General features: G+C 72.6%; 57 protein-coding genes, 1 pseudogene and 1 riboswitch (1 of these 59 cut by a window edge). Of the genes and pseudogenes, 27 read left to right on the top strand and 31 right to left on the bottom strand.

Annotated features, from left to right (window positions below; genetic code table 11):
- Both ABH937_RS30880 and ABH937_RS30875 read right to left on the bottom strand, forming a co-directional pair.
- Window positions 1-913: the 5' portion of a ketoacyl-ACP synthase III family protein gene (locus ABH937_RS30880; protein ID WP_280693631.1), read on the bottom strand. The gene continues 125 nt to the left of window position 1, outside the view; the window shows 913 of its 1,038 coding nt (coding positions 1-913); its start codon is at window positions 911-913; its stop codon lies beyond the left edge, outside the window.
- Between the two features lie 135 nt (window positions 914-1,048).
- Window positions 1,049-1,888 carry a DUF3632 domain-containing protein gene (locus ABH937_RS30875; RefSeq protein ID WP_370220150.1) on the bottom strand — a complete coding sequence of 280 codons (840 nt, stop codon included), beginning with the start codon at window positions 1,886-1,888 and terminating at the stop codon, window positions 1,049-1,051.
- Between the two features lie 127 nt (window positions 1,889-2,015).
- Between ABH937_RS30875 and ABH937_RS30870 the strand changes: the two genes are divergently transcribed.
- Entirely contained in the window at window positions 2,016-2,606 is a 591-nt protein-coding gene (locus ABH937_RS30870) for a hypothetical protein (RefSeq protein WP_280693629.1), read from the top strand.
- A 34-nt stretch (window positions 2,607-2,640) separates the two neighbouring features.
- Here ABH937_RS30870 and ABH937_RS30865 read toward each other — a convergent pair whose 3' ends face one another.
- Both ABH937_RS30865 and ABH937_RS30860 read right to left on the bottom strand, forming a co-directional pair.
- Entirely contained in the window at window positions 2,641-2,844 is a 204-nt protein-coding gene (locus ABH937_RS30865) for a DUF6126 family protein (RefSeq protein ID WP_370220149.1), read from the bottom strand.
- A complete protein-coding gene (locus tag ABH937_RS30860; protein WP_370220148.1) occupies window positions 2,841-3,194 on the bottom strand; it encodes an ArsR/SmtB family transcription factor in 354 nt (117 codons plus the stop codon). The genes ABH937_RS30865 and ABH937_RS30860 overlap by 4 nt, the downstream gene beginning before the upstream one ends.
- A 210-nt stretch (window positions 3,195-3,404) precedes the next feature.
- Here ABH937_RS30860 and nagB point away from each other — a divergent pair, with 210 nt between their 5' ends.
- Window positions 3,405-4,187: a glucosamine-6-phosphate deaminase gene (gene nagB / locus ABH937_RS30855; protein ID WP_370220147.1), complete on the top strand. Its 783-nt coding sequence runs from the start codon at window positions 3,405-3,407 to the stop codon at window positions 4,185-4,187.
- Between the two features lie 60 nt (window positions 4,188-4,247).
- On the opposite strand, the gene ABH937_RS30850 is transcribed toward nagB, so the two are convergent.
- Window positions 4,248-5,003 carry a maleylpyruvate isomerase family mycothiol-dependent enzyme gene (locus tag ABH937_RS30850; RefSeq protein WP_370220146.1) on the bottom strand — a complete coding sequence of 252 codons (756 nt, stop codon included), beginning with the start codon at window positions 5,001-5,003 and terminating at the stop codon, window positions 4,248-4,250.
- 46 nt (window positions 5,004-5,049) lie between these two features.
- Between ABH937_RS30850 and ABH937_RS30845 the strand changes: the two genes are divergently transcribed.
- Complete coding sequence (locus ABH937_RS30845) at window positions 5,050-6,429, top strand: 2-dehydropantoate 2-reductase (protein ID WP_370220145.1); 1,380 nt, start codon at window positions 5,050-5,052, stop codon at window positions 6,427-6,429.
- A gap of 154 nt (window positions 6,430-6,583) precedes the next feature.
- On the opposite strand, the gene ABH937_RS30840 is transcribed toward ABH937_RS30845, so the two are convergent.
- Window positions 6,584-7,297 (bottom strand): transglycosylase family protein, encoded by a 714-nt coding sequence (locus ABH937_RS30840; protein WP_370220144.1) that lies wholly within the window; start codon window positions 7,295-7,297, stop codon window positions 6,584-6,586.
- Window positions 7,298-7,813: 516 nt separating this feature from the next.
- Between ABH937_RS30840 and ctaD the strand changes: the two genes are divergently transcribed.
- The 4 genes from ctaD (at window position 7,814) to ABH937_RS30820 (ending at window position 11,138) form a co-directional block, all read left to right on the top strand.
- Complete coding sequence (gene ctaD, locus ABH937_RS30835; protein ID WP_280693623.1) at window positions 7,814-9,499, top strand: cytochrome c oxidase subunit I; 1,686 nt, start codon at window positions 7,814-7,816, stop codon at window positions 9,497-9,499.
- A complete protein-coding gene (locus ABH937_RS30830; protein ID WP_280693622.1) occupies window positions 9,496-9,885 on the top strand; it encodes a cytochrome c oxidase subunit 4 in 390 nt (129 codons plus the stop codon). The genes ctaD and ABH937_RS30830 overlap by 4 nt, the downstream gene beginning before the upstream one ends.
- Before the next feature lie 4 nt (window positions 9,886-9,889).
- On the top strand, window positions 9,890-10,339 hold the full coding sequence (locus tag ABH937_RS30825; protein WP_280693621.1) for an HIT family protein: 450 nt from the start codon (window positions 9,890-9,892) through the stop codon (window positions 10,337-10,339).
- 115 nt (window positions 10,340-10,454) lie between these two features.
- A complete protein-coding gene (locus ABH937_RS30820) occupies window positions 10,455-11,138 on the top strand; it encodes an NADPH-dependent F420 reductase (protein WP_370220143.1) in 684 nt (227 codons plus the stop codon).
- Between the two features lie 73 nt (window positions 11,139-11,211).
- Here ABH937_RS30820 and ABH937_RS30815 read toward each other — a convergent pair whose 3' ends face one another.
- Window positions 11,212-11,793 (bottom strand): DJ-1/PfpI family protein, encoded by a 582-nt coding sequence (locus ABH937_RS30815; RefSeq protein WP_370220142.1) that lies wholly within the window; start codon window positions 11,791-11,793, stop codon window positions 11,212-11,214.
- 145 nt (window positions 11,794-11,938) lie between these two features.
- Between ABH937_RS30815 and ABH937_RS30810 the strand changes: the two genes are divergently transcribed.
- Both ABH937_RS30810 and ABH937_RS30805 read left to right on the top strand, forming a co-directional pair.
- A complete protein-coding gene (locus ABH937_RS30810; RefSeq protein WP_370220141.1) occupies window positions 11,939-12,454 on the top strand; it encodes a DUF664 domain-containing protein in 516 nt (171 codons plus the stop codon).
- 73 nt (window positions 12,455-12,527) lie between these two features.
- Window positions 12,528-13,964 (top strand): APC family permease, encoded by a 1,437-nt coding sequence (locus tag ABH937_RS30805; protein ID WP_370220140.1) that lies wholly within the window; start codon window positions 12,528-12,530, stop codon window positions 13,962-13,964.
- 45 nt (window positions 13,965-14,009) lie between these two features.
- On the opposite strand, the gene ABH937_RS30800 is transcribed toward ABH937_RS30805, so the two are convergent.
- The 3 genes from ABH937_RS30800 to ABH937_RS30790 all read right to left on the bottom strand — a co-directional run bounded on the left by ABH937_RS30800 (window position 14,010) and on the right by ABH937_RS30790 (window position 16,210).
- Window positions 14,010-15,212 carry an ROK family transcriptional regulator gene (locus ABH937_RS30800; RefSeq protein WP_280693617.1) on the bottom strand — a complete coding sequence of 401 codons (1,203 nt, stop codon included), beginning with the start codon at window positions 15,210-15,212 and terminating at the stop codon, window positions 14,010-14,012.
- A 111-nt stretch (window positions 15,213-15,323) separates the two neighbouring features.
- On the bottom strand, window positions 15,324-15,848 hold the full coding sequence (locus ABH937_RS30795; RefSeq protein ID WP_370220139.1) for an SRPBCC family protein: 525 nt from the start codon (window positions 15,846-15,848) through the stop codon (window positions 15,324-15,326).
- Window positions 15,845-16,210, bottom strand: coding sequence for a metalloregulator ArsR/SmtB family transcription factor (locus ABH937_RS30790; RefSeq protein WP_280693615.1), 366 nt, complete (start codon window positions 16,208-16,210; stop codon window positions 15,845-15,847). Before ABH937_RS30790 ends, ABH937_RS30795 begins: the two co-directional genes overlap by 4 nt.
- A 91-nt stretch (window positions 16,211-16,301) precedes the next feature.
- Here ABH937_RS30790 and ABH937_RS30785 point away from each other — a divergent pair, with 91 nt between their 5' ends.
- Both ABH937_RS30785 and ABH937_RS30780 read left to right on the top strand, forming a co-directional pair.
- Window positions 16,302-17,045, top strand: a complete 744-nt coding sequence (locus ABH937_RS30785; RefSeq protein ID WP_370220138.1) for a PIG-L deacetylase family protein — start codon at window positions 16,302-16,304, stop codon at window positions 17,043-17,045.
- Between the two features lie 147 nt (window positions 17,046-17,192).
- The gene (locus ABH937_RS30780; protein ID WP_280693613.1) at window positions 17,193-17,477 is read left to right on the top strand and encodes a hypothetical protein; all 285 of its coding nucleotides are present in this window, start codon (window positions 17,193-17,195) and stop codon (window positions 17,475-17,477) included.
- Window positions 17,478-17,520: 43 nt separating this feature from the next.
- Here ABH937_RS30780 and ABH937_RS30775 read toward each other — a convergent pair whose 3' ends face one another.
- Window positions 17,521-18,138 (bottom strand): helix-turn-helix domain-containing protein, encoded by a 618-nt coding sequence (locus ABH937_RS30775; protein ID WP_280693612.1) that lies wholly within the window; start codon window positions 18,136-18,138, stop codon window positions 17,521-17,523.
- Window positions 18,135-19,658 (bottom strand): MFS transporter, encoded by a 1,524-nt coding sequence (locus ABH937_RS30770; RefSeq protein ID WP_370220137.1) that lies wholly within the window; start codon window positions 19,656-19,658, stop codon window positions 18,135-18,137. Before ABH937_RS30770 ends, ABH937_RS30775 begins: the two co-directional genes overlap by 4 nt.
- Window positions 19,659-19,872: 214 nt before the next feature.
- On the opposite strand from ABH937_RS30770, the gene ABH937_RS30765 reads away from it, so the two are divergent.
- Both ABH937_RS30765 and ABH937_RS30760 read left to right on the top strand, forming a co-directional pair.
- A complete protein-coding gene (locus ABH937_RS30765) occupies window positions 19,873-20,568 on the top strand; it encodes a DedA family protein (protein WP_370220136.1) in 696 nt (231 codons plus the stop codon).
- A gap of 85 nt (window positions 20,569-20,653) precedes the next feature.
- The gene (locus tag ABH937_RS30760) at window positions 20,654-21,820 is read left to right on the top strand and encodes a DUF5954 family protein (protein WP_370220135.1); all 1,167 of its coding nucleotides are present in this window, start codon (window positions 20,654-20,656) and stop codon (window positions 21,818-21,820) included.
- 73 nt (window positions 21,821-21,893) lie between these two features.
- Here the strand turns inward: ABH937_RS30760 and ABH937_RS30755 are convergent, their stop codons facing one another.
- The 3 genes from ABH937_RS30755 to ABH937_RS30745 form a co-directional block, all read right to left on the bottom strand.
- Window positions 21,894-22,319 carry a hypothetical protein gene (locus tag ABH937_RS30755; RefSeq protein WP_280693608.1) on the bottom strand — a complete coding sequence of 142 codons (426 nt, stop codon included), beginning with the start codon at window positions 22,317-22,319 and terminating at the stop codon, window positions 21,894-21,896.
- A 92-nt stretch (window positions 22,320-22,411) separates the two neighbouring features.
- Window positions 22,412-23,917, bottom strand: coding sequence for a DUF2079 domain-containing protein (locus ABH937_RS30750; RefSeq protein ID WP_280693607.1), 1,506 nt, complete (start codon window positions 23,915-23,917; stop codon window positions 22,412-22,414).
- A 203-nt stretch (window positions 23,918-24,120) separates the two neighbouring features.
- Entirely contained in the window at window positions 24,121-25,434 is a 1,314-nt protein-coding gene (locus ABH937_RS30745) for a cytochrome P450 (protein WP_370220134.1), read from the bottom strand.
- A gap of 76 nt (window positions 25,435-25,510) precedes the next feature.
- On the opposite strand from ABH937_RS30745, the gene ABH937_RS30740 reads away from it, so the two are divergent.
- The 5 genes from ABH937_RS30740 to ABH937_RS30720 all read left to right on the top strand — a co-directional run bounded on the left by ABH937_RS30740 (window position 25,511) and on the right by ABH937_RS30720 (window position 29,222).
- The gene (locus ABH937_RS30740; protein WP_280693605.1) at window positions 25,511-25,924 is read left to right on the top strand and encodes a PaaI family thioesterase; all 414 of its coding nucleotides are present in this window, start codon (window positions 25,511-25,513) and stop codon (window positions 25,922-25,924) included.
- A gap of 192 nt (window positions 25,925-26,116) precedes the next feature.
- Window positions 26,117-26,404: a DUF6296 family protein gene (locus ABH937_RS30735; RefSeq protein ID WP_280693604.1), complete on the top strand. Its 288-nt coding sequence runs from the start codon at window positions 26,117-26,119 to the stop codon at window positions 26,402-26,404.
- Window positions 26,405-26,620: 216 nt separating this feature from the next.
- A complete protein-coding gene (locus tag ABH937_RS30730; protein ID WP_370220133.1) occupies window positions 26,621-27,835 on the top strand; it encodes a glycoside hydrolase family 3 N-terminal domain-containing protein in 1,215 nt (404 codons plus the stop codon).
- A 296-nt stretch (window positions 27,836-28,131) separates the two neighbouring features.
- Window positions 28,132-28,794: an HAD family hydrolase gene (locus ABH937_RS30725; RefSeq protein WP_370220132.1), complete on the top strand. Its 663-nt coding sequence runs from the start codon at window positions 28,132-28,134 to the stop codon at window positions 28,792-28,794.
- Entirely contained in the window at window positions 28,794-29,222 is a 429-nt protein-coding gene (locus tag ABH937_RS30720; RefSeq protein ID WP_370220131.1) for an NUDIX domain-containing protein, read from the top strand. The genes ABH937_RS30725 and ABH937_RS30720 overlap by 1 nt, the downstream gene beginning before the upstream one ends.
- A gap of 22 nt (window positions 29,223-29,244) precedes the next feature.
- Here ABH937_RS30720 and ABH937_RS30715 read toward each other — a convergent pair whose 3' ends face one another.
- Genes ABH937_RS30715 through gndA form a run of 3 tightly spaced genes read right to left on the bottom strand, consistent with a single transcriptional unit; the run spans window position 29,245 to window position 32,618 of the window.
- Complete coding sequence (locus ABH937_RS30715; protein WP_280693600.1) at window positions 29,245-30,075, bottom strand: family 1 encapsulin nanocompartment shell protein; 831 nt, start codon at window positions 30,073-30,075, stop codon at window positions 29,245-29,247.
- Complete coding sequence (locus ABH937_RS30710) at window positions 30,072-31,169, bottom strand: Dyp-type peroxidase (protein ID WP_370220130.1); 1,098 nt, start codon at window positions 31,167-31,169, stop codon at window positions 30,072-30,074. Before ABH937_RS30710 ends, ABH937_RS30715 begins: the two co-directional genes overlap by 4 nt.
- 6 nt (window positions 31,170-31,175) lie before the next feature.
- Window positions 31,176-32,618, bottom strand: coding sequence for an NADP-dependent phosphogluconate dehydrogenase (gene gndA, locus ABH937_RS30705; RefSeq protein ID WP_370220129.1), 1,443 nt, complete (start codon window positions 32,616-32,618; stop codon window positions 31,176-31,178).
- 285 nt (window positions 32,619-32,903) lie between these two features.
- On the opposite strand from gndA, the gene ABH937_RS30700 reads away from it, so the two are divergent.
- On the top strand, window positions 32,904-33,266 hold the full coding sequence (locus ABH937_RS30700; RefSeq protein WP_280693598.1) for a DUF3592 domain-containing protein: 363 nt from the start codon (window positions 32,904-32,906) through the stop codon (window positions 33,264-33,266).
- 173 nt (window positions 33,267-33,439) lie between these two features.
- Here the strand turns inward: ABH937_RS30700 and ABH937_RS30695 are convergent.
- The 3 genes and pseudogenes from ABH937_RS30695 to ABH937_RS30685 all read right to left on the bottom strand — a co-directional run.
- Window positions 33,440-34,603: pseudogene (locus ABH937_RS30695) on the bottom strand (DUF2254 domain-containing protein); the annotation flags it as partial.
- 309 nt (window positions 34,604-34,912) lie between these two features.
- Window positions 34,913-34,987: a 50S ribosomal protein bL37 gene (locus tag ABH937_RS30690; RefSeq protein ID WP_370146874.1), complete on the bottom strand. Its 75-nt coding sequence runs from the start codon at window positions 34,985-34,987 to the stop codon at window positions 34,913-34,915.
- A 75-nt stretch (window positions 34,988-35,062) separates the two neighbouring features.
- Complete coding sequence (locus tag ABH937_RS30685; RefSeq protein WP_370220128.1) at window positions 35,063-35,899, bottom strand: SDR family NAD(P)-dependent oxidoreductase; 837 nt, start codon at window positions 35,897-35,899, stop codon at window positions 35,063-35,065.
- 643 nt (window positions 35,900-36,542) lie between these two features.
- Between ABH937_RS30685 and ABH937_RS30680 the strand changes: the two genes are divergently transcribed.
- Window positions 36,543-37,475 carry a hypothetical protein gene (locus ABH937_RS30680; RefSeq protein ID WP_370220127.1) on the top strand — a complete coding sequence of 311 codons (933 nt, stop codon included), beginning with the start codon at window positions 36,543-36,545 and terminating at the stop codon, window positions 37,473-37,475.
- A gap of 33 nt (window positions 37,476-37,508) precedes the next feature.
- Here ABH937_RS30680 and ABH937_RS30675 read toward each other — a convergent pair whose 3' ends face one another.
- Window positions 37,509-37,736: a hypothetical protein gene (locus ABH937_RS30675; RefSeq protein ID WP_370220126.1), complete on the bottom strand. Its 228-nt coding sequence runs from the start codon at window positions 37,734-37,736 to the stop codon at window positions 37,509-37,511.
- Between the two features lie 296 nt (window positions 37,737-38,032).
- On the opposite strand from ABH937_RS30675, the gene ABH937_RS30670 reads away from it, so the two are divergent.
- The gene (locus ABH937_RS30670) at window positions 38,033-38,317 is read left to right on the top strand and encodes a DUF427 domain-containing protein (RefSeq protein WP_280693594.1); all 285 of its coding nucleotides are present in this window, start codon (window positions 38,033-38,035) and stop codon (window positions 38,315-38,317) included.
- Window positions 38,318-38,510: 193 nt separating this feature from the next.
- Complete coding sequence (locus ABH937_RS30665; protein WP_280693593.1) at window positions 38,511-39,296, top strand: SGNH/GDSL hydrolase family protein; 786 nt, start codon at window positions 38,511-38,513, stop codon at window positions 39,294-39,296.
- 90 nt (window positions 39,297-39,386) lie between these two features.
- Here the strand turns inward: ABH937_RS30665 and ABH937_RS30660 are convergent, their stop codons facing one another.
- Together ABH937_RS30660 and ABH937_RS30655 are read right to left on the bottom strand one after the other, a co-directional pair.
- Complete coding sequence (locus ABH937_RS30660) at window positions 39,387-39,638, bottom strand: DUF4190 domain-containing protein (protein WP_280693592.1); 252 nt, start codon at window positions 39,636-39,638, stop codon at window positions 39,387-39,389.
- Between the two features lie 116 nt (window positions 39,639-39,754).
- Window positions 39,755-39,913 (bottom strand): hypothetical protein, encoded by a 159-nt coding sequence (locus tag ABH937_RS30655; RefSeq protein ID WP_280693591.1) that lies wholly within the window; start codon window positions 39,911-39,913, stop codon window positions 39,755-39,757.
- A gap of 139 nt (window positions 39,914-40,052) precedes the next feature.
- Between ABH937_RS30655 and ABH937_RS30650 the strand changes: the two genes are divergently transcribed.
- Together ABH937_RS30650 and ABH937_RS30645 are read left to right on the top strand one after the other, a co-directional pair.
- Complete coding sequence (locus tag ABH937_RS30650) at window positions 40,053-40,703, top strand: TetR family transcriptional regulator (RefSeq protein WP_280693590.1); 651 nt, start codon at window positions 40,053-40,055, stop codon at window positions 40,701-40,703.
- 202 nt (window positions 40,704-40,905) lie between these two features.
- Window positions 40,906-41,250: a rodlet layer protein gene (locus ABH937_RS30645; RefSeq protein WP_280693589.1), complete on the top strand. Its 345-nt coding sequence runs from the start codon at window positions 40,906-40,908 to the stop codon at window positions 41,248-41,250.
- Window positions 41,251-41,323: 73 nt separating this feature from the next.
- On the opposite strand, the gene lpdA is transcribed toward ABH937_RS30645, so the two are convergent.
- The 6 genes from lpdA to ABH937_RS30615 form a co-directional block, all read right to left on the bottom strand.
- On the bottom strand, window positions 41,324-42,733 hold the full coding sequence (gene lpdA, locus ABH937_RS30640; RefSeq protein ID WP_280693588.1) for a dihydrolipoyl dehydrogenase: 1,410 nt from the start codon (window positions 42,731-42,733) through the stop codon (window positions 41,324-41,326).
- A 292-nt stretch (window positions 42,734-43,025) separates the two neighbouring features.
- On the bottom strand, window positions 43,026-44,024 hold the full coding sequence (locus tag ABH937_RS30635; RefSeq protein WP_370220125.1) for an alpha/beta fold hydrolase: 999 nt from the start codon (window positions 44,022-44,024) through the stop codon (window positions 43,026-43,028).
- 95 nt (window positions 44,025-44,119) lie between these two features.
- On the bottom strand, window positions 44,120-44,815 hold the full coding sequence (locus ABH937_RS30630; RefSeq protein WP_280693586.1) for a pyridoxal 5'-phosphate synthase: 696 nt from the start codon (window positions 44,813-44,815) through the stop codon (window positions 44,120-44,122).
- An 11-nt stretch (window positions 44,816-44,826) separates the two neighbouring features.
- Window positions 44,827-45,756 (bottom strand): pseudouridine synthase, encoded by a 930-nt coding sequence (locus ABH937_RS30625; protein WP_280693585.1) that lies wholly within the window; start codon window positions 45,754-45,756, stop codon window positions 44,827-44,829.
- 74 nt (window positions 45,757-45,830) lie between these two features.
- Window positions 45,831-46,496, bottom strand: a complete 666-nt coding sequence (locus tag ABH937_RS30620; protein WP_280693584.1) for a class I SAM-dependent methyltransferase — start codon at window positions 46,494-46,496, stop codon at window positions 45,831-45,833.
- A gap of 89 nt (window positions 46,497-46,585) precedes the next feature.
- Window positions 46,586-47,383: an SAM-dependent methyltransferase gene (locus ABH937_RS30615; RefSeq protein WP_280693583.1), complete on the bottom strand. Its 798-nt coding sequence runs from the start codon at window positions 47,381-47,383 to the stop codon at window positions 46,586-46,588.
- Window positions 47,384-47,622: 239 nt separating this feature from the next.
- On the opposite strand from ABH937_RS30615, the gene ABH937_RS30610 reads away from it, so the two are divergent.
- Together ABH937_RS30610 and ABH937_RS30605 are read left to right on the top strand one after the other, a co-directional pair.
- Complete coding sequence (locus ABH937_RS30610; RefSeq protein ID WP_280693582.1) at window positions 47,623-49,068, top strand: serine hydrolase domain-containing protein; 1,446 nt, start codon at window positions 47,623-47,625, stop codon at window positions 49,066-49,068.
- A gap of 225 nt (window positions 49,069-49,293) precedes the next feature.
- Window positions 49,294-49,453, top strand: a riboswitch (cyclic di-AMP (ydaO/yuaA leader).
- A gap of 7 nt (window positions 49,454-49,460) precedes the next feature.
- Window positions 49,461-50,318, top strand: a complete 858-nt coding sequence (locus tag ABH937_RS30605; RefSeq protein WP_370220124.1) for a LysM peptidoglycan-binding domain-containing protein — start codon at window positions 49,461-49,463, stop codon at window positions 50,316-50,318.
- 110 nt (window positions 50,319-50,428) lie between these two features.
- Here ABH937_RS30605 and ABH937_RS30600 read toward each other — a convergent pair whose 3' ends face one another.
- Complete coding sequence (locus ABH937_RS30600) at window positions 50,429-50,851, bottom strand: MarR family winged helix-turn-helix transcriptional regulator (RefSeq protein WP_280693580.1); 423 nt, start codon at window positions 50,849-50,851, stop codon at window positions 50,429-50,431.
- A 163-nt stretch (window positions 50,852-51,014) separates the two neighbouring features.
- Here ABH937_RS30600 and ABH937_RS30595 point away from each other — a divergent pair.
- A partial coding sequence (locus tag ABH937_RS30595; protein ID WP_280693579.1) for a helix-turn-helix domain-containing protein occupies window positions 51,015-54,559 on the top strand: 3,545 nt, incomplete at its 3' end.

The following is a 54,559-nucleotide window of genomic DNA, read 5'->3' as shown; positions in this document are numbered from 1 at the left end:
CGATGATCTGGTCGCCGCCGCCCATGTGCGCGTAGTCCAGGCCCCAGTCGTAGACGGTGGTGTCGGGGTCCAGGCCGAGCGCGCCGTGGAAGCCCCACTCGATGATGGTCTTGCACATGTTGGCGTGGATGAACCACTGCGTACCGGCCAGGTCGGTGTCGGCCTCCGCCAGCGCCTGCTTGAGCACGGCACCGAAGTTCTCGTTGATCTTGGCGATCGTCTGGTCGTAGGCGTCCTCGTTGCGGCTCAGCCAGTGGCGCTTGCGACCGGCCAGGTCGGCGGGCTTGCCGTCGTAGAAGGGCGCCTCGGTCCAGGCGTCGTCGCCGCGGTACAGCGGTTCGAGCGACGCGTCGGCGCGGCTGACGCTGGAGCGGACCTTGGCGAAGCCGCCACGGGTGGAGAGCACCAGCGCGCCCGCGCCGTCGCCGTACACCACCTGCTCATCGGCCTTCCAGCGGTCCCAGTACGGCAACTTGAAGGAGTCACCGGTGGTGACCAGAGCCGCGCCGCCCTCCGGCCGGGCGGTGATCCAGGAGGCGGCGACCTCGGCGGCGGCGAGGCCGCTGTTGGAGCCCTGGCGCACCTCGAAGGCCGCGCCGTGGCCGCCGACGGTCTCGTTCTGCACGTAGTGGGCGGGGGTCCAGACGTCCTGACCCTGGTGGCCGACGCTGGCGTGCACCACCAGCCGGAACTCCTCACTCGCGATGCCGGAGCGCCCGACCGCCGTACGGCCGGCCGCCGCCGCCATCACCGGCCCGGTCTCCTCCGCGCTGGCCACCCGGACCGCGCGATACCCGTTGGCCTCGCACTCACCGGCACCGTAACGGCCGTCGGCGACGGCCTGCTCAGCGGTATAGACCTGCTCGGGCAGATAGGCGCCGAGACCGGCGACGTAGAGATTCTCCCAACGCATGCTGCGCTCCAGATTCGTGGTGACTGCGGTCGCTCCGAGTCTGGCGGCCCGCGCTATAGCCAGACTCGGGCGCAAACCCGCAGCCCCGGGCCGCTGCGCACAGGTCGAGCGCCGGCGGCCCCGAGCGGCCCGACCCTACGAAAAGTCGGCAGCAGGGCCGGTGTTGCCCGATCCGGCCTGGCCCAGGTCGCCCAGCGCGGTCAGGTACCGCAGCGCCGCCCGTGCCTCGTCGGCGCCGGCCTCCGTCCCGGCCGCCAGCTCCGTCAGCCGGGCGCGCCAGAACTCCCACCGCTCGACGGTGAACCCTCCCTCGGCCATCCCGCTGTCCGTGCACAGCTTGCCCAGGCGACCGACCTGCCCGTCGAACGACCGCCGCCGGCGCGCGAGGCCCGCGAGCAACGCACCGCAGTGCTGGAACCATGGGACCACCCCCCTCGGGTCGGCCAAGTTGACCGGCGACTCCTCCTCGAGGCAATCGCGCAGCGTCCAGATCGCGTAGAGCGAGAAGTCGATTCCGGCGGCGGTCAGGCGCGCCGCGAATGCGTTCAGGTTCACCCAGACGTCGACATCCGAAAAGCCGGGCATCTCGGCCCCCATGTCCAATGCCTCGCGCATCTGCGCGCCGAAACACGGAAGGTCGACAAACACCTTCATCTCCCAGACGACACAGTCCTGCCGCCCCTGATCACGAGTGAGCACCCCCTGCTGCTCGATCCCGGTCAACAGGTCGACAAGCCTGTCCTGGACGGTGCCGGACGACGACTCCCGGGCCGCCGTGATGACGGGCTCCCAGGCCGCCCACAGCAGCCCCTCGATCGTGTCGATCGCGGATTCCTCGGCCTGGTCGTCCACGAAGGCCGAGCGCATCGGCGCGACGAATCGAGCAACGGTCTCGTCCAGCGCGGCGGCCGGTGTCGCTCGGAGGTACCCGCTGAGAAGTTCCTCGTAATAGCGCGAAGCCGTGTCGTAGTCCATGGTGTCGGCCACGGTAGCAACGGCCGGTGGCGGACGAAGCGGAGGGCCCCGGCCTCCGCGGAGGCGGAGAAATGCCTGGTCGGACCTCCCTGGTCGGGCGTGCGGCCCTGGGGGCACAATCGTGCCCATGACGCATTCGGAGGAACCGCAGATCGGCGCGGCACCAGCGAACGCCGACTCCGCCTGGATCGGCTTCGTCCGCAGCACCGTCGCGCAGGTCACCGAGCACGCGCCGGGCAAGGAGCTGGTCGGGCCGATCGCCTACGCGGTCGACGCCGCCTGGCGGGTGATCGCCTACAACGACGCCTTCGCGGACGCGTTCACCGGGCGGCGGGTGCCCGAGAACATGTTCAAGTGGATGGTCTGGGACGGGCGCGACCAGTTGCCCGAGCACGACCGCTACTGGGTGCGCCGAGTGGTACCGCAGCTGGACAGCCTGCTGGAGGAGTTCCCGGACCAGCCCGAGCTGGTGGAGCTGGCGCGGTGGACCGAGCGGACCGTGGGCGGCCCGCTGCGGCTGGCCGGCCGGACCGGACCGGACGGCGAGATCCGGCCGCTGATCCACGCCCGCTACGGCTTCGGCTCGCTCTGGATCGGCGCCGCCTCGCCGATGACCCCGTTGGGGCGCGTGGTCTTCGCCCACTTCTACGCCGGCGCGACCCCGGACGACGTGCGCGCGCTGCTGCGCTCCCCGGAACCTCGGCAGGGCGCGGCCTGAGGGCGGCGGGGCCTGGGGTGGGTGGCCGGCGCGGTCAGTGCCGGTGGCTGCCCAGGTAGAAGAGCAGCATCACGAAGAACGCGAAGAAGTGCGTGCCGGCGATGTAGATGCCGGCCCGGATCAGCGCCGCCTTGCGCTTGCTGTTCTCGTCGCGGATGGTCTCGTTCACCGGGTTCGCGGCACTCGCCGGGTTCGCCTCGGTCGCCGGACTCGCCTCGCTCACGGGATTCGCCGTCACCGGACTCGCTCCTTCGCTTGGCCGGCCCCCGCGCGCAGCTGCACCAGCAGTTGCTCCTGGTCGGCGATCATCTCGGTCAGGATCCGCCGCGCCGCCCGCAGCAGGTCGGCCACATCCGGGGTGCTCAGCGCGTAGACCACGGTGTTGCCCTCACGGGTGGCGGTCACCAGGTTGCTCCGGCGCAGCACGCCGAGTTGCTGGGAGAGGCTGGACGGCTCGATCTCGATCGCCGCGAGCAACTCGCGCACCGGGCGCGGCCCGTCCTGGAGGAGTTCGAGGACCCGGATCCGCGCCGGGTGGCCCAGGGTGCGGAAGAACTCGGCCTTGGCCTGGTACAGCGGAACCGGCATACCCGTCCTCCTCGCGACACGTCGGGCGTCAGCTTCTCCGAACTTGAAGAATTCTTCAAGTCGCGCCCCGCCCGATCACGCCACCGGCCGCCCGACCTGACAGAACCCGGGCACGACCATCGCCGGGCTTTCGAAGCACCCCTGGACTGCGCTAAACTTCCAGAGATTGGTCTAGACCACTACATACACGCTTTCGGACGGTTGGTCAAGATGGAGATTGTGATCGTTCCCGACGCCGCCGCGGGCGGTGAGCTGATCGCCGAGGCGATCGCGGAGCTGTTCACCGGCAAGCCCGACGCGCTGGTCGGCGTGGCCACCGGGTCGACGCCGCTGCCGATCTACCGGGCGCTGGCCGCCAAGGTGCGGGCCGGATCGCTGGACGTGTCGCGCGCCCGGATCTGCCAGCTCGACGAATACGTCGGCCTGCCCAAGGGGCACCCCGAGTCCTACCGCTCGGTCGTGCTGCGCGAGGTGCTCGAACCGATGGGCATCACCGCGGACGCCTTTCTCGGCCCCGACGGCTCCGCCGAGGACATCGCGGCGGCGGCCGCGGCCTACGACCGCGAGCTCGCGGCGGCCGGCGGCGTGGACCTGCAGCTCCTCGGGATCGGCACCGACGGGCACATCGGATTCAACGAGCCGTGCTCCTCGCTCGCCTCGCGGACCCGGATCAAGACGCTCACCGAGCAGACCCGGGTCGACAACGCCCGGTTCTTCGACAGTCTCGACGAGGTCCCGCACCACGTGATCACCCAGGGCATCGGCACCATCCTGGAGGCCCGCCACCTGGTGCTGCTGGCCACCGGCGAGGCCAAGGCCGAGGCCGTCGCGCAGGCCGTCGAGGGCCCGCTCTCCGCGCTGGTCCCGGCCTCCGCGCTGCAGTTGCACCCGCACGCCACCGTGGTGGTGGACGAGGCGGCGGCCGCCCGCCTCAAGCTGGCCGACTACTTCCGGGCCACCTATGCAGCCAAGCCGGCCTGGCAGTCGATCTGAGCCGTCCGCCCGCGGAGCCCCCGCCCTGATGCTGCGTCAGGCCCACAGCCTGACGCAGAATCAGTTCCAGCCGGGGAACGGCGGCAGCGGCCAACTCGGCGGCTCCGGCAACGGCGCGTCCGACACCAGCGCCGCACCGCCCGTGCGCCCGGCGAGCCAGCCGAGCAGGGCGTGGCCCGAGCCGCTGACCACCAGGCCGGACGGCGCCAGGGTCCAGCGGCGGCCGAGATCAACGGCAGTCACCTCGCCGACCGGGAACTCGCGGGCGGCCAACGCGGCGAGCGTGTCCGGCAGCGCCCACCTCACGTACGCCTCGGGCCAGTCGGCCGGCCGGTAGCCGAGGTCGAGGTCGACATGGTGCGTCTCCAGCTCACGCCAGCAGCGATACAGGGTGAACCAGGCCGGGTGCCGCCAGCCCGCGAGCGCGGTGACCAGGTTGCCCCACCGGTCGGCGGGCATCGCCGCGGCGTCCTCGGCCAGCCGGTCCAGCCGATCGCGCAGCTCGCCCACGAGCGCGGCGGCGGGCCGCCCCGCGCCGTCCCGCAGGGCGCCGACCGGCGTCGCGTCATCGGCCCGCCGGGTGGGCTCGACCCCGGTGCGGGCCAGCGCCAGCAGCCGCAGGTACGCCTCGGCGGCGCCGGCCAGATGCGTGATGACCTGCTCGCGGCTCCACCCGGCCAGCGTGGACGGCGCGCGGAGCTCCGCGTCGTCCAGCGCCACCGCGGCGGCGACCAACCGGGCCGCGGAGTCGGTCACTTCCGCGAGCAGCTGAGGCGGATCGAGCACGAGGGACGGATCGGACCACATCGTCGGCATGGCATCGGAGCTTACCGATGATCCACTTGATCGCTACCGTGGCCTGGTGATCACGACCAACGACTCTCCGACACCACAACCCCTGAGCACCGGAACGCGGCTGAACCCGGGCAGCACCTCCCGCCTGACGGTGGCCGTCCTCGGACCGGGCGGTGTCGGCGGACTGCTCGGCGCGCTGCTCGCCCGCGACGGGCACCACGTCATCTGCCTGGCCGGCGAGCGGACCGCCGGCGTCATCCGCCGTGACGGCCTGCGGGTGACCAGCGGTCAGTACGGCGACTTCACCGTCCCGGTCGAGGCCGACACCGAACTGCGCCGACCGGTCGACCTCGCCTTCGTGACCGTCAAGCAGCCCGCCCTGCCCGCCGCCCTCGACCGGCTCCCGGCACGGCTGATCGGCCCCGAGGGGATCGTGGTGCCGCTGCTCAACGGCCTCGACCACCTCCCGGTGCTGCGCCGGCACTACCCGGCCGACCAGGTCGTGGCCGGCACCATCAAGGTCGAGACCACCCGCACCGCGCCGGGCCGGATCGCCCACACCAGCCCCTTCACCACCCTCGAACTGGCCGCCCCGCTCGACGCGCTGGCCGCCCGGCTCCGGCACGCCGGGCTGACGGTGGCGCTGCGGACCGACGAGCAGGCGATGCTCTGGGACAAGCTCGCCTTCCTGGCCCCGTTCGCCCTGCTGACCACCCGTCACCAGGCCTCCGTCGGCGCCCTCCGGGGGCAGCACCGGTCCGAACTGCTCGCCGTGCTCGACGAGGTCACCGCCGTGGCCCGCGCGGCGGGCGCACCGGTGACCGCCGAGTCCGTGCTCTCCTTCTTCGACCGCGCCCCGGCCGCGATGAACTCCTCGATGCAGCGCGATGTGGCCGCCGGCCGCCCGATCGAGCTCGACGCCATCGGCGGGGCCGTCCTGCGGGCCGGTGCCGCGCACGGGATCGACACGCCGCTGCTCGCGTGCCTGGTCGCGGAGCTGAGCTCGGCGCCGGCGGCGGCAGCGGGCGTCCGGATCACCAGCCTGGACCACCTGGTGCTGACCGTGGCGGACGTCGAACGGACCATCAGCTTCTACCAGCGCGTGCTGGGCATGCGGCCGGTGACCTTCGGCGCGGGCCGCCGCGCGCTGGCCTTCGGCAGCAGCAAGATCAACCTGCACCAGGCCGGCCACGAACTGCTCCCGCACGCCGCCCGCCCGACCCCCGGAAGCGCGGACCTCTGCCTGATCACCGACACCCCGCAACAGCAGGTCGTGGCGCACCTGACCGCCTGCGGGGTACCAATGGAGGAGGGCCCGGTGCCGCGCACCGGCGCCCAGGGGCCGATCACCAGCACCTACCTGCGCGACCCCGACGGCAACCTGGTCGAGATCAGCACCTACGACAACACGCCGGGGCACCCGGGAGCCGGCGATCACGTCCAGTAGCGCGTCGGGCCGGCCGCTCCGCCGCTCCCCGGTGCTCCCCAGGGGCCGTGGCGTGCCTCTGAACTGACGAACAGTCACGTGTGAGTACGCAAGCTGCCCCCTGTCCCGCGCGGGACGGGGGGCAGCTTGCGTGACGGGTGGTCCGAGCGTCAGATCAGAGGCTCAGGACCTGGCCCGGCAGGATGACGTCCGGGTTGGTGCCGATGGTCTGGGCGTTGGCGGCGTACAGCTTGGCCACGGTGGTGCCGTGCGAGGCCGCGATGGCGCTCAGCGTGTCACCGCTCTTGACGGTGTAACCGCCGGCGGCAACCGGGGCCTGCTTCTGGACCGGCGCCGACTGCACCGGAGCGGACTGCTTCGGGGCGGCCTGCTGCTTCGGCGTCGCCTGCTGCACCGGGGCGGCCTGCTGCGGCGCCGGGGCCGCGGTCGCCGTCGAGCCGGTGGTGGCGTCGACCTGCGCCGCCGGGCCACCCGCCGTCAGCCCGGCCTTCACCGAGCACACCGGCCAAGCGCCCGGACCCTGGTCCGCCAGCACCTTCTCCGCCACCGCGATCTGCTGCGCCGGCGTCGCCTGGGCGGCGGAGGCCGCGTACTGGGTACCGCCGTACGCGGCCCAGGTGCTCGGCGTGAACTGCAGACCGCCGGAGAACCCGTTGCCCGAGTCGATCGACCAGTTCCCGGTGCTCTCGCACTGCGCCACCGCGTTCCACGTCGACGTCGACGCCGCCGAGGCCGCGTTCGCCGTCACGAGACCCGCCACCGGCAGGACGGCGATCGCCCCACCCAGCACCGCCAGCCGCACTCGCGAGCGCTTGCCGGCCTTCTTGGCAGTAGTGGTGGTGGCGGTGTTCTCGTTACGGAAAGTCAAAGGATCTCCCTCATCGCTGGTCTCCGGGCAACCGCGCGCACGGAACCACACCCCACGAACCAACCGAGGACGGTTCCCGCACGACCCGCCCCGGCCCGGGAAACCCACGGGCCCCGGGGCGGTCCCGGGTGGCGCTCACTGCGCCGAGAACGAAGCTACGCACCCCCCGCGCCCCGATCAACCACATCGAAACATCCCAGGTCACGCCCCATTACCCCTGGGAACCAAGCCACCAATCCACCCCAAACCACCGGAATCCAGGTAAATCGACCCTGCCACCTTCGCCTGAAAGTGGCGCACGCCACCCCGGATCGACCACCCAGGGCGATCAGCTCGACACCCCTGGTCAGAAAACGGCCCCCTTGTGGCCCCCGGCACACCCCTGCCCGCCGTCCGAGCTAACCGCGCCGTCCCGCTGGCGCTGCGCCACCTCGCGGCGCCGCCGCCGGGACCAGCATGGTCCCGACCCGCCGAGCCCTCGGCCCCACCAAGCGCCCCAAGCCCCCAGGAGGCCGGATGACCGTCGTGGAGGAGCCGGAGCGGCAACTCGCCCCCGGCACCGCGACCCGCCTGCGCCACGGCAGCACCGTCCTGCGCTGGCTGAGCACCACCGACCACAAGGAGATCGGCAGCCTCTACCTGACCACCTCCTTCGGCTTCTTCCTGGTCGGCGGCGTGTTCGCGATGGTGATGCGCGCGGAACTGGCCCGCCCGGGCGAGCAGTTCGTCACCAGCGCCCAGTACAACCAGCTCTTCACCATGCACGGCACGATCATGCTGCTGCTCTTCGCGACCCCGACCTTCACCGGCTTCGCCAACTGGATCATGCCGTTGCAGATCGGCTCGCCGGACGTGGCCTTCCCGCGGCTGAACGCTTTCACCTACTGGGTCTTCCTGTTCGGCGGGCTGATCGTGCTCAGCGGCTTCTTCACCGCCGACGGCGCCGCCGCGTTCGGCTGGTTCGCCTACGCCCCGCTGAACAGCGTGGTCCACTCCCCCGGCACCGGCGGCGACCTGTGGATCGCGGGGCTGGCGGTGGCGGGTCTCAGCACGATCCTCGGCTCGGTCAACTTCATCACCACCATCGCCTGCCTCCGGGCGCCGGGGATGACCCTGTTCCGGATGCCGATCTTCACCTGGAACGTGCTACTCACCTCGATCCTGGCGCTCTTCGCCTTCCCGGTGCTGACCGCCGCCCTGCTGGTGCTGCTCTCGGACCGGCGGCTGGGCTCGCAGGTCTTCGACGCCACCAGCGGTGGTGCGCTGCTCTGGCAGCACCTGTTCTGGTTCTTCGGGCACCCGGAGGTGTACATCGTCGCGCTGCCGTTCTTCGGGATCATCAGCGAGATCCTGCCGGTGTTCAGCCGGAAGCCGATCTTCGGCTATCTCGGGCTGGTCGCGGCGACCATCACGATCGCGGGGCTCTCGGCGGTGGTCTGGGCGCACCACATGTTCGTCACCGGACAGGTGCTGCTGCCGTTCTTCTCGCTCACCTCCTTCCTGATCGCGGTGCCGACCGGGGTGAAGATGTTCAACTGGGTCGGCACCCTGTGGCGGGGCTCGCTCTCCTTCGAGACCCCGATGCTCTGGGCGATCGGCTTCCTGGTCACCTTCCTCTTCGGCGGCCTCAGCGGGGTGATGCTCGCGGCGCCGCCGATCGACTTCCACGTGTCCGACTCGTACTTCGTCGTGGCTCACATGCACTACGTGCTCTTCGGCACGGTGGTCTTCGCGACCTTCGGCGGCTTCTACTTCTGGTGGCCCAAGTTCACCGGGCGGCAGCTGGACGAGCGGCTCGGCCGGCTCCACTTCGGCCTGCTCTTCGTCGGGTTCCAGACCACCTTCCTGGTCCAGCACTGGCTGGGCGCCGAGGGCATGCCACGCCGGATCGCCGACTACCTGCCGTCCGACGGCTTCACCACCCTGAACACGATCTCCAGCGCCGGCGCCTTCCTGCTGGGGCTGTCCACGCTGCCGTTCCTCTTCAACGTCTGGCACACCGCGAAGTACGGGCGCCGGGTCGAGTCGGACGACCCCTGGGGCTGGGGCCGCTCGCTGGAGTGGGCCACCTCCTGCCCGCCGCCCCGGCACAACTTCCACGCGCTGCCCCGGATCCGCTCGGACAGCCCGGCCTTCGACCTGCACCACCCGGGCAGCACCAGCGAGGACACCGACATGCTCACCAGGGAGCCCCGGCCATGAGGTTCGAGGCCTACCTGTTCGCCGGCATCGCCCTCTTCTTCGGCGTGATCGGCGGCATCTACGACTGGCTCGCGCACGAGCCGGCCGGCAAGGGCACGCTCGCGTTCGCCTTCCTGATGTCCGCGCTGATCGCCGTCTTCTTCTTCGTCCAGTCGGTGCGCCACGGCCCCCGCGCGCAGGACCGCCGCGAGGTCGAAGTGGCCGAGACCTCCGGACCGCTCGACTTCTTCCCGCCGCAGAGCTGGTACCCGCCGCTGCTGGCCGCCGGCGCGGGCGTGTCGGCGCTCGGCCTGGTCTTCGGCGTCTGGCTGCTGCTGATCGGCGCGGGGATCACGGCCGCCGGCGTCGGCGGGTTCGTCTTCCAGTACGTCAACCGGGGCGGCTGAACCGATGGACTGCAGCTTCTGCGCCCTGATCGCGGACCCGGCGGCGCCGATCCACCAGGCCTTCCGGGACGACGTCGCGCTGGCCTTCCTGGACCACCGGCCGCTCTTCCCCGGCCACCTGCTGGTACTGCCGGTGCGGCACGTCGCCACGCTCACCGACCTGCCGCCCGAGCTGGTCGGCCCGTTCTTCGGCCGGGTCCGGCTGCTGACCGAGGCCGTCGAGCGGGCGACGGCGGCCAAGGGCTCGTTCGTCGCGATGAACAACCGGGTCAGCCAGTCGGTGCCGCATCTCCACGTGCACGTGGTGCCGCGCAACCCGAAGGACGGGCTGCGCGGTTTCTTCTGGCCGCGCCACCGCTACCGCGACGAGGCCGAGGCGCGGCGGATCGCCGAGCGGATCGCGCGGTGCTCGGCCGAGTTGCTGCGCAGCGGCTCGGCCGACCCGGACGCCTGATCCGTACGGCCGACCCGCTTGACTGAACCGCTCTACTGAACCGCTCGGCTGATCCGTACGGGTGATATGACGCTGCGTCAGGAATACCGTCGCCCGCCCCGGCACTGTCACCATCATGGCTACTCTTGGACTGATCGGCAGTGGACACATCGGCGGCACCCTGGCCCGGCTCGCGGTCAACGCGGGCCTGGACGTGGTGCTCAGCAACTCACGCGGGCCCGAGACCCTCGCCGGCCTGGTGGCCGAACTGGGCCCGCGGGCCCGCGCCGCGACTCCGGCGCAGGCGGCCGAGGCGGGTGACTGGCTGGTGGTGACGATTCCGCTGAAGAACTCCTTCCAGCTGTCCGCCGCCCCGCTCGCCGGCCGCCTCGTGCTCGACACCGGCAACTACTACCCCGAGCGTGACGGGCACTTCCCCCGACTCGACTCCGGCGAGACCACCAGCAGCGAGCTGGTCCAGGAGCACCTGGCCGACTCCCAGGTGGTCAAGGTCTTCAACAACATCTACTCCGGCCACCTGCTGGCGCTGGCCCGTCCCGCCGGCGCCCCCGACCGCTCGGCGCTGCCGATCGCGGGCGATGACGCCACGGCCAAGGAGCGGACCACCGCCCTGCTCGACGCCCTCGGCTACCTCGCGGTGGACGCGGGGCCGCTCTCCGCCGGCTGGCGGTTCCAGCCCGGCACCCCGGCCTACGGCCTGCCCTACCTCAAGGACCAGAGCTCCCGCCTCGACCTGGACCCGGGCCACCCCGCCGACATCGCCACCGTCAAGGAGGCCCTCACCGCCGCCACCCGATAGCCCGCCAACCACTCAGTCGGCCCCGCCGGTGCTGCGCGACAGCCGGCCGCACCGGCGGCGACTCCCCACCCGCTCACCTGCCCCAGGGCCCCAGCCTGCCGCGCAGCCTGGCGCACTCGTTGACCAGCGCGTCGGTGAAGAGCGGCAGGTCGGCGCTCTTCCGACTGGTGATCAGCGGGCCCTGGCCCGCCTGGCAGGTCCGCACCTGCTCGTTCACCCAGGCCGCGCCCGCGTTCTCCAGGTCGGTGCGCAGGGTGGGCCATGAGGTCAGCGTCCGCCCGCGCACCGCGCCTGCCTCGATCAGCAGCCAGGGCGCGTGGCCGATCGCCGCCACCGGCCTGCCCGCCGTGCAGAACGCCCGGACGAACTCCACCGCGGCGGGCTCCAGCCGCAGCCGGTCCACACCGACCACCCCGCCCGGCAGCACCAGGGCGGCATAGTCGGCCGCGTCGCTCTCCTCGATCACCGCGCCCACCTCGAAGGTGTCCGCCCGGTCCAGCTCCCGGTAGGCGAGCACCCAGCCGGGCCGGGTGGCGAGCAGCCGCGGTGTGCCGCCCGCCTCCAGCACCGCCTGCCACGCGCCGGCGAGCTCCCGCTGCTCGACGCCCTCGGCGGCGGCCAGAAACGCGACCGTCAGTCCCCGCAGAGTGATCACCGGCCCGACACCTCCTCGCCCCGCTCCCTGCCATCCTCCTCCCGTTACCCGCGAGCGTGACACGCGGACTCACCCGGTCGGCCCCGATCGACCACGGGCGCGACGGGGGATGCCTGCTGCACCAAGCACGGCGAAAGGAATCGAGATGGAGAGCGCGGACCTGTTGGCCGATGCCTTCGACCGGGTCAAGGAGGCCGTCCACGAGGCGGTCCAGGGCCTGGGCCCGAAGCAGCTGACGGCCAGGCTGGACCCGGATGCGAACTCGGTGGCCTGGCTGATCTGGCATCTGACCCGGGTTCAGGACGACCATCTGGCCGAGCTGATGGACGTCGAGCAGGTCTGGACGGCGGACGCCTGGCGGGAGAAGTTCGACCTGCCGTTCGCGCCGGAGGTGATCGGCTACGGCCAGAGCTCCGCCCAGGTGGCCCAGGTCCAGGTGACCTCCCGCCGGCTGCTGACCGGCTACTACGACGCCGTGCACCGCCGAAGCCTGGGCTTCGTCCGTACCGTGACCGCCAAGGAACTGGACCAGGTGGTGGACGAGCGCTGGACGCCACCGGTGACGCTCGCGGTACGGCTGGTGAGCGTGATCGCGGAGGATCTGCAGCACGCGGGGCAGGCGGCCTTCATTCGTGGCGTCCTGCTCCGTCGCAGCTCTTGACTGCTCTAGTTAGGAAACTTAACTTATGGACACCCATCCCCCGCGTGCACCGCCCTGATCCCTGGAGTCCCCCGTGTCCGCGACACTCAGCAGACGGATAGGCCTGTTCCAGGCCATCGCCATCAATATGAGCCAGATGTGCGGGATCGGTCCCTTCGTGACGATCCCGCTGATGGTCGCCGCGTTCGGCGGCCCGCAGGCGATCATCGGCTGGCTGGCCGGCGCGGTCCTGGCGCTGGTCGACGGCCTGGTCTGGGCCGAGCTCGGCGCCTCGCTGCCCGGCTCCGGCGGCAGCTACGTCTACCTGCGTGAAGCGTTCCAGTACCGGACGGGCCGGCTGATGCCGTTCCTCTTTGTCTGGACCGCGATGCTCTTCATACCGCTGATCATGTCCACCGGGGTGGTCGGCTTCGTCCAGTACCTCGCCTACCTGTGGCCGCACATGACCAAGCCCCAGGGCGACCTGGTGGGCCTGGCGATGATCGTGCTGGTCACCCTGCTGCTCTGGCGCCGGGTGGAGCGGATCGCCAAGCTCGCCACGGTCATGTGGGGCGTCATGCTGGCCGCCGTCGGCGCGGTGCTGCTCGCCTCCTACACCCACTTCTCGCCGTCCCGCGCCTTCACCTGGCCCGCGCACGCGGTGGACCTGACGCACGGTCACTTCTGGCTCGGCTTCGCCGCCGGTCTGACCATCGGCATCTACGACTACCTCGGTTACAACACCACCGCCTACCTCGGTGCCGAGATCAGGAACCCGGGACGGGTGATGCCGCGCTCGATCATCTACTCGATCGTCGGCATCATGGTGATCTACCTGCTGCTGCAGATCGGCGTGCTCGGCGCGCTCGACTGGCACCAGATGCTCGACCCGAACTCGATCGCCTCCACCTCGGTCGCCTCCGCGGTACTGCAGGCCACCTGGGGCAAGTCCGCCGCCGACGTGGTCACCGTGCTGATCCTGGTCACCGCCTTCGCCTCGGTGCTGACCGGCCTGCTCGGCGGCTCCCGGGTGCCGTACGACGCGGCCCGCGACGGGGTGTTCTTCCGCTCGTACTCCCGGCTGCACCGCAAGCACGAGTTCCCGACCCTGGGTCTGCTCACCATGGGCGTGGTCACCGCGATCGGCTTCCTGATCGGCCGGCACACCGACCTGAACACGCTGATCAACCTGCTCACCACGGTGATGGTGATCGTCCAGGCCTTCGCCCAGGTGCTCGCGGTCACCGTGCTGCGCAAGCGTCAGCCCGACCTGCGGCGGCCGTACACGATGTGGCGCTACCCGCTGCCCAGCCTGGTCGCGGCCCTCGGCTGGGTGGTGATCTACGGCTACGCCGACCGCAACGCGCCCGGCTACCACCCGATCGAGTGGTCGCTGGCCTGGGTCGCGGCGGGCGGGGCGGCGTTCGCGCTCTGGTCCCGGTTCGAGCGGATCTGGCCGTTCGGGCCCAAGGAGATCCGCGAGGAGTTCCGCAACGCCGACGTCGAGTCGGAGCTGCCCGTGGGCGCCTGACCCAGAGCCTCGGGACGAGCCCGTCACGAGACCCGTCGAAGGGCCCTACCCCACCGCCGCCGTCCGCCGCTCGAAGACCTCCGCGCGGGCGCCCAGCAGGGCGGTGGCCAGCGCGCCGCGCAGCACCGCCTCATCCCCCAGCAGGCTCGCCGCCAGGCGCGGCCGCAGCGGGCTGAGGCGGTGCAACTCCTCCTCCAGCGGGTCGATCAGCAGGTCGGCCCCGTTGCCCAGACCGCCGCCGAGCACCACCAGGTCCGGATCGAGCACGGCGGCCACCACCGCGACCGCGTAGGCGAGTTGCCGGGCCTCGCGGAGCACGGCGGCGCGCGCGGCCGGATCGCCGGCGCGGGCCGCCTCGAAGACCCGCTTGGCGGTCAGGCTCCCGCCCAGGCCCAGTTCCCGTGCCGAGCGCACCACCGACTCGGCCGCGGCCGTGCCCTCCAGGGTCTGCCGCCCGCCCATCAGCGGCAGCAGCCCTATCTCTCCGGCCGCGCCGCTGGCGCCCGGCTGCAACTCGCCGCCGACCACCACACCCATGCCCAGGCCGGTGCCGATCAGCAGGTAGACGAAGACCTTGCTGCCCGCGCCCGCGCCGTCGGCGTACTCGCCGAGCGCGGCGAGATTGGCGTCGTTGTGCAGGCTGATCCTGGTCTCCAACCCCGCCGCCAGCCGCTCGAAGAGCCCGCGCCGGCCCCAGCCCGGCAGGTTGCCGGCGTAGTGGACCCGGCGCTGCGACTCGTCCCAGACGCCCGGCGAGCCGATCGCCGCGTGCACCACGTCACCCGGGCGCAGGCCGGCCTGCTCGGTGGCCTCGCGCGCGGCGGCCACCACCGCGTCCGCCACGGCGTTGGCGCTGCGGCCGCGGTTGGGCACGTCGCGGCGGGCCAGGATCCGGCCGTTCAGGTCCGCCACCGCCACCCGCAGCCGGGCCCGCCCGATGTCCACCCCGAGCACGTGGCCGGCCTGCGGATCGGGCTCGTAGAGCACCGCGATCCGGCCGCGCTCGGGCGCCAGCAGCCCCGCCTCGCGGGCCAGCCCGGCGCGCTCCAGCATCGCCAGCGCGGCCGAGACGGTGGGCTTGGACAGCCCGGTGTCCCTGGCCAGTTGGGCCCGCGACAGCGGGCCCGCGGAGCGCAACCGCTCCAGCAGCAGCCACTCGTTGTTGCTGCGCAGCCGCTGCCGGTTCCAGGGCTGCGCCGCCTGCGGCCCACCCTGCGAACCGGCACCCGTCGCCGGGCGGGTGCTCATCGATGCCTCCGGGCCGTTGCCGTGCTCTCGTCGTTCTGCCGCAGCCACTCTATGCAACCCGCCTGACCAGCCGGGAGACCCGGTCTGACGCGCGCTCCGGCCGACGGGGCGTCAGCTCGGCCGGTACTCCTCGGGCACACCGATGGCGGCTGCCTCGGGCCCGAGCGCCGCGACGTACCCGGCGTGCAGCGCGGCCCACCCGGGGCCCGGCGGCCGGTCGTCCACGGCCCCCGCCAGCTGCCGCGCCAGCAGGTCCAGGCACTGGTGCCAGCCCGCCCCGTCGCGGGCCGCCTTCCCGCGCTCGTCCAGGGTGTCGAGCAGCACCAGGGTGCTGCCGCCGGCCCGTTCGGTCAGCTCCAGGCGGATCACGTCGGTGCCCCATTCGAACTCCAGTACCGCGGGCGGGGTGTACGCGAGCACCGTGCCGTGGAAGGCGGGTGCCCGGTCCAGCGGATCGGTGAAGGTCAGCGTGGCGCCGACCGCCCAGTCGCCGGTGATCCGCTGCGGGAACCAGGCCGCCAGTTGCTCGGGCTCGGTGAGCGCCCGCCAGACCCGCTCCGGTGGGTGCGCGAGGTCGCGGCTGAACCGCAGCCGCCAGCGGTCGCCGGCCGGTTCCAGGGTTCCGAGGTCGGTCATGGCATGCTCCCGTTCTCCGTCCGCGGCCCAGCGCGTCGCCGTTCGACCGCGGGATCGTCGTCCATCGCGTCCAGTTGACGTTCGAGCCGGTCCAGGCTCTCGCTCCAGAGCTCCCGGTACGGCGCCAGCCACTGCTCCAGCTCGCGCAGCGGTTCGGCCCGCAGCCGGTAGAGCCGGCGCTGCTCGGCCACCCGCACCTCGACCAGGCCGGCCTCGCGCAGCACCCGCAGGTGCTTGGAGACCGCCGGTTGGCTGGCCGCCAGGGCCTGCGCCAGTTCGCCGACCGACCACTCGCCGCCGCGCACCAGCTCGAGTATCCGGCGGCGGCGCGGCTCGGCGAGCACCTCGAAGAGCGACGTCACGACGTCAGCATGCCTCTCCAGTTATATGCTCGTCAAGGCATACGATGGCCGTGCACAACTCACCGCACCCTGACCGGCTGGGAGTCGCACCGTGACCGACGAGAACCTCACCCCGCTGGCGCCGCTCGACGAGGACTGGGAGCGCGCCCTGGCCGTGGTGGCCCACCCCGACGACATGGAGTACGGCGCGGCGGCCGCCGTGGCCCGCTGGACGGGGCAGGGCAAGACCGTCGTCTACGCCATGGTCACCAGCGGCGAGGCCGGCATCGACTCGATCGACCCGGCGCAGTGCGGGCCGCTGCGCGAGGCGGAGCAGCTCGCCTCGGCCGCGCTGGTCGGCGTGGACACCGTGGAGTTCCTGCGCCACCCCGACGGCACGGTCGAGTACGGGCTGCCGCTCCGTCGCGACCTGGCCCGGCTGGTGCGCCGGCACCGCCCGGAGATCGTGATCACCACCAACTTCCGGGAGACCTACGGCGGGGTCGTCCCGAACCAGGCCGACCACATCGCCGCCGGGCGGGCCACCCTGGACGCGGTGCGGGACGCGGGCAACCGCTGGGTCTTCCGTGAACTGACCGCCGAGGGCCACCAGCCGTGGGACGGCGTGCGCCAGGTCTGGGCTGCCGGTTCTCCACAATCCGGGCACGGCGTGGACACCACCGACGCCTTCGAGGCCGGGGTAGCCTCTCTGGAGGCCCACGCGGCCTACCTGGCGGGCCTGGGTGGACAGATGGCGGACGCCCGCGGCTTCCTGGAGTCGATGGGCCGGGCCACCGGCACCCGGCTCGGGTCCCGGTTCGCCGCCGCCTTCGAAGTGATCGATCTGCATTTCTGAGGTCACTTCCGAGTCGGGGCCCGGCAGCGCGGGCAGGCTGCTGTGGCTAGGATGTGACTGGTTGTCAGATCGCGAGGGCGGCACCGGCTGCCACCCTCGGCGCAGCGCGCGATCCCCCGCGCTATCCCCCGGAGTGGAGAGAACGCAATGGCTGAGGAAGCGGCTTGCTGGGCGGCCTGGACCACCAAGAACGTGCGCTCGGGTCCGGGCGGTGTGCTCACCGCGGAGGGCGCCAAGCTCACCGGTGACCTGAGCGTGCACACCACCTGGACGGGCACCGAGGCGATCCTCACCGTCCAGTACACGGACGCCCTGGACTGGTTCACCCTGCAGGGCAGCCCGAAGACGGTGACCGACGAGCTGATGGCCCGCGACCTGCACCAGGCCGCGGTCAACGCCGTAAAGGCCGGCGGCGGCGCGGCCCTCGACTGAGACCGACCGGCGATCGGGGGCCAGCCCTAGTCCCGGCGCCCCGTCAGTTCGCCGGGCTGGCCGCCGCCAGCAGCTCGCGCAGCAGCGGCTGCAGCTGCTCCGTCGGCACCGCGGCCAGTTCGGCGAAGGCGCCGCTGGAGCGGGCCAGCACCACCCCGGCGAAGGCGGCCGCCGCCAACTCGGCCCGCAGCCGCGGCCGGTCCGCGCCCTCCTCGGCGAACCGGTCCTGCAGTGGCCGCACCAGCCGCTCGTCGAGGTAGTCACGGGCGGCCTGCTGGACCTCGCTGCTGTCGCCCGGCAGCACCGCGGCCTGGAAGGACGGCCCCGGGCCGCGCCGGTCGAAGCGCTCCAGCAGGATCCGCAGCCGGTCGTTGTCTAGCAGGTCGGCCGGGGTGGCGTCGCCCAGTTCGAGCCGCACGGCGGCCAGGTACAGCTGCGTCTTGCCCCCGAAGTAGCGGGCGATCAGCGCCGGGTCGACACCCGCGCGCTCGCCGATCTCCCGGGTGGTGGTGCGCTCGAACCCGCGGTCGGCGAACAGCTCCACGGCAGCCTCGATCAGCAGTTCGCGGCTGCGGGCGGCGTCCCGGCGGCGAGCGGGCGCGGGCCCCGCCCCGGCGGCCGACGGCCCGTCAGCGGTCGCGCCGGCGGCGGCCGCGGTCACCGCTCGGTCCGGGCCTGGACGACGGGCACCTCGTCCTCACCGGGCGCGATATCGGCGATGCTCTCGTCCACCATCAGCTCCTCGTCCACCGTGGCGCGGTCCACCGCCACGGCGCCGCGCCGTGGCAGCACGATGGTAACCACCCCGGCCACCACCCACACCGCACAACTGATCAGCGCGGCGAACCGGTAGCCGTCATTGGTGGGCAGCAACTGCCCGGGGGCGGTGTGGGCCTGCAGCACCGCGCCGCAGAGCGCACTGCCGGTGGAGTAGCCGACGTAACGCAGCACCTGGTTGAAACTGACGGCACTGCCGACTTCCCGGGCGGGCACCGAGCTGACGATCAGTCCGGGCATCACCGCGAACGTGCAGCCGACGCCGAGCCCGGCGATGCCCATCACCACCAGCAGCTCCCAGAGCTGACCGCGGGCGAAGAGGAAGAAGAGCACCGAGACCAGCGAGACCGCGCAGCCCAACGGCAGCACCAGCGCGGTGGAGGTGCGCCTGGCCAGCACCGGGACCACCTTGCTGGAGAGCACGCTGACCGCCGAGAACGGAAGCAGCACCAGGCCCGCGACCACCACCGACTCGCCGAGGCCGTAGCCGGTGGCGGTCGGGGTCTGCACGTAGCGGATCACCAGCGACATCAGCAGGTACATCCCGACGCCGGCGACCAGCCCCGCCACGTCGGCAGTCAGCACCACCCGGTGGGTCAGCGTGCGCAGCTCCACCAACGGGTGCTCGGTGCGCAGCTCGTGCCAGATCCAGCAGGCGAGCAGCAGCACCGCGCCCGCCGCCACCGCCCAGAGCCGGCCACTGGCCCAGCCCCAGTTCTCGCCTTCGCTGAGCACCAGCAGCAGTCCGGTCAGCGCCAGTCCGAGCAGCACGGCGCCCAGCGCGTCCAGCGGACGGGCGGTGCGGTGCGTGGTGGGGGGCAGCACCAGGGCGGCGAGCAGCAGGGCGAGGCCGCTGATCACGGCACCGAACCAGAAGCCGGCGTGGATGCCGAAGGACTCGGCGATCAGGCCGGTGAGCGGGTAGCCGAGGCCGACGCCCGCCACGGCGGTGATCGAGAGCAGCGCGACCGCCGAGCGCGAGCGGTCGGCGGGCAGGCTGTCACGGGCGGTGGCGATGGCGAGCGGGGTCAGGCCGAGTCCGATGCCCTGCAGCCCGCGCCCGACCACCAGCCAGCCGAAGCCCAGCGGCAGCGCGGCCAGCACGCTGCCGAGCACCACCACGGCGGCGGCGCCCAGGGTCACCGAGCGCCGCCGCGGTCCGTCGCCCAGGCGGCCGAGCACCGGGGTGGCGACGGCGCCGACCAGCATGGTGATGGTCAGCGACCACTGCGCGTCGGCGAGCGAGACGTGGTCGATGGTGGCGATGGTCGGGACCAGCGGCGCGCCGAGGCTGCTGATCACGGCCACCACCATGCCGAGAAAGACCAGCACCGGCACGAGTGCCCGCTGACGGAGCAGCGGCATGGCCGGTGGGGTCGGCGAAGTCGTGGTGAACGTCGCCATGGACGCGCCCTCCTGTAAGTCATCAACTGATGTCATCCGATGATGACATAATCGTCGAGGCGCGAGAAGCCCCGGGCGAGCAGCCCGTATCAAGGCCCGGTGGCCGGAACCGGTCGCTGACCGGAAACCAGGTGCACTGGACCGGAACAGACCGTCCGTTTCGCGCGTTGCGGCTGGAGGGGATCGGGGCGATCGGGAGAGAGCAGGCGCGGCGATGGGCTCGTTGACCACCATGGTCCAGGCCGCCGGCGTCTGGGCGTACGCCCTGGTCTTCGTCCTCACCGCCGCCGAGACCAGTGCCTTCATCGGCGTGGTGCTGCCCAGCGAGACGCTGATCCTGTTCGCCGCCGCGCTGGCCGCACACGGCATGCTCGCCGCGCTGCCGCTGGCCGCTGTCGTGATCGCCGGGGGCGTCGTCGGCGACAGCATCGGCTACCTGCTCGGCCGCCAGCTGGGCCCCCGGGTCGCCGCCAAGCGCCGCTCCCGCCTGCTGCGTCCCGGCGGCCGGGTCGCCCGCGCGGGCGGCTACCTGCGCGAGCACGGCGGACCCGCGGTGTTCACCGGGCGCTTCATCGGGTTCGTCCGCTCCTTCGTCCCGTTCGCGGCCGGCGCCGCGCGGATGCCCTACCGCCGTTTCCTCGGCTTCAGCGCGGCCGCCTCGCTCGCCTGGGGGTTGGGCAATGTCGCGCTCGGCTACTTCGTCGGCGCCTCGGCCGAGCACCTGCCGCGCTCCGTCGACCTGGCCGGCGCGGCCGTGCTCGCCGGAGCGGTCGGCGCGGCCCTGCTCGCGCTGCGGGTGCGCCGTCGTCGGCGGGCCGCGGCGGAGCAGCCGGTCCGCCTGCCGCCGGCACCGCGCGGCGAGGAGTCCCCGGCACTGACGCCCGCGTACCACACCGGCTCCGCCGAGTAGCGGATCACGGCCCAGGGACCCACTTTCGACTGAACCGCTTTCCGGCGGACCGCAACGGCCGACCGGCCGCCGCCATGCTGTCGCCATGACGGAAGACGCAGAGCACGTCCCCGCCTACCGGACCATCCGGATGTCGCCGCCGGACGCCCCCGTGGCTGTCCTGGCCGACCTGGAAGCCTGGCGGGCCAGGGATCCGTACCCGGAGTTGCGCGGCGCCGACGGGCCCGCGTTCGGCATCGCGCGCGAGCGGGAGGAGGGCGGCTGGCGGCTCGAACCGCACTTCGGCAACCCCGACCCGCAGGACGCCCGGGACTCCATGGCGGCCGTCTTCCGCCGCCAGGCACAGGAGGCCGAGGAGCCCGGCGACGAGGAGCGGCGCCAGGCCTTGCTCACCGCGGCGGAGCGGCTGGACTGGGAAGTGATCGACGAGCTGACGGTGCACGGCACCCGCTACCGGGTGGTGCGGTGCGAGCGGTTCATCCGGACCGGTCCGGACGGCCCCGAGCCGCCACGCCCCACCGACCCCGATCCCTCCCCGGCGGGCCTGTCGCACAAGGAGCGCGACCCGGCCGACGGTTTCGTGCTCGACCCGGTCTCGGTCACCGGGCTCTCCGAGGGAATCCTGAAGTTCGAACTGCTCGGCCTGGTCCACCCGGTGGACCCGGTCGACCGGGACGTGCAGGAGGACGGCATCCGGGCCGCGCACACCCATCCCGGCGGGGTGCTGCTGCCGGCCGTCTTCATGGTCGCCGAACGGACCACCTTCGGCTGGCAGCCGAGCCTGCCGGCGGTCGCCACGTCACCCCAGGACGCGCGCGACTCGATCGCCTTCGGGCTGCGCGTGGTGGACCCGGTGCGGCGCCGGCTCGACCGGGCCCAGCGCGAGGAGTACGCGCGAGCCGCCCAGTGGCTCGACGACAACCGGACGAACGATCTGGAGGTCGCCGGACGCCACCTTCGGGTGGTCCGGGTCGAGCGGCTGGTCCGGATCGGCCCGGACGGCCCCGAGGGCCCGCGCCCCTCGGACCGCAGCCTGCAGCCGCCGTTCAGGGTGCACGACCAGCAGCTGCGCGCCAAGGGCCTGATCCCCGAGGACGAGGACGAGAACACCCCGATCGTGCTCAGCCCGGCCGCCGAGGAGATGCACCAGCTGATGGTCAAGGAGCAGGAACGCCGGGCCGCGCTGGCCGCCAAGGAGCAGCGGCGCAGGAGCGGCAAGAAGAAGCCGAAGCGGGGCGGCGGCCGCAGGTAGCCCCCGGCCACCACGACGCCTGCCCCCGGCGCGGTGGCCGGGGGCAGGCGGCTGAGGGCGGATCAGGGGTGGGTCAGGAGGTACGGCGGACGTACGGCTCCCAGATCACCTTGATCGACCGCGTCTGCTGCGCGGGGCCGGGGCGGTGCTGCACCGCCACGCCGAAGGGCGGGGCGCCGGAGCGCCGTGGGGCGTTCGGCTGGGCGGTGATCGCGGTCCACGCGTTCGGGCAGGCCACCGGGGTGCTGTTGTCGGCTGTGGCGAAGTCGCAGGTGGTGCCGTAGATCACGCCGTTGGTGTCGCTCCCCTCCACGAAGATGTGGTTGCCCATGTCCGCGATGGTCACCCCGCAGGCGGGGGCGGCGCCGGCGGGGAACGCCTGGGTGGTCGTCCAGGCGACGCCGGTCGTCGGGCTGCTCGTCTTCGCGCTGCCGAGGTCGATGTGGCCACTCTTGACCGCAGCGGTGTAGAGGATCGAGCCGTGGATGACGTTGGACAAGTCCGCGCACGGTCCGGCGGCACCGGTGTTGCCCGTCGCACCGGTGTTGCCCGTCGCACCGGTATTACCGGTCGCGCCCGTGTTCGAGCCGTTCAGCCGGTCCGGGTGAGCAGCACGTAGCCGTCCTCGTCGGCGACGTCGCGGTACCCGTGCGCGCGGTGCCAGTTGAGCCGGTTCTGCTCGATCTCGGTGGTCAGCGGCCAGCGCTTGTTCCACGGTGTCCAGGTGTCCACCAGGATCCACTGCGGGTCGGGCCGGCTGGGTTCCCAGCCGAAGAGGGCGACGGTGGTGCGGTTGGTGAGCTGGGGCACCAGCAGGGTGGAGGCCTGGACCGTGGCGCCGTCCGGGATGCGGTCCATCAGCCGGTGGGCGACGGCGAGCCGGGGGTCGGTCCGCCAGGTGGCCGGCTGGACCAGTTGCCAGAAGGGGAACTGCGGCACCAGCAGCAGGCAGACCGCCGCCGCGCCCAGCAGGTATCGCCGCACGCTGCCCTCCTGCGCGCGCCGGGCCGCCAGCGCCTCGACGAAGGCGGCGAAGACGATCGGCATCAGCACCAGCGAGTAGTGGTAAGCGGTGCCCCAGTGGACCGAGTTGGTCGAGACGAACCGCCATACCAGCGTCGGCACCGCGACCCACACCAGCGAGGAACGCAACGCCAGGAAGAGCGTGGGGGCCAGCACCAGCACCAGCGTCGTCGCCTTGGCCTCGGGGGTGACCAACCCGACCGTGCCCTTGTACAGCAGGCCCGCCAGCACGGTGCCCGCGCTCGCGCCGTCGCCCGACCCGCCGCCTGAGCCGCCGCCCGGGCCGCCGAGGTACGACCAGTAGGCGAAGTCCCCGCTCGGGTTGAAGGCCGGCAGGACCACCAGGACGGCCAGCAGCGACCCGGCCGCACCGGCCGCGGCCGTGCCGAGCCCCAGCCTCCGGCTCCCCCGCCGGGCGATCACCAGACCGATGGCCGCCACCGTGAGCCCGAGGTCCTCCTTCACGAGCAGCAGCGGCAGCGCCCAGTACGCGGCGGCGCGCAGCCTGCCGTCGCCGAGCGCGGCCAGCGAGAGGGCCAGCAGCGGGACGGCGAAGGCCACCTCGTGGAAGTCGAAACCGATCGCGCTGGCGACCCCCCAGGACAGGCCGTAGCAGGTGGCGATCACCGCGGCGGGCCCCGAGCCCAGCGCGCGCCGGGCCCAGAAGGTCAGCGGCAGCATGCCGGCGGTGACCAGCGCGGCCTGCACCACGAGCAGCGTCACCGGGGTGCGCCAGACCCAGTAGAACGGGGCCACCAAGGCCAGCACGGGCGAGAAGTGGTCCCCCAGCACGGGGAAGCCGGGCGCCTTCAGCTCGGAGACCGGCAGGTGCCCGTCCGCGTAGGAGCGGACCACCTGTTCGAAAATGCCCAGGTCATAGCTGTTGGAGAGGATCCGCTGATGGATCCGCACGGACAGCGTCGCGTAGACGATGAAGAACGCTCCCGCCAGGCCCCAGACCCACCACGCGCTGCCCACGCTGGGCGGCAGCAGGTACGGCTGCGGCACCCGCCTTTCGGGGCCGGACTGCTGCGGTGGGCGCCTGGTGGTGCTGCCGGTGGGGGGTGCCTGCATGTCCACACCTTCCGGAAGTCGCTCTCGAAGCCGATGCCGATGCCGATGCATCACGGGCGATGCATCAGGCCGATGCCGATCACGATGGCAGCAACGGTCCGGCCCCTCTGGGGGAAGAGAATTTTCGGCAGCGCAGAATCAACCGAATGGCCGCAGAATCCGCTGCGGGTGCGGGTCTGTCGGTGATGCGCCAGGGTCAGTGGTCAGCGGTCCTGCCGCCACTGGATCGGCAGTTGCTTGAGCCCGTTCTGGAAGTTCGATACGAGGCGGGTGGGTGAGGCGCCGGGGACCGCTTCCAGGCCGGGCAACTCGGCGATGACCCGCTGAAGCATCGCCCTCAGCTGGATTCGAGCCAGTTGCGCCCCGATACAGAAATGCGGGCCATAGCCGAAACTGACATGGTCGTTCGGCGTTCGCGTGATGTCGAAACGGTCGGGGACCGGAAAAACGGTCTCGTCGCGATTCGCGGCCGCGTGGTGGACGACCACCTTCTCACCGCGCCGGATCCGCACACCCGCCAGCTCGAGGTCCCGGGTGGCGGTGCGCCGAAAATGCAGCACCGGCGGCCAGAACCGCAGCATCTCCTCGACCGCCGAGCCGATCAACTCGGGTCGCTCCACCAGCAGTCGGTACTGAGCTGGGTGGCTGAGCAGCGTGTACAGACCGCCCGGCAAGGAATTGCGTACCGTCTCGTTTCCGGCGACCGCGAAGAGGAAGAACGCGGTCTCGAACTCCTCCGTACTCAGTCCGCCGTCCCTCATCCGGGCGAGCACGCTGCCGGGACGGGGTCGTTCGGCCAGCGCGTGGGCGTAGGCGAACATGTCGGCCAGGGCGGCGCGCGAGCGCGGGTTGACGGGCCTGCCGTCCGGCGTGCTCGGGGCGGTGCTGGGGCGACGGGCGAGCGCGGCGCGGCCGAGGGCGGTCAGCCGACCCGGATCGGCCGTGCTGGAGTGGGCGTAGTCGGCGTCCTGGTAGCCGATCACCCGGTTCGCCCAGTCCACCAGCAACTGCCGGTCCTGCTCCGGAACGCCCATGATCCCGGCCAGCGTCCGCGCCGGCAGGTCCGCCGCCAACTGCACGAAGTCCGCCGCACCGTGCTCCCGGACCGAGCCCACCAGTTCGGCCGCATGACGCTCGACGGCGCTGGCCAACTCGCCCAGCGCACGCGGCGTGAAAGCCCCCGCGGCGATGCGGCGCAGCCGGGAATGGTCCGGTGGATCCTGGTTGAGCATCATCGTGCGGGCGAACTCCAGCTCTGCCGGGGAGTCCGGGTCCCGGAGCTGGGTCGCGCCCAGGTGTGAGGAGAACAACTCCGGCGTGCGCAGCACGTGTTTGACATCGGCATGCCGCAGCACCGCCCAGTACCCGGGCCCGGCGGGCCAGTTGCCCACTCGGGGCTCCTCGACCCAGCAGACCGGCGCCGCCGCGCGCAACTGCGCGAACAGCTCGTACGGCACCCCCTCGGCATAGGTCTCGGGCAGGTAGATCCGATTCACCCGCGCCTGATCGAGGATCACAACGACCGACCGTACGACAGAAGCGACGGGCTGTCAGCTCCTGGTCGCGAGGCGGCCGTTCCTGGAGACTGGCGCCATGCCTCTCACCTGTGCCGAAGCGGACCAGATCCTCGCCGACAACTTCGCGCCCTGGGTACGGGCGCTCCGGCTCCAGGTGGTCGAGACCGGCGAGCGCTCGGCGCTGCTGCGGCTGCCCTGGTCGCCCGAGCTGGCCCGGGAGGGCGGCGGGCTGTCCGGGCAGGCGCTGATGGCGGCGGCGGACACCGCGACCGTGATCGCGCTGTCGGCGGCGCTCGGCGGCTTCGGCCCGATGACCACGATCCAGCAGTCGACCAGCTTCCAGCGCGCCGTCGTCGGGGCGGACGTCCTGGTGGCGGCCCGGGTGACCAAGCTGGGCCGCCGCCTCGCCTTCACCGAGGTCGTTCTGACCGCCGAGGGCGAGCAGGAGCCGGCCGCCCAGGCGAGCACGGTCTACGCCTTTCCCGGCTAGCGATCCGATTCGCCGCGCCGACCTCGGTGTGGCCACGACGAAATCGACCGTATTTTGTTGTGATGATCTGATCTGCGGCGTAGTGGCCATGCCAAAATGGGATTGAACGGCGGATTGTTGGGCAGACGCTGAGGGATCGGCCCGGACGGCGGTCCGGGCCACCCGGTTCGCCGGTCTTGAGGAGGTCCGATCGTGGAACCCGTCCAGCGCTATGCAGTCTCCCTGCCAGGCCAGGCCGGTCGGCACGGGCCCACCACCGTGGTCGTGGTGCACTGGACACCGAGGACCACGGCCGGTCATGCCGTCTATACCGACAGCTCCGGGGATTTCGAGGTCACCATCGACGCAGGCGGCGTGGCCAGCCTGCTCGATGCCGACGCGGGGCACCAGCACCAGTGCCTGCACGCGGTACCGCTGCCACAGGCCCGCTCCTCTGCGGTCTCGCCCTTCCGGGAGGCCTGGGGCGGCCCGGTGAGCTGACCTGGGTGCAACGGGATGACGGTGGGTCCCGGAGCGTGTTCGCTCCGGGACCCACCGTCATCGGCGCCCTGGCGGGCCGCCGCCGCACTGACGGCCCGCCGGTCGGTGCGCTCGGGTGGCCCGACACGAAGACGTTTGTCCGGCCTTGCGCGCCTTGTCCGCTCTGGTGAGCGATGCTCGAACAGACGAGTCGGCCCACCCGAAGGACATCACGTCATGGAACCACCCCGCCGCTGGCTGCTCGGCACGCTCGCGCTGCTGCTGAGCGGCTGCGCCCCGGCCGCGCCGCCGCGCGCGACGGCGGCCGGACCCTCCGCCGCCTCCGCCGGGTCACCCTCCGCCACCAAGCCGTCCCCCGCCGGGTCGCCCTCCGCCGCACCCTCGCTCGCCCCGCCCGCCTCGCTGACCTCGACCGCCGCACCCACCCTGACCTCCGATCAGCTGGCCGGCCAACGCGTCGTCTATTCCTACCCCGGTCCCACCGTGCCGGAGTCGCTGCTCACCGCCGTGCGCTCCGGGCGGGCCGCCGGGGTGATCTTCTTCGAGTCCAACACCGCCGACCCCGAGGCGTTCCACAGCTCGGTCGAGGCGTTGCGCCAAGCGCAGCAGCAGAGCCCGATCCGGCTGCCGCTGCTGCTGATGACCGATCAGGAGGGCGGCCGGATCCGACGGTTGCCCGGGGCGCCGGAGCTGTCGGCACGCGCCGTCGGCCAGTCGGCGGAGCCGCTGGCGGCCGCGCGCGCGGCCGGCACCGCCGCCGCCCGGAACCTCGCCGCCGCCGGCCTGAACGTCAACCTCGCCCCGGTACTGGACGTCTACGCCCAGGACGGCGACTTCATCGACGCCACCCAGCGCTCCTACAGCCATGACCCGACGGCCGTGGCCGCGCTCGGCGCCGCCTTCATCAGTGCCCAGCGGCAGGCCGGGGTGGCCGCGACCGCCAAGCACTTCCCGGGCCTGGGCACCGCACCCGCCGGCGCCGACACGGACAGCGGGCCGGCCACCCTGGCCGCCTCGCGGACCCGGCTGGCCGAGGCCGACGAGACCCCCTACCCCGCCGCGATCGCCGCCGGGGTCGACCTGGTGATGGTCTCCTGGGCCGTCTACCCCGCGCTCGACCCGGACCACCCGGCCGGCCTGTCACCGACCGTGGTCGGCGGCGAACTGCGCGACCGCCTCGGCTTCCACGGCGTGACCGTCACCGACGCCCTCGAAGCCGGCGCCCTGCACCCCTACGGCACCACCGGCCGACGGGCCGTCTCCGCCGCCCTGGCGGGCATGGACCTGCTGCTCTGCTCCGCCCAGAACCCCACCCAGGGCCAGGACGCCACCACCGCCCTCGCCGACGCCCTCACCACCGGCCGCCTGGACCGGGCCGACTTCACCGCAGCCATCACCCGGATCACCAACCTGCGCGCGGGCCTGCACTAGGGCCTGTACGGCGGATCTTTTCGGATGAGCCCGCGGCGTTGGGCGCCCGGCTGGGCGTGCGCCCGAGTCGTCCTCGTACTGGACGTACTTGGGCGATTCGGGCGTGCGTCCAGCCGGGATGCCCGGCGTCGCGGGCCCGGAAAGATCCGCCGTACAGGCCCTAGCGCCGCGTCAGGCAACCTTTGCCCGTCAAGGAGCGGCGCCCGGGCGAACGAAGGGGGTTTGACGACAGGACCAAGGGTCCGCTCCCCCACCGCCGGAAAACGGGCTGCTCCCGCGCGCCCGTCCCACGTACGGTGTCCGACACGCTCTGGGAGAACAACATCCGCTTCGAGCGGGCGATCGAGGCCTTCCTGGACGAGGTGGTCCCGCCCGCACCCGACCGGGCCGCCGCCCGCTCGGTGCTGGACGCGATCGAGGCGGCGAACGCGGCCGTCCACGGGTACGGGTCGCAGGTCTTCCTGCGCAGTCTCGGCGAGTGCTTCGAGCGGCTGCACGGGCATCCTGCCAGCCCGGCCGAGCGGGCGCGCTGCGAGGCGCTGGCCGCCACGGTCAGCAGCGCCGAGGTGGAGCTGATCCCGGGCGTGGCCGAGACGCTGGGCGCGCTCGCCGAGCGGCATGAGTTGCTGCTGCTGACCAAGGGCGACCGCGCCGAGCAGCAGGCCAAGATCGAGGCCTCGGGGCTGGCGGGGCGGTTCCGGGCGGTGCACATCGTGCCGGAGAAGGATGTTGCGGCCTACCGGCGGCTGGCCGAACAGCACGGGCTCGTGCCGGAGCGCAGTTGGATGATCGGCAACTCGCCGAAGTCCGACATCGTGCCCGCCCGGCGGGCCGGGCTGAACGCGGTGTTCATCCCGCACCAGCACACCTGGGTGCTGGAGAACGACGTCGAGCTCGACCCGCACGACACCGGGGTGCTGCAGCTGGCCGCCTTCACCGAGCTCGGCGAGCACTTCTGATGGGTGATCAGCAGAAGCGGATCGGCGTCTCCTGCGTCTTCGTCTGCCACGACGGCGCCGGGCGGCTGCTGCTCGCCCGGCGGGCGGCCGGGGCGCGCGACGAACCGGGGCGCTGGGACTGCGGGGCGGGCGCGCTGGAGTTCGGCGAGAGCTTCGAGGCGGCGGTGACCCGCGAGGTGCGCGAGGAGTACGCGACCGAGGCGCTGGCGATCAGCGTGCTCGGAGTGCGGAACGTGCTGCGCGGCGAGCCGGTCGACTCGCACTGGGTCGCGGTGGTCTGCGCGGTGCGGGTCGACCCGGCGGCGGTGGCGATCGGCGAGCCGCACAAGTTCGACGCGCTCGGCTGGTTCGCCCCGGCCGAGCTCCCGACGCCTCGCCACTCCCAACTCGACGCCACCCTCGCTCTGGTCGACCTACGGCGTTTCTGACGGTCCGTCAAGCACCTGCCCGTCAGCCCTTGGACGCGGCGGCGAAACCGGCGGGCAGGTCGGTGAAGGTGACCGCGGCCTCCGGCGAGTAGAGCGCGAAGGTCAGCGACTCCTGCAGGTAGAGCCGCACCGAGTCGGCGTCGTGGCCGAGGTAGCCGATCGAGAGGTCCTGGCCCAGGTACAGCTCGAAGTCACCGCCTCGGGTGGAGAGCACCACCGCGCCCTTCAGCGCCGGCGCCCAGATGATCTCGCCGGTGACCACCCGGGCCAGGTGCTGGCGCACCGGGTAGCCGTGGTTGGAGGTCTCGTTCACCGCCGTGTAGGCGTCGGCGCCGAGCAGCAGCGAGTAGGGGCCGTCCACGCCGGCCAGCCGCAGCGTGCTGAGCGCCCGGCTGACCGCGTCCGGGTAGTCGACCACCTCGGCGGGCAGCGAGAGCGACGGGTTCTGCGAACCGGCGCGCACCCCGGTGATGCCGGCGGCCGACCAGCCGTCGAAGATCGCGGTGTCCTCGGCCAGCGCGATGGTGCGGGCGGCGTCCTTGACCGGCTGCCAGTCGGAGTCCTTGGCGCCGCGCTCCACGGCGTCGACGGCCTCCCGGCTCAGGGTGAACGGCGCCCGCAGCTCGACCACCGGGCGCGACTGGCGCGCGTACGCCTCGGTCCCCGGCACCAGCGCGGCGATCTCGCTCCGGTGGCCGTTGCCGACCGCCGCCAGCCCGGGACCGGCCGGTCCGGCCAGGTCGACCACCCGGCGCCCGGCCAGGTGCAGGGTGAAGGTGCGCCGGGCCTCCTCCTCGATCTCCGCCCAGGCCTCGGCGGAGACCGGGGCCAGCTCGCGGTGCAGGTTGTTCATGGGGTGGTACTCCTCTTCAGGCTGCCGATCTCGAGACTGCCGGTCTTGAAGCTGTCGGTCTTGAAGCTGCCGGTGCTGACACTGCCGGTGCTGACGCTGTCGGTCACGCCAGCGGCCGGCGCGGGCGCGGGCGGGTCGTCCAGCAGGTCGGCGGCCGGGACGAAGAACAACCCCCCGGTCACCGCGGTGGAGAAGTCGAGCAGCCGGTCATGGGTCGCCGGCGGCCGCCCGAGGAACATGTTCTCCAGCATCTCCTCGGTCACCGCGGGCGTGCGGCAGTAGCCGATGAAGTAGGTGCCGAACTCACCGCTCGCGTACGAGCCGAACGGCATGTTCAGCCGCAGGATCTGCCGCTCGGTACCGTCCGGGGCCGGGTCCAGACTGGTGAGCGCCACGTGCGAGTCGGCCGGCTGCTCGGCGGCGGGCAGTTCGACGTCGGCGAGCTTGGTGCGGCCCACCGCGCACTCCTGCTGCTCGACCGGCAGCGCCTGCCAGGCCGTCAGGTCGTGCAGGTACTTCTGGACGATGACGTAACTGCCGCCCGCGAACGCGGGATCCGCCGCGCCGATCAGCGCGGCGGCGTCGGCCTCGGTGCCCTCCGGGTTCTCGGTGCCGTCGACGAAACCGAGCAGGTCGCGCCGGTCGAAGTAGCCGAAGCCGGCCACCTCGTCCACCACGTCGGTGGCGCCCGCGAGCCGCTCCAGCAGCTGCCCGGCCAGCTCGAAGCAGGCGTCCTGGTGCTCGGCGCGCAGATGCAGCAGCAGGTCGCCGGGGGTGGCGGGGGCGGTGTGCGCGGGACCGCGCAGCTCGCGGAAGGGGTGCAGTTCGGCGGGGCGGGGGCCGGCGAAGAGGCGGTCCCAGAGCTGAGAGCCGATCCCGGCCACGCAGCTCAGCCGCGCCTGCGGTCGCCGGAAGCCCACCGAGCGGCGCAGCGGCGCCAGTTCGGGCAGCAGCTCGCGGACGGCCGGCTCGCCGCCGGGGCGCACCGTGAGCACCAGGAAGAGCGCGGCTTCGGTCAGCGGGTCTCGGACGGCTTGCGGCCGCGGGGCCGGCCCGGTCTGGGCCGCCCCCGCGGTGTCGTGCTCGGTGGTCACGGTCGGTCAGTGCTCCTGCTCGCTGCGGTCCCCGGCCCAGAGCGTGTGGAAGACGCCCTCCCGGTCGGTGCGACGGTAGGTGTGCGCGCCGAAGAAGTCGCGCTGGCCCTGGATCAGCGCGGCCGGCAGCCGGCCGGCCCGCAGCGAGTCGTAGTAGGCCAGCGCGGTGGCGAACCCGGGTACTGGCACGCCGAGTTGGGCCGCGGTCGAGACCACCCGGCGCCAGGCCGCCTGGGCGTCGCCGAGCGCCTCCCTGAAGTACTCGTCGGCGAGCAGCGTGGGCAGTTGCGGATCCGCCTGGTAGGCGGCCGTGATCCGGTTCAGGAACCGGGCCCGGATGATGCAGCCGCCGCGCCAGATCGAGGCCATCGCGCCGGGGGCGATCTGCCAGCCGTATTCGGCGCTGCCGGCCTGGATCTGGTTGAAGCCCTGCGCGTAGGCGACGATCTTCGAGGCGTACAGCGCCTTCTCCACGTCGGCCGCGAAGGTGTCGGCCGCCGCGCTGTCCAGCCAGGTCTCGGTCGGCCCCGGCAGGTCGCGGGCCGCCTCGCGCAGCGCCGTGCTGCCGGAGAGCGAGCGGGCGAAGACGGCCTCGGCGATGCCGCTGACCGGCACGCCGAGTTCGAGCGCGGTCTGCACGGTCCAGCGCCCGGTGCCCTTCTGCTCGGCCCGGTCCTGGACGATGTCGACGAACGGCTGCCCGGTGGCGGCGTCGGTGTGGCCGAGCACCTCGGCGGTGATCTCGACCAGGTAGGACTCCAGGCGGCCCTCGTTCCAGGACCGGAAGATCTTGGCGATCTCGGCGGGCTGGCGGCCACCGCCGTGCCGCAGCAGGTCGTAGGCCTCGGCGATCAGCTGCATGTCGGCATATTCGATGCCGTTGTGCACCATCTTGACGAAGTGTCCGGCGCCGTCGGGGCCGACGTGGGTGCAGCAGGGCTGCCCGTCCACCTTGGCGGAGATCGACTCCAGCAGCGGTCCGAGCGACTTGTAGGCCTCGGCGGTGCCGCCGGGCATGATGCTCGGGCCCTCCAGCGCGCCCTCCTCGCCGCCGGAGATCCCGGTGCCGACGAAGTGCAGACCGTGCTCGCGCAGCGCGGCCTCGCGCCGCCGGGTGTCCAGGAAGTGCGCATTGCCGCCGTCCACCACGATGTCGCCCGGTTCGAGCAGCGGGACCAGCTCGTCGATCACCGCGTCGGTGGGCTCACCGGCCTTGACCATGATGACGATCCGTCGGGGGCGTACCAGCGCGGCGACGAACTGCTCCATCGTCTCGTTCGGGACGAACGCACCCTCGTGACCGAACTCGGCCATCAACGCGGTGGTGCGCGCGGTGCTGCGGTTGTGCAGCGCGACCCGGTGGCCGTGCCGGGCGAAGTTCCGCGCCAGGTTGCGGCCCATGACGGCCAGGCCGGTGACGCCGATGTCGGCTGACTTCTGCACGCTCATTCAGGTGACTCCAGTCGCTGGTCCGGAACGGTGACACGGTCGAGGAGGCGTGATGACGGTGAACAGTCCTTAGCCTGCCGTGCCGACCCCCGCTAACGCACCCCGGCACGCGGGACGGGAGGTACAGCGTCAGCTGGCGCTCCAGCCGCGCGGCGCCGTGGTCGATGCCCGACCTGACCCCGCCGAGCCGGGCGGCCGAGCGCCGCGCGCCACGCCCTGTCGAGGCGCGGTGCGCGGCGCTACCGTGGAGGGAGTCGTCAGCGTCGGCCCGAGGGGATGGTGGCCGTGTTCGCACTGCTCGCGTTCAACCTGCTGTTCGGCGGCGTGCTCGCCTACCTCGCCGGGGCCGCCGGGCTGGCCCAGAACCGGCGACTGCGGCAGACCGGGATAGCGGCCACGGCCCTGGTCAAGCGCCGGCCCGAGGGCCGTCCACTGCTGCAGTTCGCCACCCGGGAGGGGCTGGTGATGGAGGTCTTCTCCCCCGTCGAGCTGCGCGGCGGCCCCGAGGTGCCGGTCCGCTACGACCCGGCGGACCCTCGCCTGGTGCTGGTCCAGGGGCGGGAGCGGCGCGCCGTCGAGTACGGCTTCCTGGGCGCTGGTGCGGCCATCGTCCTGACCGCCCTCACCCTGGCCGTGTTGTCACTCTGATCGACCGGCCCGGCCGCCACGCGCAGTGCCTCGTACCGCCGTTGCACGTCCGCCCGGTCCGCCGGCTCGGGCACCGTCGCCTCGCAGAGCCGCCAGATCATCGCGCCCTGCTCCAGCAGCACCGCACGCCGCTCGGGCCGCGCGGTCTGCTCCATCACCTTGCTCAGCGCGTCCAGTTGACGGATCATCACGGCCGGCATCGCGCCGGAGCACTGGCGGATCTTCTCGAAGGCGCGCTGGACCAGCCGGTCGTAGTCCGCCTGGTAGGCGATCAGCCGGATCCGGCCGCTGCGGTCGCGGTGCACGCGCTGCGGGTGCCAGCTCTGGTCGATCCGGCACAGGCAGTCGCTGAGCCAGTCGATGCAGGTCAGAGCGGTGAAGGTGTCGTTGACGGCGGGCGACAGGGCCCGGATGGCGATCTCCACCAGCTGGTCGACGCCGAACGAGATGTCCTGGGTGAGCGTGCGGTAGGGGCCGGTGATCTGGCCGCGGCGCAGCTCGCGGGCCACCCGCTCGGCGTGCTCGGCCGGCCAGACCACCATCAGCGGGTGGCCCTGGACCAGGAAGTGCCCCGGCCGGTGCGGCAGGTGGATCACCACGTCGGCCTCGGTGGCGATCCGCAGCAGGTGCTGGTGGCTGATGTACTGCAGGTAGCCGCTGGCCGCGGTCGGGATCGCCGCGCCGCGGGAGGTGACCAGGGCGAGCAGCCGCTCCCGGTCGAGGCCGCAGTCGCCGCGCACGGGAGCCGGCTGGTCCTCGCCGCCCTGGGCCTCTATCGCGCGGGCCAGGTCGGCGGCGATGGCGGCGATCACCTGCGGCAGTTGGATCATGGTGGCGATGTGGTTGATGAAGTAGATCAGCACCGCGAGATCGAGCCCGGTCAGGCCGAGCGCGATGGTGATCGACAGGTGCGGGACGAAGTCGCCGTGCGGCCCGGGGCTGATCACCACCAGCACCAGCACGCTGTAGCAGAAGGTGGCGACGAACGCGCCGAGCGCCAGCTGGGTGCCCCGGTCCCGGATGAAGTTGCGCAGCATCCGGGGGCCGAACTGGGTGGAGGCCAGGGTGAGCGCCACGATGGTGATCGAGAAGACCAGGCCGACCACGGTGATGATGGCCGCCGCGATCGTGGTGAGGATCTGCCGGGCGCCGTCGGCCGTGCCGCTCAGCACCCAGGTGGCCAGCTTGAACCGCCCGTCGTAGGCGGCCCGGTCCAGCGCGGTGGTGGCCGCGAAGAGCAGCACGGCCAGCAGCGCCTGGATCGCCGGGACCAGCCACAGGTTGGTCCGCAGCCGCTCGCGCCGCCAGTCCGCCGACCGGAACACCCTGCCGCGCATCAGCGCGCCACCCGAACCCGCGGCCGGTCCGTGGCGGAGGGCATGGCGGTGGGACTGCTGGCGAGCACGAAGGCCTCCTGGCAACACGGGACGCCGCACGGCGAAACCGCGCGGAGATCAGAGCTGTCTCCTGTTGCCGACCAGACTTCCCGGCGCACCAGCCGATGAGCCTAGCCCACCGGCGCCGGGGGTGTTACCGCCGCGTCAAGATCTGCCGTCGCCGCCGACGACGAGGTGCCCTCCGACACCCTGCGGGCATGCCGGAGCCCGGCGCCGGTGGCACTCGGCGCCGGGCGGCCCAGGGGCGGGCTACTGGTTGGCCTTGCGGCCGTGGTTGGCCTTCTTCTTGCGCCGGGCCCGCTTCTTCCTCGCTCGCTTGGACATGGTGTGCGCCGTGCTTTCTCTGGTCGGGGCTTCCTCTTGTCGGGATACTGCTCAGGTGATTACCGGGCCCGCGGTTCAGGCGCGGGTGACCAGCAGGTCGGTGAGCTTGGCCAGCCGGCGCTGCGAGCGCTCCTCCTGGGCGGCCGCGGCGGTGGCCGCGATGTCGCCGCCGTCGTAGTAGGCGCCCGGCGTGAGGCGGAAGTCCGGCAGGCAGAGCCGGACCACAGCCGCCGCGCCCTCGGCGGCGGGCGCGCCGACCCGGCCGTAGAGCGGGAGCAGCGCGGTGTCGCACAGGCCCGGGTTGACGCTGACGGCGGTGATGCCGGAGTCCGCCGGGGCCATGTCGCCGGTGGCCATCGTCAGGGCCAGCTGGGACTGGGCGTAGGCGGCGACCCGGGAGTACTTCTTGGTCCGGTTCGGGTCGTTCCAGTTCATCGAGGCGGTGCGGTGCAGCGAGGAGGAGACGTTGACGATCCGGGCCTGCCCGGCGGCGGTCAGCGGGGCTCGCAGCAGCTTGGCGAGCAGGTGCGCGGCCAGGAAGTTCACCTGGAACGAGACCTCGTTGCCGTCCGCGGAGAGGGTGCAGCGCTCGGGCGCCATCACGGCGGCGTTGTTGATCAGCAGGTCGAGCGCCGGAACGGCGGTGGCCACCGCCTCGGCCAGCCCGGCGACCTCGGCCAGGCTGGTGAAGTCGGCCGCGTAGCTGTGGAGTTGCTCGCTCGGCAGGCCTGCCTCGTGGACCAGCCGGTCGACGGCCCGCTCGCCGTCCTCGACGGTGCGCGCGTGCAGCAGCACGGTCGCGCCCTGCTCGGCGAGCAGTCGGGCGCTCTCCCAGCCGATGCCGGAGGAGGCTCCGGTGACCAGGGCGGTGCGACCGGCGAGGACGGACTGGTTGTTCAGGACTGCGGACATGACCCATCCAAAGGGTGCTGGGCACAACCCGGGGTGCCGAGACGCGGTGAGGCCGCGCCGCGGGGGCCGGGCGTGCGGGGAAACGCGCCGGAGCGCGTGGCGAAGACGCCGCTCGGCCGATCGCGACAGGCCGACCCGAGGCGGATCGGCAGCGCGAGTCGCAGCCGTGGAGCGGGGGTGAAGCGGTGCTCACGGTGTGCGCGTGGGCCGCTGAGCGATCACGAGGACGCAGTCGGGCCGCCGGCACAGCCGGAGAGCAGAGAGCGCGGGTGAGCCGGTATCGACCCACCCGCCGCGCGACCAGGCTCAGCTACGGGGAGGCAGCACTACCGAGCGGCGCGAACAGGCGCGCCGGGCCGACCCGCGCGCGGATGCGGCGGTCGGTCGTGGTGGCGGATCGGCCTGTTCATGACGTTCATTCAAGCCAACCCGATCGCGCCGGGCAAGCCCGTTCACTCGCTCTGATGAATCCTTGATGTCCGCCGCCCCCAGGTTTCACCGAAGTTCCGGGCCAGTTCCGGCCGAGTTACGGCCATCGCCGGAGCGGCGATGACCGAGGCCGCCCTGGCCATGTCAAGCTTGACGGGCCATCAGGTCCCGCCCCGAGCCGCTCCGGCTACGGGCGCCCGATCCAGGAGGCCGCGTGGGCACCTTCGCCAAGCAGTCGTCGCAGTCGTTCGCCAAGCACTCCTTCACCAAGCACTCCTTCGAGTCGATCTACCAGCAGCCGCTGCCGCGCGGCTACTTCCATCGGCTGGCGCCGCTGCGCTATCGGACCCCGGACTTCGCGCGCGGGCTACTCCCGGAGACGATCGCCCGGCTGCGCCGCCGCACCGGCCGGCAGCGGCTCAAGATCATCGATCTGGCGTGCGGCTACGGCATCAACAGCGCACTGCTCAAGTTCGGGGTGGACTTCGCGACCTTCGCCAGGCGCTATCCGGCGTCGGCCACGCCGCCCGGGTGGGCCGCTTCGCACCTCGCTCCGGCCGCCGAACGGTCAGCCGCCGAGCGGTCAGCTGCAGGACGGTTCGACCCGGCGGATGCCGACGGTGACGGCACCCACCAGGCCGTCGCCCGCGACAGCGCGTTCCTGCGGGCCAGGCCGCGGGACACCGAACTCACCGTCGTCGGGCTGGACGTCTCGCGCCCCGCGACCGAGTACGCCCTCGCCACCGGCCTGCTCGACGCCGTCGTCAACACCGACCTGGAGCACGAGGACCCCACCGCGGCCGACCGGGTCGCGCTGGCCGGAGCCGATCTGGTGCTGGCCACCGGGGCGTTCAGCTACCTCGGCACCGCCACCCTGGACCGGGTCCTGGCCCTGCAGAGCACACCGCCGGTGGTGCTGGGCTGGCCACTCTACGGCCAGCCCACGGAGTCGCTGGCCCGCTGCCTGGCGGCCCACCGCCTCACCGTCACCCGACCCGACTCGACCCCGCGCCACCAGCGGCACTTCGCCGACCCCCGGGAGCGCGAGGCCTACCACTACTCGCTGCGCCGGCTGCGGCTGCCGTTCATCGGCTCGGCGGCCGAGGCCAGCCTCTGCGTCACCTCGCTGCTGGCTCATCCTGCTTGATCCGCCGTACAGGCCCTCGCATCAGCTCCGGCGTCACACGGCCCGGCTGAGCGACGCCTGCGCCCGTCGCCCCACCGGCGCCGCGTGGCGCCCCCGCTTGCGGCTCACCTGTCGCGGCCCGCGGCCACGACGGCCGAGGCCGAGGGCCGACCCGGTCGCCCGGGCGCGCGCTCGGCCGGCGTCGCGGCGAGCCGGGTCGGTCAGGCTGAGCAGCAGGGCCAGCAGCGGCGGAACGGTCAGCAGCAGCATGGTCAGCGTCATGGCGGACACCTCTTCCGATCGTCAACGAACGGCCCGAGAGCAGTCTCACCGCTCCGCGCCACCGGTAACCGCCCGTCACACAATCGCCAGGGCCCTTCACCCAGCGGGCCGCGTCGGCGCTGCGGCGTCCGGCCGCAGGCCGATCCCGTCCGAGTGATCACCCGTAACCGGCCGCCCCGCAGCCGGGCGGACGTAGGCTGGAGCCATCGCCGCCCAGCAGCACGGGCACGGCAGCACCAGCACGGCAACACCCGCGCAGCGATGACCCGATGAGCGAAGAGAAGAGGAACCGCCCGATGCCCACCGCGTACTGGAACGGCCAGGTGATCGCCGAGAGCGACGACACCGTGGTCGTCGAGCAGAACCACTACTTCCCGCTGAGCGCCGTCCGGGCCGAGTTCCTGGCCGACTCGGCGACCACCAGCAGCTGCCCGTGGAAGGGCACCGCGAACTACTACACGCTGGTGGTGGACGGCGAGCGCAACGAGGACGCGGTCTGGTACTACGCCGATCCCAGCGCCGAGGCCGAACAGGTCCGCGACCGGGTCGCCTTCTGGCGCGGCGTCGAGGTCCGCGCCTGACCCGCCGCGCGGGGCCGCCCGGCCCCGCGCACCTGACGCAGTCTCACCCCGTTCATCCCGCCTCCTCGCCCCGGCGCGAACCTCCGCACACCATCGGCCCAGGTATTCCCGCCGCCCGGGTGGTCAACGTCACGCTCCGCCACCCCACACCTACGGTGGCGTAGGTCACTTGAGACAGTGAACTATTCTGCCCATGGCTGACCATCTGGAGACCCTTGACCCCATCAGCTCCTACGCGGCCCTCGGCGACAGTTTCACCGAGGGCCTGAACGACCCCCGCCCGGACGGCGGTTTCGCCGGCTGGGCCGATCGCCTGGCCGAGCTGCTGGCCGACCGGCGACCGGCGGGCGAGTTCCGCTACGCCAACCTCGCGGTGCGCGGACGGCTGCTCGACCAGGTCGTCACCGAACAGGTCCCCCAGGTCCGGCGGATCCAGCCGGACCTGGTGACCTTCTGCGCCGGCGGCAACGACATCCTGCGTCCGGGCAGCGACCCGGACGAGGTGGCCGAGCGCTTCGAGGCGGCCGTCTCGCAACTGCGCGAATCGGCGCGGACGGTGCTGATCAGCACCGGCTTCGACACCCGGAGCATGCCGGTGCTCAAGCACCTGCGCGGCAAGATCGCGACGTACAACGGGCACCTGCGGGCGATCGCGGACCGCAACGACTGCGCGGTGGCCGACCTCTGGTCGCTGCGCACGCTGCAGAACCGTCAGGCGTGGAGCGAGGACCGCCTGCACCTCTCCCCCGAGGGGCACCAGCGCGTCGCACTGCTCACCGCCCGGGCGCTCGGCCTGACCACCGAGGAGGACCCGGCCGCGCCGTGGCCCGCCGAGCAGTCGCACACCGCCGCCGAGCAGCGCCGGGAGAACCTGCAGTGGGCGAAGGACTACCTGCTGCCCTGGGTCGGCCGGCGGCTGCGCGGCGAGTCCTCTGGCGACCACGTGGCGGCCAAGCGGCCCGACCTCCTGCCGCTGTGAACGTCTGAACAGCACCGTGCCCGGGCGCCCTGCGGAGGGGGCGTCCGGGCACGGTCATGAGCGGTGCCGGGCAAGCTGACTGACGGAGCGTCAGCCGATCTGCCAGATCGATCCGTGGCTGCCGGCCAGCGTCACCGCGAGCACGATCAGGTCGCCCGCGCCGAGCGCGAGGCCGAGCAGCGCGCGGCCACGCCGGGCCGTGCCGCGCACCAGCGCGAGCGAGCCGAGCACCAGGGCCAGCGGCCCGAAGACCACGTTGAAGAGCAGCAGGCCGATCAGGCCGACGACGAACGAGGCGACGGCCATCCCGTCCGCCTCACTGGTCAGCGTCCGAGTTTCCATCGGATTCCCCTTTCGGATGACAGAACGAGTGGTGACAGAACGAGTCGTGATTGAACGGGTGGTGATTGAACGGGTGGTGACGGAGCGGAGAGCGGCCTCCGTCGCCTGACGGTGCGTCAGCGCTGGCGCAGCCGGGCGAGGCCTTCGCGGGCCCCGAAGACCAGCAGCCAGGTGCCGATGGCCGCGGCGGCGATCAGGAAGTGCGCCAACGTGGTGTGCGCGGCGGCGCCCAGCAGGACACCGGCGACGGCGAGTGCGGCAAAGAGGAAGATCATGGTCGGACCCTTCAACTGGCAGGAAGCCCCGGGCACCGCCGGCGGACACCGCGCCCAGTCGAGCTTGAGCTAACAAGTGTTCGCCGACATCCCCACTCTACGCTGGCGGAAGTCGGCAAACAGTTGTTTACTGAATGATGTGAGTCACATCGTCGGAGTCAGAGCCGCCCAGAAGGAGCAGAGCCGCCGCGCCCTGCTGGACGCGGGCCTGCGGCTGCTCGAACACCAGAACCTGAGCGGCCTCGGCGTCCGGGAGGTGACCCGGGCGGCCGGGCTCTCCCCGGCCGGCTTCTACCGGCACTTCCGCGATCTGGACGAACTCGGCGTGGTGCTGGTCACCGAGTCGCTGCAGAGCCTGCATCTGATGATCCGGAAGATCCTGGCCGAACAGGGCGATGCCGAGGAGCTGATCGACGGCGCGATCGCGGTGATCGCCCGGCACGTGCGCGAGCACCGGGCCCACATCCGGTTCCTGACCCGTGAACGGCACGGCGGGGTACGGCGGGTGCGCGAGGCGATCGCGGCCGAGCTGGCCACCTTCACGGCGGAGACCGCCGCCGCGCTCGGCACCCAGCCGCAGAGCGCCGGCTGGAGCGCCGAGGACCTGCGGATGCTCGCCGGCCTCTACGTGGAGCACCTGGTGGCCACGGCCGCCGCGTTCCTGGAGGCGCCCGACGCGCCCCCCGCCGCCGCACGCGCCGCCGAGCGCCGGATCGCGGCGCTTGCCCGTGACCAGCTGCGCCTGATCAGCCTGGGCCGCCGGCACTGGCCGACCGCGCCGCGCACCTGACAGACCCGCGCCGGGCCCAGCCGGACAGCGCCGCTCCCGCCCAGGTCAGCCGCTGACCGCTCCGGACGGGTGAGTCCGCCGGCCTGCCAGTGTCCTCTCCCGGACCCGGGCGTTGAACGCCACGTCGCGACCAACGTTCGGACACCGGCGCGCGGTCCGCTCAGCACCGCCCGCGCCGGTCATTGTCGAGAGGATATGACTCATGCTCAAGAAGGTTCTGGCGGGCACCGGGATCGCCGTCGCTTCGCTGGCCACGCTGGCCGCGCCCGCGATGGCGATCGGCGACGCGGACGGCTCGGCGACCTCGGTCTCCGGCAACGGCGGCACCAACGCCACCGGCACCATGGGCAACCACAGCCCGTCGTACCACGCCGCCGACAACCTGAACCTCTGCCTGCCCGAGGTGCACCATGTGCAGGTCGGCGTGCTGGTCCCGGTCCAGGTCGACGTGCCGATCGCCAACCAGCAGCAGCACCAGATCTGCAACGTGGGCGAGACCACCCAGGGCAACGGCGACGGCCCGCTGCTCTCGCACGCGATCGGCTGACCTCGCCGCTGCCGCAGCACGCAGAGGCCCGCGCGGGCGTCCGCGCGGGCCTCTGGTCGGCCGGTCGGCCAGGTCAGAAGTTGATCATGTGCCCGGCCAGGCCGTGGATGGCCTCCTTGACCGCCTCGCCCAGGGTCGGGTGGGCGTGCACGTTGCGGGCCACCTCATGCACCGTCAGGTCCCACTGCTGGGCCAGGGTCAGCTCCGGCAGCAGCTCGGTGACCTCGGGGCCGATCAGGTGGGCGCCCAGCAGCTCGCCGTACTTGGCGTCGCTGATGATCTTCACGAACCCGATCGGGTGGCCCAGGCCGTGCGCCTTGCCGTTCGCGGTGAACGGGAACTTGGCGACCTTGACGTCGTATCCCTGCTCGCGGGCCTGCGCCTCGGTCCAGCCGAAGCTGGCCACCTGCGGCTGGCAGTAGGTGGCACGCGGGATCATCACGAAGTCCACCTCCATGGTCTCGACGCCGCCGATGGTCTCGGCGGCGATCACGGCCATGGTCTCGGCGGCGTGCGCCAGCATCAGCTGGGCGGTGACGTCACCGATCGCGAAGATGTGCGGCACGTTGGTGCGGCCGCGCCCGTCCACCGCGATCGCGCCGCGCTCGGTCAGCGCGACGCCGGTGGCCTCCAGGCCGTAGCCCTGCACCCGGGGCGCGAACCCGATCGCCTGGAGCACCTTGTCAGCCTCCAGCACCTCCTGCTGCCCACCCCGGGTGACCGTGACCCTGACCTTGGCGTTCGGGTCGCTGTCGTCGATCGAGTCGACCCGGGTCGAGGTGAGGACCTGGATGCCGAGCTTCTTGTACTGCTTGGCCAGCTCGGCCGAGATGTCGGCGTCCTCCAGCGGGACCATCCGGTCCAGGAACTCGACGATGGTCACCTTGACGCCGTAGCTGTTCAGCACGTAGGCGAACTCGACGCCGATCGCGCCGGCACCGGCGATGATGATGCTCTCCGGCAACGCGTCGGTGAGGATCTGCTCCTCGTAGGTCACCACCCGCTCGCTCAGCGAGGTCCCGGGCAGCAGGCGGGTGGTGGCACCGGCCGCGATGATCACGTGGTCGAAGGTGACGGTGGCGAAGCCGCCCGCGGTCAGCGCGACCTGCAAGGTGTGGTCGTCGATGAAGGTGCCGCGGCCGTCGAACTCGTCGATGGCGTTCTTCTTCATCAGGTAGTGGATGCCGGCCACCCGGCCGTCGGCCACCTTGCGGCTGCGCAGGAACGCCTCGCGGTAGTCGAAGGTGACCTGGCCCTCGACCTTGATGCCGAAGGTCTTGGCCTCCCGGGTGAAGATGGTGGCCAGCTCGGCGTTGCGCAGCAGCGCCTTGGAGGGGATGCAGCCGACGTTGAGGCAGACGCCGCCCCAGTACTTCTCCTCGATCACCGCGGTCTTCAGTCCGAGCTGGGCCGAGCGGACGGCCGCGGTGTAACCGCCGGGGCCGGCTCCCAGGACTACGACGTCGTAGTGGTTGCTGCTCATGATTCTCGTTCCGGTCCTTCGGTGCGACGTTCGGTGGAGGCACCCGGTGGGGCGCTCCATGAGATGGTGCCGCAGCCGACTGTATTCCCAGCGCTCCACGTCGACCACGTGTACCCACCTGCTGGCCGTAGGGCCCCTCTTACGGATCTTGTCGGATCAGCGCGCGGCGGTGGGCGCCCGGCTGGGCGTGCCGGCGAAGCGTCCTCGTACTGGGTCGTACTTGGATGATTCGCCGGTGCGTCCAGCCGGGAGGCCCGGCGTCGCGCGCCCGGCAAGATCCGTAAGAGAGGCCCTAGGGCCGCAAGTGATCCAGGAAGGCCAGCAGCTCGGCGTTGACCTCCGTCGGGCGCTCCTGCTGCGTCCAGTGCCCGCAGCCCGGCAGGATCACGCTGCGGAACAGCTTCGGCGCGATGCTCGGCAGGCTCGCCACCAGCTTGTCCACCCCGTACATCGCACTCACCAGGTCACGGTCGCCGCCCACGTACAGGGCGGGCACGGTGATGCCCAGGCCCTGGAAGGCCGACAGCAACTCCTGGTTGCGGTCGATGTTGCGGTACCAGTTCAGCGGCCCGGTGAACGCGTGCTCGCCGTGCGGGGCGTAGTCCGCGGCGAAGGCGGCGATGTCCTCCTCGGTCAGCCAGTGCGGCAGTTCCTTCGGCTCGGGCAGCGAGTCCAGCAGCGTCTGGCCGTCCGGGACGATCCACGGGGCGGGCTGGCTCGGGTTGTCGCCCGACGCGCCGTACAGCGTCCGGCGGAAGGTGGTCGGCAGGTCCCGCGCCATCTCGGCGTCGGCCACCCCGGGCTGCTGGAAGTAGTGCTGGTAGAAGCCGTCCCCGTAGCGGCGCCGGCTCAGCTCCACCGGCACCAGGCCTGCGGGCAGCCGCGGCGGCACGCTCAACCCGGCGACCGCGCTCACCAGGTCGGGCCGGAGCATCGCGGTGATCCAGGCCACCGGCGCGCCCCAGTCATGGCCCACCACCACCGCCTGCTCGGCGCCCAGCTCCCGGATCAGGCCCACCACGTCGCCGACCAGGTGCGGCAGCGTGTAGGCGTCCACCGCGCTCGGCCGCTCGCTGCGCGCGTAGCCGCGCTGGTCGGGCGCCACCACGCGGTAGCCGGCCTCGGCGAGCGGCGCGAACTGGTGCCGCCAGGAGTACCAGCTCTCCGGGAAGCCGTGCAGCAGCAGGACCAGCGGGCCCTCGCCCTGCTCGGCGATGTGCAGGCGGACGCCGTTGACCTCGACATGGCTGTGCTTGACCGCATGGACCACGATGACTCCCTCGGCAGACACTGAACGTCAGGAGACAGCCTAATCAGTCAACTTACCGAAGAGTAGCGAGGGTTCGGACAACTTCCGGCCGCGCCCGGACTCACGGCCGGCGCGGGTTACGGCCAGAGCAGCTCGCGCCGCCAGCCGTCGTCCCGCGAGCCGCGCCGGTAGACCAGCCGCAGGTGCCGTCGGTCCGCCGCGCCCTGCCAGAACTCGACCTCCCGCGCCCGCACTCCGTACTGCGTGTAGCCCTGCGCCACCAGGCCCGGCTCCGCCGCCAGCTCCCGTTCGGCCGCACCCCAGGCCGCCCAGAACTCCTGCGCCGTGCCCAGCCGCTCGCTCTGCCGCCCCACCAGCGCGGCCGCCCGCGACTTCGGGCTCAGCAGCCGGAACACCTCACCGGCCGCCGCCGCGTCGCCGGGGGTCACCTCTCCCCGCACCCGCACCTGCCGCCCCAGCGCCGGCCAGTACCAGGTGAGCGCGGCCCGCGGCTCGGCCGCCAGCTGGCGGCCCTTGGGGCTGCGGGCGTCCCCGGCGAACCACCACACCCCGAGCTCGGGGTCCACATCACGCAGCACCACGATCCGCGCGTCCGGTGCGCCGTCGAGCCCGACCGTGCTCAGCGTGACCACCTGGGCGTCCGGCGACTCCACCCGCAGCGCGTCGAGCAACCAGCTCACGAACAGCTCACCCGGCCCGGCCGGCGCCGCCTCGGGAACGAACCCGGGCAGTTCGCGCGCCATCGCCGGCCGGCCGAGCAGCAGTTCCCGCAGCGCGGCCAGGTCGGCAGCGGGTGCCTCGCCCCCGGTCATCCCGCCGCCGCTCATGCTGCCGCCGCCCAGGCCGCCAGCGCCCGGCGCGAGCGCAGCCGCACCGGCTGCCCGCTGACCGGATCGGTGAACGCCAGGCCGGCGGCCAGCAGTTGCAGGGGCGTGCCGAAGTCGTCCGGCGCCGCCTCGGGCAGCACCCGCGGGTAGACCGGGTCGCCGAGGATCGGGATGCCCAGGCCGCTCATGTGAAGCCGCAGCTGGTGGGTGCGACCGGTCAGCGGGGTGAGGCGGTAGCGGGCCAGCTCGCCGCGCCGCTCGATCAGCTCGATCCGGCTCTCCGCGTTCACCGGCCCGGGCACCTCGCGGGCGGCGATCACGCCGCGCTCCTTCACGATCCGGCTGCGCACCACCCGGGGCAGCGCCAACCCGGCGTCGTAGCGCGCCACGGCCTCGTACTCCTTGGTCACCAACCGGTCCCGGAACATGGTCTGGTACGCGCCGCGCGTGTGCGCCGTCGCCACGAACATCACCAGCCCGGCGGTCAGCCGGTCCAGCCGGTGCGCGGGAATCAGCTCGGGCAGCTCCAGGTCGCGCCGCAGCCGGGAGAGCGCGGTCTGCACCACGTGGCTGCCGCGCGGGGTGGTCGCCAGGAAGTGCGGCTTGTCGACCACCACCAGGTGCTCGTCCCGGTGCACCACCTCGAGCTCGAACGGCACCGGGACCTCCTCGGGCAGGTCGCGGTGGAACCAGACGCTCGCGCCGGGCTCGAACGGCGTGCCGTGGTCGACCGGGCCGTGCGCGCCGACGATCTCCCCGGCGCGCAGCATCTGTGCCAGCCGCTCGGCCACCCCGTCCGGCAGCCGGTGGGCCAGGTAGTCGGCCACCGTCGGCCAGGGACCCTGCTCGGGCAGCCGGACCCGGACCGGATCCACCCCGTCGCGCTGCGGCAGCGGAGCGGGGGCGGGCTTCGTCCTGCGTCTCATGCCGCAGAGCCTACGGGGGTTCACCCGCGCCCCGACAGCTACGCCGCAGACGCATGAAGCGACCGCTGCCCTGGTCAGCCCGGCAGTACCTGCGTGATCCGCCAGAGGCGGCGCGGCAGTTCGCCCTCCTCGAACGGGTGGACGTCGACCGACCGCCACCCCGCGCCGAGCGCCTCGACCAGCTCACGGGAGAAGAAGTGGACGGCGAAACCGCCGTGCTCCCAAGTGTCGTCGCCATGGCCGATGCCCGCTCCGTAGTGGGCGTCGCCGGTGTGCCGCACCGTGTAGACGAAGACGCCGCCCGGGCGCAGCACCCGCCGCACCTCGGCGACCAGGGCGTGGATCTCCTCGGTGGAGAGCGCCATGCAGAGCAGCATGTGCGCGAAGACCGCGTCCACCGAAGCGGCTGCCGGCGGCAACGGCTGGCGCACGTCGTGCACCGCCGTGGTGACCCGCCCGGCCACCTGCCGGGCCTCGGCCGCCGCGCGCAGTTGGGCCAGGCCCACCGGGCTGAAGTCGGTGGCGAGCACCGAGAACCCCTCGCGCGCGAAGTAGAGCGCGTCACGGCCGTGCCCGGCGCCGAGTTCCAGCACCTCGCGGGCGCCGGCCGCCCGGAAGGCGGCGGCCGCGTGCACCGCGGGCTCGGAAGGCGCGGCTCCGTACATGCCGGGGTTCTGGTCGTAGGTGCGCTGCCAGTGCTCGCGCTGCGTTCGAGCCAGTTCCCGCTCGTCGTGCGACACGCTGCCGTCCTTCCGCTCGATCCGCGCTGACCAGCGTAGACGGCAGTGGACGTCAAGGATCCCGCCGCCGGCGCGGCCGGGAGGTCAGCTCAGCTCTTGCGCCCGACCCCCGCGTACATCCACCGGGTACTGGCCTCCGTCGGACCCTCCGCGCGCCAGAGCGGCACGAAGTCCACTCCGGGCTCCAGCAGTTCCCAGCCGTCGAACAGGTCGGCCACCTGTGTGCGGGTCCGCAGCCGGATGCCCGAGGTGGTCTTGTCCCAGGTCTTGGCCACCTCCGCGGCCCGCTCGGGATTGCCCTCGTGGGTGCTGTGCGAGAGCAGCAGATAGCTGCCGGGCGCCACTCGCTCGCGCACCCGCCGAACCGCCTCGCGTGCCTCCTCGTCCGTGACGAAGTGCAGCACCGCCAGCAGCAGCACGGCCACCGGCTGCCCCAGATCGATCAGCGCGGCCAGCTCCGGACGCTCGAAGAGCTCGTCCAGCTCCCGCACGTCCCCGGTCAGCACCGTGGTGGTGCGGTTGTCCGCCAGCAGCGCGCGGCCGTGGGTGAGCACGATCGGGTCGTTGTCCACGTACGCCACCCGGGCGTCCGGGTCGATCGACTGTGCCACCTGGTGGACGTTGCCGGGCGAGGGCAGGCCGGCACCGATGTCGACGAACTGCCGGACCCCCGCCTGCGCGGCCAGCTGGACCGCCCGGCGCAGGAAGGCGCGGTTCTCCCGGGCGGCTGCCGGGATGTCCGCCGACGCGCTGATCGCGTGCTCGGCCGCCTGCCGGTCGGGCGCGAAGTTGTCCTTGCCGCCGAGCCAGTAGTCGTAGATCCGCGCGGGGTGCGGCCGGTCGGTATGAAGATCCGTCAGATAGCTTCCGTGCTCGGACTGCTGCACCGTCTCCCCCTTGCTCCACGCCCGTTCGTGGGCGGCCCGGTGCAGCATAGCGGTCGCGTTCGAATCGGTACGGCGGCGGGTGCGGGCGCAGACGCGAACCGGTACGGCGGCGGGTGCGGGGCGCGGACGCGGTTCGCCGCTCCGATTTAATGCCGGGCCACGCCTGGTGGGCCCGGGTAAGGTCGAGCGATCCGATCCCCGCGCCGACACCCCCGGCCGCCTTGCGAATGCGAGATCAGATGACCGACCCGGCTGCCGAGTTGCCGTACAACGAGCAGCGAGCCGACGAACTGTCACCCCCCGCCCTGCCGGTGCCCGACCTGCTGCCGGAGACCGTGCGGGCGCTGCGACACCGCCTCGCCGTCGGACAGGCCGAGGGCCGCACACCCTCCCTGGTCGGCGCGGTGGTCCGCGACGGGCGGCTGGTGTGGACCGACGCCCGCAGCATGATCGAGGGCCACGCGCCGGACGAGAACGTCCAGTACCGGATCGGCTCCATCTCCAAGACCTTCACGGCCGTCCTGGTCATGCGCCTGCGGGACGAGGGTCTGATCGACCTGGCCGACCCGCTGGAGCAGCACCTGCCCGACACCGCCGCGGGCGGCGCCACGATTCGCCAACTGCTCAGCCACACGGCCGGCCTGGCCGCCGAGACGCCCGGCCCCTGGTGGGAGCGCACCTCCGGCGAGCTACGCCCCGAGCTGGGGCACCTGCTGGAGGACCAGCCGTTCCGGCACTCCGGCGGGGAGCGCTTCCACTACTCCAACCCCGGCTTCGCGCTGCTCGGGGCGCTGGTGGCCAAGATCCGCCGGATGCCCTGGATCGACGCGCTGCGCCAGGAGGTGCTGGAGCCGCTCGGCATGACCCGCACCACCCTGCTGCCCCAGGCCCCGCACGCCGGCGGGTTCGCGGTGCACCCGTGGGCGGACGTGATGCTGCCCGAGCCGCTCACCGACACCGGCCTGATGGCGCCGGCCGGCCAGCTCTGGTCGACCGCCGCCGACCTCGCCCGCTGGGCCGCCTTCCTTGCCGGCGCCACCCCGGGCGGCACCGGCAAGGTGCTCTCCCGCGACACCCTCGCCGAGATGCGCCGGCCCGCCGCCGCGCCGGAGGGCGACTGGAGCTCGAGCTACGGGCTCGGCCTGCAGCTGCTGCGCCAGGACGGACGCCTACTGATCGGCCACGGCGGCTCGATGCCGGGGTTCCTGGCCGGCCTCTGGGTGAGCCCGGCGGACGACGTGGCCGTCGTCACACTGACCAATGCGACGTCGAGTCCCTCGTTCTGGCCGGTGGCCGGCGAGTTGCTCGCGATCGTGGCCGAGCGCGAGCCCCGGTTCCCCGAACCGTGGCGCCCGTTCACCGACGCCGATCCCGAGCTGCTGGCGCTGACCGGCCCCTGGTACTGGGGGCCCACCGCGCTGGCCCTGCAGCTGCGGGCCGACCGCACCCTGGAGCTCAGCTGGCTCGCCACCGGCGCCCGCCGCGCCCGCTTCCGTCCCGAGCCCGACGGTTCCTGGACCGGCCTGGACGGCTACGACGCGGGCGAGTCGCTGCGCGTGGTGCTCGCCGCCGACGGCTCGGTGAGCCACCTCGACCTGGGCACCTTCGTGCTGACCCGCACCCCGTACGACCCGGCCGCGGCCGTGCCGGGCGGGGTCGACCCGCAGGGCTGGCACGCGGGCTGACGGAATCTCAAATCACGCGGAGATAACAACGCCCATTGTGAGGGGAATCACGCGAGGAATCCTCCGCTGGATGCTTGACGTTTTTCTGACTCTCTCCCAGGTCGAACATGAGACACCTCACATTGGCTTGTGATAGGACCTTCGACCTGATTACGGTGCATCTCGTTCGTCTTCACACGAACCCCGCTCCCCGGAACGCCGAATCCTGCCGCCGGACGGAGTGGGCACGTGCATACACAGCACCACGGCAGGGGCGGGGGACCCAAAGGTAAGTCGCCTCACCCGGATTCTCCGGGCGGGGCTTGGGGTGAAGCCGCGCAACTGCGCGGCCGGGCAACTCCAGCCCGAATCCGACAGCTCACCTCGCAGGCGTGGGAGAGGAAACGCTTTTCATGCTGTCCGTCAACGGTCGCTCCAGCCTGCCCAACCGCGCCGCCCTCAAGCGCGCCATCGCCGTCACCGTCCTCGCCGGTGTCGGCGCCGGTCTGCCGCTGATCGCCGCGACCGGCGCCAGCGCGGCGCCGCTCCACCAGGCCGGCTACGGCCACCACCACACCGCCGAGCAGGGTTACGGCTACACCGCCCACCAGGCCGCCGCCCCGCAGGCCGCCGCCGCTCCGGCTGCCGCCCCGCAGGCCGCCCCGGCCCCCGCCGCCGCTCCGGCCGCGCCCGCCGGCTACACCGTGCAGAGCGGCGACTGGCTGTCCAAGATCGCCACCAGCCACAACGTGCAGGGCGGCTGGCAGAAGCTGTACGAGCTGAACAAGTCCACCCTGACCCACGGTCCGGACGCGCTCTACCCCGGCCAGCACCTGGCGCTGGGCGCTGCCCAGACCGCCCCGGCCCAGGCCCCGGCCGCCACCCAGGCCCCGGCTCCGGCCGCGCCGGCCGCCGCGCCGAAGGCCGCTGCCGCGGTCGTCGCCGCCCCGGCTGCCGCGCCCGTCGCCGTGAACGTCAGCAGCCCGAGCTCGCTGCAGGCGCTGGCCGCCTCCATCGTCCCGGCCGACCAGCTGGCCTCGTTCGACCAGATCATCACCCACGAGAGCGGCTGGAACGTCAGCGCCACCAACCCGAGCTCCGGTGCCTACGGTCTGCCGCAGGCGCTGCCCGGCAACAAGATGGCCGCCGCCGGTGCCGACTGGGCGACCAACCCCGCCACCCAGATCAAGTGGGCGCTGCAGTACATGGACACCACCTACGGCAGCCCGAACCAGGCCTGGGCCTTCTGGCAGGTCCACCAGGCGTACTGATCACCCCGTGATCAGCAGCCACAGCTGCAGCCGTAGCTGAACCGGCCGGCCGGTCGACAGGTCCTCGCACCTGACGACCGGCCGGTCGGCTTTTCACGCCGCGGGTCGGATCAGTCCGCGGCGCCGTAGCGGACCAGGTAGCCCGCCAGCCGCGCGACATCGTCGTCCGTCCAGTCGGTGAACCGCTCGGTGAACGACTGCCGCCGCATCTCGTACGCCTCCCGCAGCAGCGCCAGGCCCTGCTCGCTCGGGCGCAGGATCTGACCGCGCTGATCCTCCGGGTCCACCTCGCGACTCAGCAGCCCCAGCTTCTCCAGTGCGCCCACCTGCCGGCTCACCGTCGACTTGTCGAGCAGGAAGTACGCCGCCACGTCCGCCGCCCGGCAGCCGCCGCGCTCGTTCATCAGGTCGAGAATGCTGTAGGTCACCAGCGACAACCCCGGATGCAGCTGCGAGGCCTTGTGCCGGGCGCGGCGCGCGAAGGCGGTCAGCTCGCGCTGGATGGTCTCGATCGATTCGTCCCGACCCGACACGCTCGTCTCTCTTCTCCCGCGCCGGAATCTCCCGCGCCGACCTCTCCGATACTGGTTGCGCAGTACAACATAGCGGCCGACGGTGGTCCGAGGCGCTCATCACAGCCGGTAACCTTTCGTTGACAGATCCGACAGATCCGACAGGCCGTCAGTGGAGTGACAGATGGATCGGCATCCACCGACGGACCCGCCCGTCCGCTCCGCCACCACCTCGCCCCAGGAGTTCGGCGCGGAGCTGCGCCGGCTGCGGACCGCGCGTGGGCTCTCGCTCAGTGCGCTGTCCCGACTCCTGCACTACAGCAAGGGCTATCTCAGCAAGATCGAGAACGGCAGCAAGCCGGCCGGCCCGGACCTGGCCCGCCGCTGCGACCAGCTGCTGGACGCCGACGGCGCTCTGGTCCGGCTCGCCGACCCCGAGCCGGCGCCCGAACGCGCGCCCGGCGGCCTGCCCGCGCCCGCCGCGACGGACCGTGCGCCTACGCTGCCCTGCCCCTATCCCGGCCTGGCCGCCTTCGGTCCGCAGGACGCCCGCTGGTTCGCCGGCCGCGAGAGCGCGCTGACCGCCCTGCTCGATCGCCTGGCCGAGCGCGCCGGCCACGGCCCGCTCGCCCTGGTCGCGCCGTCGGGCGCCGGCAAGTCCTCCCTGCTGCGGGCCGGTCTGCTGCCGGCGCTGCGCCGCGGCGCGCTGCCCACCACTCGCCCCGGGCCCCAGCGGGTGGTGGTCTGTACACCCACCGGCCGGCCGCTGACCGCGCTCCGCCGGGCCCTGGAAGCCGAGCCACCCACCGCCGACAGTCCCCACGCCGAGGCCCTTGTCCCCCGGCCGACCGGCGACGGCGGCGGCAGCGGCCTGGTGCTGGTGGTGGACCAGTTCGAGGAGGTGTTCACCCTCTGCCCGGATCCCGCCGAGCGGCGCGCGTTCATCCAGGCCCTCTGCGAGCTCGCCGCCGATCCGGGGCCCTCCCCCACGCTGGTGGTGCTCGGCGTCCGCGCCGACTTCTGCGGCCGCTGCCTCGAACACCCCGAGCTGGTCCCCGTCTTCACCCGCGGCGTACTCGCCCTCGGCCCGATGACCGCCGCCGAGCTGCACCAGGCGATCACCGGTCCGGCTGCGGAGGCCGATCTGCTGCTGGAACCCGGCCTGGTCGAGGTCCTGCTCCGCGACCTCGGCCTCGCGGGCATCCCGCACCCGGCCGGCTCGCCGGAGGACCCGGCCACCGCGATCGCCGCACCGCTCCAGGCCGGGCTGGCCGGCGTCCTGCCGCTGCTCTCGCACGCGCTCCTCGCCACCTGGCAGCAGCGCGAGGGGCGCACCCTGACCGTCGCGGGCTACCTGCGCACCGGCGGCATCCAGGGCGCGATCGCCGCGACCGCCGAGAACCTCTTCGCCGGCCTGACCGGCGAGGGCCGCCAGACGGCCCGTCAACTGCTGCTCCGCCTGGTCCACGTCGCCGAGGACAGCGAGGCCACCCGCCACCCGGTTCCGCTCGACCAACTCCGCACCCCTGCCGCCGCCCCCGTCCCCAGTCCCGGCGCCGCTGCGGCCCTCGCCAGTGGCTCGACCAGCGGGTCCAGCGCCGGCGACCAGGTCGGCCCCGTTCTCGATGCGTTCGTGCAGGCCCGGTTGCTGACCGTCGACAGCGAGACCGTGCTGATCACCCACGAGGCCCTGATCCGGGCCTGGCCCCGGCTGCGCGGCTGGCTGCACGCGGACCGGGCCGGTCTGCTGGTCCGTCAGCAACTGGCCGAGGCCGCCGCCGAATGGGAGCGCGAGGGCCACGACCCGGCCCTGCTCTATCGGGGGACCAAGCTCGCCGCCGCCTACGAGTACCTGCGCGATCCGCGCCGACGCGCCGAACTGAGCCCGGGCGAGGCCGCTTTCCTGACCACCGGGCACGACCAGGAAGCGGCGCGCGAGCGGACCGTGCGACGCCAGACCCGCCGCCGGCGGCAGTTGCTGGTCACCCTCGCGGTGCTGCTGGTGCTGGCCGTCACCGCGGGTGGCGTCGCCTACCGGCAGCGGGCCGAGGCGTTCGCCGGGCGCCGGACCGCGCTCTCCAAGGCGCTGGCCGCCGAATCGGCCGCGCTGGCGGCCGGCAGACCGGAGGCCTCGATGCTGCTGGCCGACGAGGCCTTCCGCACCGCCCCCACCACGGAGGCCCGCAGCGCGCTGCTCAGCAGCCAGTCCCAGGCCTTCGCCGGTCGGCTCTTCGGACACACCGGGCCGATCAACGCCGTCGCCTTCAGTCCGGACTCGACCCGGCTCGCCACGGCCAGTGCGGACGGCACGCTGAAGGTGTGGCAGGTGACGAGCCGCCAGCTCGACACCACGCTCACCGGACACGGCGGGTCGGTGCGCACGGTCGCGTTCAGTCCCGACGGCCAGACCCTGGCCTCCGGCAGTGCCGACGGCACGGTCCGCCTGTGGGACATGGCGGGCCGCCGGCTGCCGGTCACCCTCTTCGGCAACGGCGGCGGGGTCCGCTCGGTGGCGTTCAGCCCGGACGGCCGGACCCTGGTCTCCGGCGGGGCCGACCGCAACGTCCGGCTCTGGGACACCACCAGCCACACCCTCACCGCCACCCTCACCGGACACACCGACGAGGTCCTCGGCGTCGCCTACAGCCCGGACGGCCGGCTGGTCGCCTCGGCCGCCGCAGATCACACCATCCGCCTCTGGGACACCACCGGCCACACCCTCACCGCCATCCTCACTGGACACAGCGACGAGGTCCTCGGCGTGGCCTTCAGCCCGGACGGGCACGCCCTGGCCTCCGGCTCCGCCGACCGCACCGTCCGACTCTGGGACACCACCAGCCACAGCCTGATCACCACCCTCACCGGACACAGCGACGACGTGAACGGCGTGGTCTACACCGACGGCGGCGCCACCCTGGTGAGCGCGAGCGGCGACGGCACCGTGCGGCTCTGGGACCTGGCCACCCGCCGGATCATCGCCACCCTCTGCGGCCACACCGACTACGTTCAGGGCGTCGCCGTCAGCCCGGACGGCGCGGTGATCGCCGCCGCCGGATTCGACCAGACCGCCGCGCTCTGGCAGTTGGGGGCGTCCGCGCTCACCGTGCACCCGTTCACCGAGATCTGGCAGACCGCCTTCAGCACCGACGGGCGCACCGTCGCGGCCGCCGACGCCGCACATACCGTGCGGCTCTGGGATGTCGCGCGCCACACCCTGGTCGGCACGCTGGACGGCCACAGCGGCTCGGTCTTCGGCATCGCCTTCAGTCCGGACGGCCGGTTGCTCGCCTCGGCGGGAGCCGATCAGACCATCCGACTGTGGGACCTCGCCGCACACGCCCAGGTCGCCGTCCTGACCGGCCATCAGGACTCCGTCTTCGCCGTGGCGTTCAGCCCGGACGGACAGTTGCTCGCCTCGGCCGGCGAGGATCGCACCGTGCGCTTCTGGGACGTCCGAACCCGGCGGCAGGTCGGCGTGCTGACCGGCCACACCGACTTCGTGAACACGGTCGCCTTCAGCCACGACGGGCGGACCCTCGCCTCCGGGAGCGACGATCTGACGGTCCGGCTCTGGGACGTCACCGCCCAGCGCCTGTCGGCCACCTTGACCGGGCACACCGGCTCGGTGCGCGCGGTGGCCTTCGCCCCCGACGGCCAGACCCTGGCCAGCGCCGGCAACGACGGCACCGTCCGCACCTGGGACACCCACGACCACACCCTCACCGCCAC

This window comes from Kitasatospora sp. GAS1066B (genome assembly GCF_041262605.1).
GTDB lineage: Bacteria > Actinomycetota > Actinomycetes > Streptomycetales > Streptomycetaceae > Kitasatospora.
Note: the sequence above shows the minus strand (reverse complement) of the source record. Positions and strands in the feature narration are given on the sequence as shown.

Bases quoted from the DNA above. Each gene is read 5' to 3' on its own strand.
- ABH937_RS30655 (WP_280693591.1), bottom strand. From the start codon at position 39,913: ATGATCTTCCTCTTTGCCGCACTCGCCGTCGCCGGTGTCCTGCTGGGC.
- ABH937_RS30875 (WP_370220150.1), bottom strand. From the start codon at position 1,888: ATGGACTACGACACGGCTTCGCGCTATTACGAGGAACTTCTCAGCGGG.
- ABH937_RS30825 (WP_280693621.1), top strand. From the start codon at position 9,890: ATGGACTGCAGCTTCTGCGCCCTGATCGCGGACCCGGCGGCGCCGATC.
- ABH937_RS30830 (WP_280693622.1), top strand. From the start codon at position 9,496: ATGAGGTTCGAGGCCTACCTGTTCGCCGGCATCGCCCTCTTCTTCGGC.
- ABH937_RS30770 (WP_370220137.1), bottom strand. From the start codon at position 19,658: ATGGCGACGTTCACCACGACTTCGCCGACCCCACCGGCCATGCCGCTG.
- gndA (WP_370220129.1), bottom strand. From the start codon at position 32,618: ATGAGCGTGCAGAAGTCAGCCGACATCGGCGTCACCGGCCTGGCCGTC.
- ABH937_RS30850 (WP_370220146.1), bottom strand. From the start codon at position 5,003: ATGCCGACGATGTGGTCCGATCCGTCCCTCGTGCTCGATCCGCCTCAG.
- ABH937_RS30780 (WP_280693613.1), top strand. From the start codon at position 17,193: ATGGCTGAGGAAGCGGCTTGCTGGGCGGCCTGGACCACCAAGAACGTG.
- ABH937_RS30730 (WP_370220133.1), top strand. From the start codon at position 26,621: ATGGAACCACCCCGCCGCTGGCTGCTCGGCACGCTCGCGCTGCTGCTG.
- ABH937_RS30605 (WP_370220124.1), top strand. From the start codon at position 49,461: ATGCTGTCCGTCAACGGTCGCTCCAGCCTGCCCAACCGCGCCGCCCTC.
- ABH937_RS30795 (WP_370220139.1), bottom strand. From the start codon at position 15,848: ATGACCGACCTCGGAACCCTGGAACCGGCCGGCGACCGCTGGCGGCTG.
- ABH937_RS30685 (WP_370220128.1), bottom strand. From the start codon at position 35,899: ATGTCCGCAGTCCTGAACAACCAGTCCGTCCTCGCCGGTCGCACCGCC.
- ABH937_RS30665 (WP_280693593.1), top strand. From the start codon at position 38,511: ATGGCTGACCATCTGGAGACCCTTGACCCCATCAGCTCCTACGCGGCC.
- ABH937_RS30765 (WP_370220136.1), top strand. From the start codon at position 19,873: ATGGGCTCGTTGACCACCATGGTCCAGGCCGCCGGCGTCTGGGCGTAC.
- ABH937_RS30860 (WP_370220148.1), bottom strand. From the start codon at position 3,194: ATGCCGGTTCCGCTGTACCAGGCCAAGGCCGAGTTCTTCCGCACCCTG.
- ABH937_RS30610 (WP_280693582.1), top strand. From the start codon at position 47,623: ATGACCGACCCGGCTGCCGAGTTGCCGTACAACGAGCAGCGAGCCGAC.
- ABH937_RS30740 (WP_280693605.1), top strand. From the start codon at position 25,511: ATGCCTCTCACCTGTGCCGAAGCGGACCAGATCCTCGCCGACAACTTC.
- ABH937_RS30800 (WP_280693617.1), bottom strand. From the start codon at position 15,212: ATGAGCACCCGCCCGGCGACGGGTGCCGGTTCGCAGGGTGGGCCGCAG.
- nagB (WP_370220147.1), top strand. From the start codon at position 3,405: ATGGAGATTGTGATCGTTCCCGACGCCGCCGCGGGCGGTGAGCTGATC.
- ABH937_RS30675 (WP_370220126.1), bottom strand. From the start codon at position 37,736: ATGACGCTGACCATGCTGCTGCTGACCGTTCCGCCGCTGCTGGCCCTG.
- ABH937_RS30630 (WP_280693586.1), bottom strand. From the start codon at position 44,815: ATGACCGGGGGCGAGGCACCCGCTGCCGACCTGGCCGCGCTGCGGGAA.
- lpdA (WP_280693588.1), bottom strand. From the start codon at position 42,733: ATGAGCAGCAACCACTACGACGTCGTAGTCCTGGGAGCCGGCCCCGGC.
- ABH937_RS30810 (WP_370220141.1), top strand. From the start codon at position 11,939: ATGGAGAGCGCGGACCTGTTGGCCGATGCCTTCGACCGGGTCAAGGAG.
- ABH937_RS30760 (WP_370220135.1), top strand. From the start codon at position 20,654: ATGACGGAAGACGCAGAGCACGTCCCCGCCTACCGGACCATCCGGATG.
- ABH937_RS30720 (WP_370220131.1), top strand. From the start codon at position 28,794: ATGGGTGATCAGCAGAAGCGGATCGGCGTCTCCTGCGTCTTCGTCTGC.
- ABH937_RS30870 (WP_280693629.1), top strand. From the start codon at position 2,016: ATGACGCATTCGGAGGAACCGCAGATCGGCGCGGCACCAGCGAACGCC.
- ABH937_RS30715 (WP_280693600.1), bottom strand. From the start codon at position 30,075: ATGAACAACCTGCACCGCGAGCTGGCCCCGGTCTCCGCCGAGGCCTGG.
- ABH937_RS30660 (WP_280693592.1), bottom strand. From the start codon at position 39,638: ATGGAAACTCGGACGCTGACCAGTGAGGCGGACGGGATGGCCGTCGCC.
- ABH937_RS30820 (WP_370220143.1), top strand. From the start codon at position 10,455: ATGGCTACTCTTGGACTGATCGGCAGTGGACACATCGGCGGCACCCTG.
- ctaD (WP_280693623.1), top strand. From the start codon at position 7,814: ATGACCGTCGTGGAGGAGCCGGAGCGGCAACTCGCCCCCGGCACCGCG.
- ABH937_RS30625 (WP_280693585.1), bottom strand. From the start codon at position 45,756: ATGAGACGCAGGACGAAGCCCGCCCCCGCTCCGCTGCCGCAGCGCGAC.
- ABH937_RS30750 (WP_280693607.1), bottom strand. From the start codon at position 23,917: ATGCAGGCACCCCCCACCGGCAGCACCACCAGGCGCCCACCGCAGCAG.
- ABH937_RS30645 (WP_280693589.1), top strand. From the start codon at position 40,906: ATGCTCAAGAAGGTTCTGGCGGGCACCGGGATCGCCGTCGCTTCGCTG.
- ABH937_RS30670 (WP_280693594.1), top strand. From the start codon at position 38,033: ATGCCCACCGCGTACTGGAACGGCCAGGTGATCGCCGAGAGCGACGAC.